Origin of the sequence: Devosia equisanguinis (assembly GCF_900631955.1) — a bacterium.
In the GTDB taxonomy this organism is placed as follows: Bacteria; Pseudomonadota; Alphaproteobacteria; order Rhizobiales; family Devosiaceae; genus Devosia; species Devosia equisanguinis.
Genome location: NZ_UZWD01000028.1, coordinates 114024 through 160203, shown reverse-complemented (window position 1 = coordinate 160203; position 46180 = coordinate 114024). Strand labels below are relative to the sequence as shown.

At 63.5% G+C, this 46180-nt stretch carries 34 protein-coding genes (1 of these 34 running past the window's edge); 25 read left to right on the top strand and 9 right to left on the bottom strand.

Annotation, left to right across the window (positions count from 1 at the left end):
• The 11 genes from DEVEQU_RS11870 to DEVEQU_RS11820 form a co-directional block, all read left to right on the top strand.
• Positions 1 to 566, top strand: a 566-nt coding sequence (locus tag DEVEQU_RS11870; RefSeq protein ID WP_126150795.1) for a DUF2460 domain-containing protein, incomplete at its 5' end; no start/stop codon positions are given.
• Positions 563 to 1453, top strand: a complete 891-nt coding sequence (locus DEVEQU_RS11865; RefSeq protein ID WP_126150794.1) for a DUF2163 domain-containing protein — start codon at positions 563 to 565, stop codon at positions 1451 to 1453. The genes DEVEQU_RS11870 and DEVEQU_RS11865, both read left to right, overlap by 4 nt.
• Positions 1450 to 1866, top strand: a complete 417-nt coding sequence (locus DEVEQU_RS11860; RefSeq protein ID WP_126150793.1) for an NlpC/P60 family protein — start codon at positions 1450 to 1452, stop codon at positions 1864 to 1866. The genes DEVEQU_RS11865 and DEVEQU_RS11860 overlap by 4 nt, the downstream gene beginning before the upstream one ends.
• Positions 1867 to 2095: 229 nt before the next feature.
• Positions 2096 to 5842 carry a baseplate multidomain protein megatron gene (locus DEVEQU_RS11855; protein WP_126150792.1) on the top strand — a complete coding sequence of 1249 codons (3747 nt, stop codon included), beginning with the start codon at positions 2096 to 2098 and terminating at the stop codon, positions 5840 to 5842.
• Complete coding sequence (locus DEVEQU_RS11850) at positions 5826 to 6566, top strand: glycoside hydrolase family 108 protein (RefSeq protein WP_126150791.1); 741 nt, start codon at positions 5826 to 5828, stop codon at positions 6564 to 6566. Before DEVEQU_RS11855 ends, DEVEQU_RS11850 begins: the two co-directional genes overlap by 17 nt.
• A 54-nt stretch (positions 6567 to 6620) precedes the next feature.
• Positions 6621 to 6869 (top strand): DUF1902 domain-containing protein, encoded by a 249-nt coding sequence (locus tag DEVEQU_RS11845; RefSeq protein WP_164550369.1) that lies wholly within the window; start codon positions 6621 to 6623, stop codon positions 6867 to 6869.
• Positions 6870 to 7104: 235 nt separating this feature from the next.
• Entirely contained in the window at positions 7105 to 7413 is a 309-nt protein-coding gene (locus tag DEVEQU_RS11840; protein ID WP_126150789.1) for a hypothetical protein, read from the top strand.
• A 23-nt stretch (positions 7414 to 7436) separates the two neighbouring features.
• Positions 7437 to 8096 carry a response regulator transcription factor gene (locus DEVEQU_RS11835; protein ID WP_126150788.1) on the top strand — a complete coding sequence of 220 codons (660 nt, stop codon included), beginning with the start codon at positions 7437 to 7439 and terminating at the stop codon, positions 8094 to 8096.
• A gap of 44 nt (positions 8097 to 8140) precedes the next feature.
• On the top strand, positions 8141 to 9523 hold the full coding sequence (locus DEVEQU_RS11830; RefSeq protein WP_126150787.1) for an ATP-binding protein: 1383 nt from the start codon (positions 8141 to 8143) through the stop codon (positions 9521 to 9523).
• Positions 9524 to 9581: 58 nt separating this feature from the next.
• On the top strand, positions 9582 to 10058 hold the full coding sequence (locus DEVEQU_RS11825) for an RT0821/Lpp0805 family surface protein (protein WP_126150786.1): 477 nt from the start codon (positions 9582 to 9584) through the stop codon (positions 10056 to 10058).
• A gap of 88 nt (positions 10059 to 10146) precedes the next feature.
• On the top strand, positions 10147 to 11364 hold the full coding sequence (locus DEVEQU_RS11820) for a hypothetical protein (protein ID WP_126150785.1): 1218 nt from the start codon (positions 10147 to 10149) through the stop codon (positions 11362 to 11364).
• On the opposite strand, the gene DEVEQU_RS11815 is transcribed toward DEVEQU_RS11820, so the two are convergent.
• A complete protein-coding gene (locus DEVEQU_RS11815) occupies positions 11361 to 13352 on the bottom strand; it encodes an FAD-dependent oxidoreductase (RefSeq protein ID WP_126150784.1) in 1992 nt (663 codons plus the stop codon). The two genes, DEVEQU_RS11820 and DEVEQU_RS11815, sit on opposite strands and share 4 nt — an antisense overlap.
• Positions 13349 to 14425, bottom strand: coding sequence for an FAD-binding oxidoreductase/lyase (locus DEVEQU_RS19910; protein ID WP_164550368.1), 1077 nt, complete (start codon positions 14423 to 14425; stop codon positions 13349 to 13351). Before DEVEQU_RS19910 ends, DEVEQU_RS11815 begins: the two co-directional genes overlap by 4 nt.
• 138 nt (positions 14426 to 14563) lie before the next feature.
• On the opposite strand from DEVEQU_RS19910, the gene ccmI reads away from it, so the two are divergent.
• The 8 genes from ccmI (at position 14564) to DEVEQU_RS11770 (ending at position 25464) form a co-directional block, all read left to right on the top strand.
• A complete protein-coding gene (gene ccmI, locus DEVEQU_RS19905) occupies positions 14564 to 15646 on the top strand; it encodes a c-type cytochrome biogenesis protein CcmI (RefSeq protein WP_164550367.1) in 1083 nt (360 codons plus the stop codon).
• Positions 15647 to 15675: 29 nt separating this feature from the next.
• Entirely contained in the window at positions 15676 to 16119 is a 444-nt protein-coding gene (gene ccmE, locus DEVEQU_RS11800; RefSeq protein WP_126150803.1) for a cytochrome c maturation protein CcmE, read from the top strand.
• A complete protein-coding gene (locus tag DEVEQU_RS11795; RefSeq protein ID WP_126150781.1) occupies positions 16116 to 18089 on the top strand; it encodes a heme lyase CcmF/NrfE family subunit in 1974 nt (657 codons plus the stop codon). Before ccmE ends, DEVEQU_RS11795 begins: the two co-directional genes overlap by 4 nt.
• Positions 18086 to 18547: a cytochrome c-type biogenesis protein gene (locus DEVEQU_RS11790; protein ID WP_126150780.1), complete on the top strand. Its 462-nt coding sequence runs from the start codon at positions 18086 to 18088 to the stop codon at positions 18545 to 18547. The genes DEVEQU_RS11795 and DEVEQU_RS11790 overlap by 4 nt, the downstream gene beginning before the upstream one ends.
• Before the next feature lie 295 nt (positions 18548 to 18842).
• Positions 18843 to 20378, top strand: a complete 1536-nt coding sequence (locus tag DEVEQU_RS11785; protein WP_126150779.1) for a Do family serine endopeptidase — start codon at positions 18843 to 18845, stop codon at positions 20376 to 20378.
• A gap of 54 nt (positions 20379 to 20432) precedes the next feature.
• Positions 20433 to 21104 carry a response regulator transcription factor gene (locus DEVEQU_RS11780; RefSeq protein WP_126150778.1) on the top strand — a complete coding sequence of 224 codons (672 nt, stop codon included), beginning with the start codon at positions 20433 to 20435 and terminating at the stop codon, positions 21102 to 21104.
• A gap of 3 nt (positions 21105 to 21107) precedes the next feature.
• Positions 21108 to 22529, top strand: a complete 1422-nt coding sequence (locus DEVEQU_RS11775) for a sensor histidine kinase (RefSeq protein WP_126150777.1) — start codon at positions 21108 to 21110, stop codon at positions 22527 to 22529.
• A gap of 55 nt (positions 22530 to 22584) precedes the next feature.
• Positions 22585 to 25464, top strand: coding sequence for a bifunctional [glutamine synthetase] adenylyltransferase/[glutamine synthetase]-adenylyl-L-tyrosine phosphorylase (locus tag DEVEQU_RS11770; RefSeq protein ID WP_164550366.1), 2880 nt, complete (start codon positions 22585 to 22587; stop codon positions 25462 to 25464).
• Between the two features lie 25 nt (positions 25465 to 25489).
• On the opposite strand, the gene DEVEQU_RS19900 is transcribed toward DEVEQU_RS11770, so the two are convergent.
• From DEVEQU_RS19900 to pepN, 3 genes are all read right to left on the bottom strand, one after another.
• Positions 25490 to 25660: a hypothetical protein gene (locus tag DEVEQU_RS19900; protein WP_164550365.1), complete on the bottom strand. Its 171-nt coding sequence runs from the start codon at positions 25658 to 25660 to the stop codon at positions 25490 to 25492.
• Positions 25661 to 25664: 4 nt separating this feature from the next.
• The gene (locus DEVEQU_RS11765; protein ID WP_164550364.1) at positions 25665 to 27320 is read right to left on the bottom strand and encodes a sensor histidine kinase; all 1656 of its coding nucleotides are present in this window, start codon (positions 27318 to 27320) and stop codon (positions 25665 to 25667) included.
• 279 nt (positions 27321 to 27599) lie between these two features.
• Positions 27600 to 30233, bottom strand: a complete 2634-nt coding sequence (gene pepN / locus DEVEQU_RS11760; RefSeq protein ID WP_126150774.1) for an aminopeptidase N — start codon at positions 30231 to 30233, stop codon at positions 27600 to 27602.
• 443 nt (positions 30234 to 30676) lie between these two features.
• Between pepN and DEVEQU_RS11755 the strand changes: the two genes are divergently transcribed.
• Both DEVEQU_RS11755 and DEVEQU_RS11750 read left to right on the top strand, forming a co-directional pair.
• Positions 30677 to 32527 carry an ABC transporter ATP-binding protein gene (locus tag DEVEQU_RS11755; protein WP_126150773.1) on the top strand — a complete coding sequence of 617 codons (1851 nt, stop codon included), beginning with the start codon at positions 30677 to 30679 and terminating at the stop codon, positions 32525 to 32527.
• Positions 32528 to 32887: 360 nt separating this feature from the next.
• The gene (locus DEVEQU_RS11750) at positions 32888 to 34741 is read left to right on the top strand and encodes an ABC transporter ATP-binding protein (protein WP_126150772.1); all 1854 of its coding nucleotides are present in this window, start codon (positions 32888 to 32890) and stop codon (positions 34739 to 34741) included.
• 355 nt (positions 34742 to 35096) lie between these two features.
• Here DEVEQU_RS11750 and DEVEQU_RS11745 read toward each other — a convergent pair whose 3' ends face one another.
• Positions 35097 to 37076, bottom strand: coding sequence for a putative bifunctional diguanylate cyclase/phosphodiesterase (locus tag DEVEQU_RS11745; RefSeq protein WP_164550363.1), 1980 nt, complete (start codon positions 37074 to 37076; stop codon positions 35097 to 35099).
• Positions 37077 to 37305: 229 nt separating this feature from the next.
• Between DEVEQU_RS11745 and DEVEQU_RS11740 the strand changes: the two genes are divergently transcribed.
• Together DEVEQU_RS11740 and DEVEQU_RS11735 are read left to right on the top strand one after the other, a co-directional pair.
• On the top strand, positions 37306 to 39825 hold the full coding sequence (locus DEVEQU_RS11740) for a beta-mannosidase (RefSeq protein ID WP_164550362.1): 2520 nt from the start codon (positions 37306 to 37308) through the stop codon (positions 39823 to 39825).
• A 147-nt stretch (positions 39826 to 39972) separates the two neighbouring features.
• On the top strand, positions 39973 to 40887 hold the full coding sequence (locus tag DEVEQU_RS11735; protein ID WP_126150769.1) for a DMT family transporter: 915 nt from the start codon (positions 39973 to 39975) through the stop codon (positions 40885 to 40887).
• A 17-nt stretch (positions 40888 to 40904) separates the two neighbouring features.
• Here the strand turns inward: DEVEQU_RS11735 and DEVEQU_RS11730 are convergent, their stop codons facing one another.
• From DEVEQU_RS11730 to DEVEQU_RS11720, 3 genes are all read right to left on the bottom strand, one after another.
• A complete protein-coding gene (locus DEVEQU_RS11730) occupies positions 40905 to 42200 on the bottom strand; it encodes an NAD(P)/FAD-dependent oxidoreductase (protein WP_126150768.1) in 1296 nt (431 codons plus the stop codon).
• Between the two features lie 58 nt (positions 42201 to 42258).
• Entirely contained in the window at positions 42259 to 43632 is a 1374-nt protein-coding gene (locus DEVEQU_RS11725; RefSeq protein ID WP_126150767.1) for an FGGY-family carbohydrate kinase, read from the bottom strand.
• 94 nt (positions 43633 to 43726) lie between these two features.
• The gene (locus DEVEQU_RS11720; RefSeq protein ID WP_126150766.1) at positions 43727 to 44176 is read right to left on the bottom strand and encodes a universal stress protein; all 450 of its coding nucleotides are present in this window, start codon (positions 44174 to 44176) and stop codon (positions 43727 to 43729) included.
• Positions 44177 to 44344: 168 nt separating this feature from the next.
• On the opposite strand from DEVEQU_RS11720, the gene dusA reads away from it, so the two are divergent.
• Both dusA and DEVEQU_RS11710 read left to right on the top strand, forming a co-directional pair.
• A complete protein-coding gene (gene dusA, locus DEVEQU_RS11715; RefSeq protein WP_126150765.1) occupies positions 44345 to 45337 on the top strand; it encodes a tRNA dihydrouridine(20/20a) synthase DusA in 993 nt (330 codons plus the stop codon).
• 211 nt (positions 45338 to 45548) lie between these two features.
• A protein-coding gene (locus DEVEQU_RS11710; protein ID WP_126150764.1) for an alpha/beta hydrolase family protein crosses the window boundary here: on the top strand, positions 45549 to 46180 show its 5' portion. Its footprint extends 1072 nt past the window's final position; only the first 632 of its 1704 coding nucleotides appear in the window; it begins with the start codon at positions 45549 to 45551; the stop codon falls past the right edge of the window.

Sequence of the window (46180 nt, the reverse complement as noted above, 5' to 3'; positions counted from 1 at the left end):
GGCCGGAGCGGCGGACCGAGGTGGTGACGCTGGCGGGCGGGGGCGAGCAGCGCAATGGGCGCTGGCAGCATTCGCGGCGGCGCTACAATGCCGGTTATGGCGTCAAGTCGCGGGCCGACATGGCGGCGGTGCTGGCGTTTTTCGAGGAAAGGCGCGGGCGGCTGCATGGCTTTTTGTGGCGCGATGGGCTCGATCACTCCTCGGGCGGCGCCATGCCCCAAGCCACCGACCAGGTGCTCGATACGGGCGATGGAGAGCGGACGCAGTTTCAGCTCACCAAGCGCTATGGCGCGGATTTCGATCCCTATCTGAGGCCGATCAGCAAGCCGGTTTCCGGCTCGGTGAAGGTGGCGCTGGATGGGGTGGAGCAGGCGAGCGGCTGGACGGTGGATGCGACCACAGGTTTGGTCAGCTTTGCCGTGGCGCCGGGGGCGGGCGTGGTGGTGACGGCGGGATTCCTGTTCGACGTGCCGGTGCGCTTCGACACCGATCGGCTCGATATCGAGACGCATAGTTTTGATGGCGCCGAGGCGCCCAACATTCCGCTGGTGGAGATTTTGCCATGAGAGCGATCGATCCCGACCTGGCTGTGCATTTGGCGCAGAGCGAGACGACGCTGGCCAAATGCTGGCGGGTGATCCGCAGCGATGGCGTGGTGCTGGGCTTTACCGACCACGACCGGGGTCTGGTGGTGGAGGGGACCGCTTGCTCTCCCATGCATGGGCTGGATGGCAGCGAAATGCCGGCGCGGCTGGGGGCGCAGGTGGACACGGGCGAAGTGCTGGGCGTACTCGACAGCGCCGCCATTGCCGAGGACGACATTCTGCTCGGCCGCTATGACGGCGCCAAGGTGGAAAGCTGGGTGGTGAACTGGAGCGCGCCCGAGCAACGGCTTTTGTTGCGGGTGGACACGATCGGCGAGATCGTGCGCGAGGATGGGGTTTTCCGGGCGGAACTGCGTTCGCCGCAACAAGGGCTGAACCTGACGCGCGGACGGATCTATCAGGCACTGTGTGATGCAGTTGTGGGAGATGGACGCTGTGGCGTCGATCTCGAAAATCCGGCCTTTCGCGGCAGTGCGACCGTGGTGCGGGTGGATGATCCCTTCCGTATCGTGGTCAGTGGGCTAGAGGGGTCTGCCAAGGGCTGGTTCGGTTTTGGCGTGGGGCTGTGGGACGATGGTAGGCGGGTGGGGCTCGCCGATGCGGTGCTGACCCAGCAGAAAACGCCTGAGGGCGATGTGCTGGGTTTTGCGGCCAAGGTGGGCGAGTGGGTGGCCGTGGGCGACCGGCTGACGCTGACGGCCGGCTGCGACCGGCGCTTTGCCACCTGCGGGAGCAAATTTGCCAATAGCGCCAATTTCCGCGGCTTTCCGCATATTCCGGGCAATGACTATGTGCTGCGCCATCCGCGCGCTGGCGATGCGCTGGACGGACGGGCGGTGGTGCGGTGAACGGCGACAGCGTGGTCGCGGCGGCGCGGCTGTGGCTGGGAACGCCCTATAGGCATCGGGCGTCGACGCTCGGGGCCGGCTGCGATTGCCTGGGGCTGCTACGCGGCGTGTGGCGGAGCCTTTATGGCGAGGAGCCGATGGCTGTGCCGCCCTATCGCGCCGATATGCGCGACCCCGCCCATGCCGGCGCGTTGCGGGCGGCTGCGAAACGCTTTCTGCGGCCGGCCGAAGGGCCGTTGGCGGCGGGGCAGGTGGTGCTGTTCACCCTCGGTGGCATGGCCCACGCCAAGCATTGCGGGATCCTGGTGGCGGCCGACCGGTTCATCCATGCGCAGGAAAAGCTGGGCGTGGTGGAAGCGAATTTGACCGACGCCTGGGCGCGGCGGGTGAGCGGACGGTTCGGGTTTCCGTGAGTTTCGCGGTGGCGTTTGGTGATCCACTGAAGGACCCCCTCCCTCATTCCCAGGCCATTCGAGCGTAGCTCAAATGGCCTTCTCACCTAAAATCGCTCCACTGGAGCGATTTTGCCTCCGGCACGGTTCGAAGCACCTCATCCGTCTCTCGCTGGGCGCGATCCGGCTTCTCCCGCGCGACGAGAAGGGCAGCCGGTATGTACCCCGATAATCTGCAAGGAACAAAAACATGGCGACTTTGGCGTTGTCGGTGGCGGGGCAGTTTGCCGGGGCGCTGGTGGGCGGGCCGTTCGGAGCGACCATCGGGCGGGCGCTGGGAGCGCTGGCGGGGAGTGTCGTCGATAGCTGGCTGTTCGGCGAGAAGGCCGAGGCGCCGGTCTTCGATGTGCGCCTGGGCGCCTCGGCCGAGGGCGGGGCCATCCCGAGGCTCTATGGCTGGGGACGGCTGGGCGGCAATATTATATGGGCGCGTGAACTGGAACGGCTGGGCGGCGAGCAGGCCGGCGCCAAGGGGCTGATGCCGGAGGCGGACGACGAGGAAATCGGCGCCAGCTTCGCCATCGGTTTCTGCGAAGGCCCGGTGGCGCGACTGGGACGCATATGGGCCGATGGGCAATTGCTGGATACGCGCGGGCTGACGCTGCGCTTTTATCACGGCGACGCGGCGCAGCTGCCCGATGGGTTGATCGAGGCGACGCAGGGCGTGGGTCAGGCGCCGGCCTATCGCGGGCTCTGTTATCTGGTGGTCGAGAACCTGCCGCTGTCGCGGTTCGGCAATCGCATCCCGCAGATTTCGGCGGAGCTGTGCCGGGTGGTGGGCGAGCTGGAGCCGGCGATATCAGCGGTGACGGTCATCCCGGGGGCGACGGAGTTCGGCTATGACCCGGTGCCGCGCGTCCGCATGGTCGGGCGAGGCGCCGGAGTGAGCGAGAACGCGCATCTCCTCGCCGGCGTCAGCAATTGGAGCTGGTCGATCGACGAGCTGCAGGCGCTTTGCCCCAATCTCGAACATGTGGCGCTGGTGGTGACCTGGTTCGGCGACGACCTGCGCTGCGGTGAATGCAAGGTGACGCCGCGCGTCGAAGCTGCCGGGCGCAGTATCGAGGGGACGGAGTGGAGCGTTGCCGGGCTGGGGCGCAGCGATGTGCCGGTGGTCTCGCAGCACAATGGCGGGCCGGCCTATGGCGGCACGCCGTCGGATGACAGCGTATTGGCGGCAATATCAGACCTCAAGGCGCGGGGGCTCAAGGTCACCCTCTATCCGCTGATGATGATGGACGTGCCGGCCGGCAATGGGCTGCCCGATCCCTATGGCGGGGGCGAGCAGGCCAACTATCCCTGGCGTGGTCGCATGACCTGTTTTCCGGCCGCTGGCATCGAGGGCTCGCCCGATGGGACGGGTATGGCCGCGGCGCAGGTGGCCGCCTTCGTGCCCGGATATCGCGACATGGTGCTGCATTATGCCGGCCTCGCAAGCGCGGCCGGTGGTGTCGAAGCGCTGCTGATCGGCTCGGAAATGCGCGGCCTGACCACGGTGCGCGGCGCCGGCAACAGCTTTCCGTTTGTCGAGGCGCTGGTAACGCTGGCGGCCGATGTCAGGGCGATTGTGGGACCAGGAGTGAAGCTCAGCTATGCGGCGGACTGGAGCGAATATTCCGGGCATCAGCCGGATGGGCAGAAGTTCTTTCATCTCGATCCGCTGTGGGCTTCGCAGGACATCGATGCGGTGGGGATCGATTGCTACATGCCGCTGAGCGACTGGCGCGATGGGGAGAGCCATCGCGACCGCGCAATCTCAGCCAATGGCTATGAACTCGATTATCTCGGCGGCAATATTGCGGGGGGCGAGGGGTTCGACTGGTATTATGCCAGCGACGCGGACCGACTGGCGCAGCGGCGAACGCCGATCACAGATGGGCTCCATGGCGAAGACTGGGTCTGGCGCTACAAGGATATCGCCGCCTTTTGGGGCAATGCGCATTACAACCGCCCCGGCGGGGTGCGCGACAGCGTGCCGACCGCATGGGTGCCGGGCTCCAAGCCGATCTGGCTGACCGAACTGGGCTGCGGAGCGGTCGACAAGGGTGCGAACCAGCCCAATATTTTCGGCGACGACAAGAGCGCCGAGGGCGGTCGGCCGTATTTTTCGAGCGGCCAGTCGGACGCCTTGATCCAACGACAATTCCTGCGGGCGCACTTCCGGCACTGGGCCGATGCGACGAAAAATCCGCCTGGAATGGTGGATGCGGGGCGGATTTTTGCCTGGACCTGGGACGCGCGGCCCTATCCGGCCTTTCCTGCGCAGGACGATGTGTGGGCCGATGGACCCAACCATCGCACCGGCCATTGGCTGACCGGACGGCTTGGGGCGCTGGCCTCGGACGAACTGGTCGGGGCTGTGGCCAGTGAACATGGCTGCACGCTCGAAGCGGTGCCGGCGGCGCCGCTGGTGACGGGGCTATTGCTGGAAGGGCCGAGCACAGCGCGCGAAGCCGTCGAGCCAGTGCTGGAGATCGCCGGATTGCGGCTCAAGGCCGAAGGCGCGGCGCTGGTAGCTCAGGCACAAGGAGGCACTGGCGCTGCATTGGACCGGGACGAACTGGCGGAGATCGATGCGCCGGTGGTGTCGCGCCGGCGTGGTGCGGCAACCGAGCGGGCGAGCCGGCTGGGATTGGGTTTCCTCGACCGCAGCCGCGACTATCTCGCTGCCAGTGCCACGGCCATTCGCCCGGGAACGGGGCCGCTCGAAACGCGGCGCCTGCCCATGGTGCTGGATGATGGCGCAGCGCGGCAGGCGGCCGAACGGCTTCTCGATGCCAAGGCGGGTGAGGATGACCGTCTGGAACTGGCACTGCCGCCCAACCGGCTGGATCTGGAGGTCGGGGATCGGATTGGTGTGGTTGGACTGGCCGAGGGGCCGTTCGAAATCGTCGAAATCCGCGACGGTTTGGCGCGACGACTAACGGCGCGGGCCGTTTCGGCCGCCGACGCCAAGGCCGCGGGTGGGGGACGCGCCATGACGGCACCGGCGCTGCCGCCGGCTGCGGTGTCGCCGCATGTGGTCTTGGCGCATCTGCCGCTGCCGGCGGGGGAGGGCGCAGGGAGCCGGATGGTGATCGGCGCCTATGCTGATCCCTGGCCAGGCATGGTGCGGATCGAAGATGCCGCGAGTGGCGGTCGCGTGTTGGCACTGGCCCAGCCGGCGGCGCTTGGCGAAGTCATGTCGCCCTTGGCGCCGGGACCGGTGCACGTGTGGGACCGAGGCAATGCGCTCGAGATCGAGCTTTATCGTGGGCACCTCGCCGATGTGGACGAGCAGGCACTGTTTTCCGGGGCCAATCGCCTTGCGGTGGAGACCGATAGCGGGGACTGGGAAGTTATCGGCTTTGCCGAGGCGACGCTGGTGGCACCGGGGCGCTATCGGCTGACCGGCCTGCTGCGGGGACTGGATGGGACGGAAGCCGCGATGGCGCCGGCGTCTGCTGGTCGCTCGGTGGTGGTGCTGGATGGACGCGTCGGGACAATGGCGGTCGATCCGCAATGGATCGGCGATGGCCGGGCGCTGCGCTGCTTTGCCGGCGGTACCGACTTGGTCGGACAGGAACTCGCTGTGGCCTTCGGCACCACAGCGGTTTTGCCGCCGTCGCCAGTGCATCTGCGTGTCCGGAGGTCCGAGAGCGGGGCCATCACCATCGGCTGGATCAGGCGCAGCCGCGCTGATACCGGCAATTGGGGGCTGGCGGAGCCGCCCCTCGACACAGGCACCGAGGCCTATCGGGTGAGCATTCGCTCCGGCGGCAGCATCGTTCGGACGATGACGACGCTCGTGGCGGAGGCCGTTTATGAGCTGGCCGCGCAAGTCACGGATTTCGGTGGGGCGGCCACTGATTTTGGGATCGAGGTGGCGCAGGTGAGCCCGGCTTTCGGTCCGGGGCCGGCACTAACGGGAGGGTTTGCGGATGAGTGGACGGTTTGAGGCCTGCCTGGCTGAGGTGCTGCGGCATGAGGGTGGCTATGTCGATCACCCTTCCGACCCCGGCGGGGCTACCAATATGGGAATTACCCGCAAGACGCTGGCGCGCTGGCGACATGTGTCGCCGTGGTGGACCTTACCCAAAACTGCGGTGCAGGGGCTGAGCCGAGAGGAAGCGGCGCGCATCTATCGGGCGCGTTACTGGAATGCCTGCAAGGCCGGTGAGATGCCCGGCGGCATCGACCTGGCGCTGTTTGACTACGCGGTCAATTCCGGCCCGGACCGGGCTATCCGCACGCTGCAGGCCATTCTCAATGTTGCCGCTGACGGGCAGGTGGGGCCGCTGACCATTACTGCCGCCAGCAAGGCCAATGCGCGAACAGTCGTCCACGCCCTCTGCGACCGACGTCTGGGCTTTCTACGCGGGCTGTCGAATTTCTCCGTCTTCGGCACCGGCTGGACGCGCCGTGTGGCTGCGATCCGCAAGGCGGCGCTGGCCATGGCGCCGATAAATCCTATCGTTCAAACAGGGAAACACACCATGGATATCCTGTCAGGATACAAGACCTATATTGTGGCTGCCTTCATGTTGCTGGCGGGGCTGGCGCAACTGCTGGGCATCGACCTGCCAGCGCTGGACGGCGGTGGGGCGGGCAATCTGATGCTCGAAGCGCTGGCGATCATCTTCCTCCGCCGCGGCCTCAAGGGCGATATCGGTAAAGCCTGAGCCTTGCGGTGGGGCAGGGCGTGTATGATATTGGTGCCTGGAAGGGGTGCCAGCATGACGCAAAGGGTATTCTCTGTTTCAGCCGAGTGGGATGAAAAGGCGAAAGTCTACTACTCGTTAAGCGATATTGTCGGTCTCCATATCGAGGCCGCGACGCTTGACGAGTTTGAAGACCTATTGATGGACGTGGCGCCAGGCCTGATCGTGACGAACCACATGTCTGCCGCAGCGCTGGCCTCGGGAAAGCCGGAAGATTACATCCCGGCCATTGTCTGGCGGCGTCCTCAGCACCGTGCGGCCTAGATGGTCGATGGCTATTACACCATCGTGATCAGGGAAATTCGATCTTTGGGCTTCCGCTATCTTTCCAACGCCAAGGGATCGCATGAAAAGTGGGGCAATGACGCGGGGCGGTGTTGGTCGTCCCTCGCAACATGTTCAGCCGCCACACTGCAAATGCCATTCTTAAGGATGCCAAGAGTGTGCTGAAGCTGTGAGTCTGCCTCATTCATGTCCCATTCAGCAAGGGGACGATAGTTTGTCCATCATGACACAGAACGCCCCCAAACCCACCGCCATCGTCACTATCGCTCTGGCGCTCGCGCTTGCTTTCGCGGGTACCACTGGCGCTTCCGCGCAGGCCTGTCTCGACCGCTACCAGATCCAGGAAGCGGTCGCCTCGGGCCAGATCCAGTCACTCGATGCCGTGCTGGCATCGAACGGGGTCGACGGCCGGGCCGAAATCCTCAACGTCCAGGTCTGCGACCAGGGCGGCAGGCTCGTCTATATTATCGGCGTATTGAATCCGGATGGGACTGCACAGAATCTGACTTTGGGTGCACAATAAGGCATAAGTGGTGGGGGTATCACATGCGCGTTCTGGTTGTTGAAGACGATACGAACCTTAATCGTCAGCTCAAGGATGCCTTGACCGAGGCGGGTTATGCCGTCGACGTGGCGTTCGATGGCGAAGAAGGACATTTTCTCGGCGATACCGAGCCATATGACGCGGTCATCCTCGATATCGGCCTGCCTCGGATGGACGGTCTGTCGGTTCTCGAAGAATGGCGCCGGGCTGGCAAGACGACGCCGGTGCTGCTGCTGACGGCCCGCGATCGCTGGAGCGACAAGGTGCAAGGCATCGATTCCGGCGCCGACGACTATGTCGCCAAGCCCTTCCATATGGAGGAAGTGCTGGCCCGTGTCCGCGCACTGGTGCGCCGCGCTGCCGGTCACGCCAGCAACGAGATCGTTGCCGGCTCGGTGCGGCTCGATGCGCGCTCCGGCAAGGTGACTGTGGATGGCCTGTCCGTGAAGCTGACCAGCCACGAATTGCGCCTGTTGAGCTATCTCATGCACCACAAGGGCAAGGTGATTTCGCGCACTGAATTGACCGAACATCTTTACGATCAGGATTTCGACCGCGACAGCAACACCATCGAAGTGTTTGTCGGCCGGCTGCGCAAGAAGTTGCCGGAAGACTGCATCCAGACGGTACGTGGCCTCGGTTATCAGATCGTCGGGGATTAAAGCTTTGACAGTGGCCCGCCTGCGGTACGGCCCAAGAATCCATTATGCTGCGTAAGGGCTCCATCGCCGCTTCGTTGTTCTGGCTTTCGGCCGGATGGCTGGTGCTTGGGTTGGTCGCGACCGGCTTCCTCCTGACCGACCTCTATTCGCGCGCGCTCGATACCTCGCTGACCCAGACACTGGATTTTCATGTCGAAAGCCTGGCCGGCGAATTGCTGGAGGCAGGCGATCCGCGCGACGAGTCCATCGTGCTGGCAGATCCGCGCTTCGAGCGTCCGCGTTCGGGGTGGTATTGGGTAATCCGGGACGGCAATGGCGCGGTGGTCAATCTCTCCGCGTCCATGGTCGGCATCGACTTGCCGCAAATCCCGGTGGCAGATCGCGATGCTTCTGGGCGCGCCACGGCCATGCTGCAGGATGCATTCGGCACGCAGATGCGCGTGGTCGAACGCACCGTGACGCTCGCCCCGAACAGCTACACCATTTCCGTTTCCGGCAATTTCACCGAAATCCTGGAACTCGTCGACGATTTCCGCGGCCAGGCCTTCATCGTTCTGGGCGCCGTCGGTATCATGCTGGCCGGCATGAGCGCGATCGTTGCCCGCTTCGCCATGCGGCCGATTTCGCGGCTCAGCAGGGCCATCGAGGCGGTGCGAGAGGGTGACAGCGCCGAAGTGTCGGGGAGCTATCCCACCGAAATCGCGCCCTTGGCCGAAGAGGTCAACGAACTCCTGCGCTCCAATCAGCAGATCATCGAGCGGGCGCGCAGCCAGGTGGGCAATCTGGCCCATGGCCTCAAGACGCCGATCGCCGTGCTGCGCAATGAGGCCTTCGCCCGCAAGGGCGCATTGGCCGACATCGTGCAGACCGAGATCGAAAAGATGAGCAACATGGTCTCGACCTATCTCGAGCGGGCGCGTCTGGCCGCGCGTACCTCGGTGGTGGGCAAAAAGGCCGATGCCACCATGATCATGCTGCGCCTGACGCGGGTGATGCGCAAAATCCATCCCAATGTCACCATTGCCTTCCAGCGCCCTGATGCGTCGCTGCCCTGGTTCCGGGGCGACGAAGCCGACCTGGAAGAGATGGCCGGTAATCTGCTCGACAATGCCTGCAAGTGGTCCAAAGGCCAGGTTGGCGTGCGTCTCAGTAGCGAACGCGGCGACAAGGGCACGTTTCTTTTGATTCGGATTGACGACAATGGACCGGGCCTCAGCGAGGAAGATGCGGTCAAAGTGTTGCGCCGCGGCGTCAGGCTGGACGAGAAAACACCCGGAACCGGGCTAGGGCTGGATATCGTCAAGGAACTGGTCGATGTCTATGGCGGCAGTCTCGACTTCAAGCGCTCGGCGCTGGGCGGGCTGCTGGTGGAGCTTCGCCTGCCGACCGCGCGACTGGGCGGCCTGGTCCGCCAGCCTCAGGGCTGACGCACTTTTGCCGTATTGCGCCAACAAGAACCGAATGACCGTGTAGAAGGCCATATTGATGAATCGCTTCGTTACTGTTGCTATCCCCGCCCTTGCTTTGTTGCTCGCCGGTTGCGCCAGCTCCGGCCCGACGCGCGTGGCGCAGGCCCCGGTGGTCAGCCAGCCGGCCGTCGTGGCCCAGCCGCTGGTCCCCACCACGGCCCAGACCGTGCAGCAGGCGCGCCTCACCACCAGCATCGCCAACGGTTTCGTCGATCCCGCCGCGCTCAATCTGATGACGGCTAAGGATTCCAGCGAAGCCAACAGCGCCCAGTTCTACGCGCTGCAGTTCGGTCGTCCCGGCGCCCCGCGCCAATGGGCCGGCGACAAGGGCACGACCGGCTCGGTGGCTGTTGGCCCCTATGTCCGCGTCAACAATCTTGACTGCCGCGATTTCACGCACTCCGTGAAGATCAGCGGCGCCGACTATGTGCGCAAGGGAACCGCCTGCCGCGAGCAGAACGGCAACTGGAACGTGGTGCAGGGCGCGGCCTGATCCGCGCCGCTCTGCATCGATCGCGAATAAACATTGTTTACCTGCACACGTTAGGGTCGATGGGTAATCACCCTTTCGTTGTGCGTAGATGAGCCAGCCAGCCCCTATATCTTCTGTCGCTGCACCGGCTTCCGCCCGGACCGCGAGCCGTAATGCCGGTGCCGCGATCCGGCCTTTTGCCGGCCTTATAGATCCCATCCTGGTGGACGAGCCGGTCTTGTTCACCTTTCCCGGTTCGCTGGGGCGGGACGCAGCCATGGCTGCCTGGACCTGGGCGGTGCGCGACACCAGCGGCGACCTGGTCTCGCTGGACGGCGTGTTCAATGGCGCACTTACCGGCGCCGATTTCGAGCCCGTAGCCACCGAGGTTGCCCTGCGCATGCGCGCGGGGCTGGAACAGGCTGGCAAGGACCCCGATGCCGCCCGCCGCCTCAAGGCGCAGATGGCACGCGACGACCATCGCGAACTCCTGGTCACGGCCATTTCGGCGTTGCGGCACCGCAGCCTGCTCGCCAAGGCGCAGGCCTTCGGCAAGGCCACCAATGCTATTACCGACGATGCCGCGCTGCAGACGGCTTTGCAGTCCATGCCGCTCAAGGACCCGCAACTGGCTGCCTTGCTGTTCCAGGCGGCAGTCGGCAAGGTTGCCAATCCCGCCCGTCTCATCACGGCTGTGATCAAGCTCGCCGGCGGCGCGACCGATGCGGCCATCGGCCGGGCTGGTTTCTCCCCAATGATCGACGCCTATCTGGCGCATGCGCAAAACCAGCTGCACAATCTGCAGCTGCTGGGGCCCTTTGCTGATTTCGACCTGGTATGCCGCAGCCTCGATCGCTTCCATCGTCTGGTCCGGGCGCTGACCGGCTATATCGAATTCAGCCGTGGCAGCCGGGCTACCCAGGTGTTGTCGGCGTTGACAAAGCATGTGTCGGATCGTGTCGAGCCGCGCCTCAAGGAAGTCGCGGTCGATGTGAACCAGGCATTGCGGCGGCCACGCGAAGGCGCCGACCGGCTGGACGATGACCGGCTGCTGGCCGCGGTCAATGGCGTCTATCTTCTGTCCGCCGTGCGCGACTCTCGCGATTCCCTTGCCCTCAATGCCGTGTTCGACCAGGCCTGGAGCCAGACCGGTCAGGCGCTGGAAATGCATGCCCAGCGCATTATCGAGCATTTGCGCCAGGCGCCGGGCGATGCGCTCGGTGGCGCGCGCATGGATGCGACCATCAAGATGGCCGAAATCCGCTTCAATGCCGACTATGCCGAAACGCTGCGCCGGGCGCGCCTTGCCGCCGAGCGCCGGAGCTAGGCGGGCAGCGTCTCGGTCAATGGCACCACTCGCGCTGTCACGGCCCGCCCCTGATCGCGCAGAGTGAGCAGGCCGCCGGACTGCGAGGCTGCTGCCGAAACCAGCGCCAATGGTCCGCCGGGGCCGGTGCGCAGGACGGTTCCGATAGCCTCGAGTGGGCTCTTCGCGTCAGAACTGCGATAGAGCAGGGCGCCGATTGCGACCGCCCGGCTCTCTTCCAGCGCCAGTCGCACCACAATCCCATCCCCGCCAAATCGCCCGACGAGATAGTCGGGCACGCCCATCGCCTGCACGGGCGCTGCGCTATCCATGTCCTCGTTGGCAGCGGCCGACGTCAACGGCACCAGCGCAACACGCTCCTGCGCCACGATTCCTGCTGAAGCGGGCGGAACCAGGCCAAGCGATACGCCGGCCGAAACCTCGGCGATGGTCAGCGGTTGCGATGCCTCTGACAGGGCCGGCAGGCTCGGTGTCTTCGCCCGACGGAACAGATGCCACCACGCCTTGGGCTCGACGCCAGGCCGCTGCAACAGTCCGGTATGGTCGAGATAGGCTATTTGCTCTGTTTCGGTGGGTAAGGCGAAGGGCAGATCGTCATCCGGTGTCTCGTGCAGCGCGTCGATCACCGGATCATCGATCACCTGGCGCTTTCGACCAAGCAGCAGGTCCACCGCGTCCGCGCCGCTCTGGATGCAGCCGCGACGGGTCAGGAAGCCAGCGGCGCTGCCGGCAAGTGCGATCCCATCAAGCGGGCCGACCGGTTCGAGCCGGTGGTGCGCGCCGTTCCACTGGCTGGTCCCGCCGGCCACGTGCCAAAGCGTCAGGTCGGGTTGCCAGCCGCCATTGACGATCAGCCGTTCGGTGATGGCGGTCTGTTCTGGCTCGACGCCGAAGCGCACGTCTACGGCGCCGCCGTCACCAGACACGACGACTTGCTGCGGTCGTGTGCCGGGAAACTGGCGAATGCCATAGGCCTTGGTGAAGGCGATGAAGCGAGAATTGGGCTGGCTGCGGCTGTCGAAGATGCGATCGACCGAGATGCCCGCATCGCTGGCCAGCTTCGCCAGCCAATAGGCGGCGTTGCCGGCAGTGGCTATGATGGCCGACCCTCCGGGCCAGACGCCGTAGCGGGCAGCCAGTTCATAGGCGTCGAGGGCGCCGATCACCCCCGGCAGACGATTGCCGGCAAAGATCGGGAGGCGCTCCAGCGATCCCGTCGCGACAATGATGTGCCTCGTGTCGATATCGGTGACACGGCCCTGAGCGGTCCCGCCATCCACCACTACCTGATGCAGTCGGGCCTTGCCGGGGCGCAGAGCAAAAACCTGGCTGCACGTCAAGACCGATATCGCGGGCTGGGCGGCGATGTCGGCGGCGAGTCGGCTCATGCTGGCATCGGGGCTATCCTCGCCCTCCTGCGTACCGAAAATGCCCGAATGCCCTCCCAGAACCGGACTGGCTTCGACCAGCGTCACGGACAATCCCGCACGGGCGCCGGCCAGCGCCGCAGCCATCCCGGCGACGCCGCCGCCGATGACCAGGAGGTCCGTTGCTGCGGCGGGCACACCGCTGACATCGCGCCATGGCTGGTCGAGGGCGTGCGGGTCCTCAAGCCCGAGGCCAAGCGTTCGTCCGGGTTGGAACAGTCGTGCCAGCAGGCCCGCCCGGCGTGCTCCGCCGACCGTGACCAGGTCGGCGCCAGTAAGCGCCGGCGTGCGGTCCATGGGTAGTGCACGCTGGCCGTCTCGCGCCAGCGCAGCATAGGCAATGGGCGGATGGCAATGCGGGCCCAGGCCCAACAATTGCTCGTGATGACTGCCCAGCGTGTCTATGCCGGCGGCGAGAACCGCGCTGAGCACAGTGTCGCCGACAAAACCGCTGATCTGGCGACCATCGAGCTGAAAGGTCAGGGGACGACTTCTGTCGATGGCGCGGCCGGCAAGCAATTTTGCGCTGTCCGGCGACAGGCGCGCGCTTTGGTGCCTCATGGCCTGGCCTCGCTGAGAGGCGGCGCGAATTCGGCGACACGCCGATCGTTGGCGTCGCGATTGACGAGACGCGCACCGAACCACGCGGCCTCCGCTGGACTGGCAGCGCCTGCGAGCCAACGCGCCAGCGCCGGAGCAAGGAAAGCTCCGGCCATGCCCAGCCCCGCCACGATATCGGCGCCTTGCCCTGCGGCGCGACCGACAAGGGGGCCTCCATCGATGGAGACCAGCCGCTGATAGCCGGTCTGACCGGCCTGCTCCACCTGCCGATCGCGCCCAAGCAGCGCCTGAAGGCGTCCCGAAAACACTGCCAGATCTTCGGAACCCAAGGCGGCAATGCCCCCCTCTGCCTGTTGCTTCAACACAGTGCCGGAGCCGATCTGCACCATGGCCGGCGCGGCCAGAGGCTTGGTGGGCGTGGTGAGGATGGTCGCCCCGGCCTGTCGTCGCAACAGCATTGGCCAGTGCTGCAACGGGAGCCAGGCGATGATAGCCGTATCATCGGCCAGCACGGCCTGATGTGCCACCAATTCCCCCGCCGATGTCGCCACCACCGCGCTGCCGTCGAGCCCGATTCTGAGGCCCGAAATTTCGGGTCGCTCGACGCCGATTTCGGCAAGCCACGTATCGAGCGCCGGTTCGAGAACCGGGCGGTTGAGGCGAATGGCGTCGCGGAACAGCAGCCCCTCGCGTCCCTGCCCGAGCAGCGATGGGGCGACCTTCTCCACCGCCACACCAAACCCGGCAGCCATCTGCCCGCAATGGGCCAGAGCCTCGCGGTCGGCCGCGTTATCGGCAAAAAAGATCGGATCGATATGGCGCAGCGCCCCGCGCCCCGCGATGCGGGTGATCAGCCTGGCGGTCTCGTCGCTGCTCGGACGCAGCAGAGCCCAGCTTTCAGGGCGTGTCAGCGGCGCCACAGACAGATCGAGGCTGCGCGGCAGGCGGTAGGTGGCCTGGCTCTCGCCTACGAAGATGACGCGCCGGCCATGCAACTGCGCCAGAAGTCCCGCCACGAGGCGCGCCAGCGGCGTCGATCCGGCCACGAGGAAGTCGGCTGGTGCGTCGCTCATGTGGCAAAAATGTCTGCGACGATGCGACCCTGTGGCAATGCGTCCATGACCCCCAACGCGGTTTTGATGGCTTTTCGCCGCATTCCCACTATAGAAAACACAACGTTGAGACGCGAACCAAACAAGCGTTTGGGGCCCATGATTTTCTGGTCGATTGCCATTGCAGTAACCGCCATTGCCTGCGCTGTCATGTTCTATGCGGCTGCGGGGCGAACGGTCAACGCAGCCGGTCCGGAATTGACCGATGCCAATGCTCACTTTCGTCAATTGCTGGCCGGCATCGATGCCGACCTTGCCGCAGGCAAGCTCGGCGAAGCCGAGGCGATTGCTGCCAAGGGCGAGTTGGCGCGCGAATTGCTGCGGGTCAAGGCCGATGGCGGCATCAATCAACCCAAGGGTGAAGTCGGCCGCGGGGTGATCGGCATCGGCGTGGCGCTGGTGGCGGTGATCGCGCTCGGACTCTATAGCGTGCTCGGCCATCCTGACCTGCCGACCCAGCCCCTGGCGGGGCGACCGGAGGCGGTGGCGCAGAACATCGACCTCGAGACGGCCGTGTCGCAGATCGAAGCCGCGCTGGCGCGCAATCCCGAGGATTTACGCGGCTGGACGGTGATCGCCCCCGCTTATGTCGAGATCGGCCGTTTCGCCGACGCGGTCAATGCCTATCGCCGCATTCTGGCGCTGTCGCCACCCAATGCCGAGGTGCAGACCAACCTCGCCGAGGCCTTGCTGCTCGAAGCAGGCGGCGATGGTTCCAACGAAGCCATGGACCTGCTGCGCGCCGCGGCGGCCAGCGATCCCAATCACATCCGCTCGCGCCTTTATGTCGCCGCCGAGCTCATGCGCACCGGCGACTACGCGCAGGCGGCGCAATGGTGGCAACAGGCCCTGGCGCTGTCCAAGGGCGACGAACCCTGGTTGGCAGCGGCGCAGCGGGGCCTGTCCGTCGCGGAAAATAACGGCGTCGATGTCGCTGCCCAGCAGCAGTCGGAAATGATCCAGCAGATGGTTTCGGGCCTGTCGCAGCGGCTGATGAGCGAGGGCGGCACCGTCGCGGAATGGACGCAGCTGCTCCGCTCCTATCTCGTGCTCGGCGATCAGCAGCAGGCGCAGGCGGCCTATGACGCCGCCGTGAAGGCCTATCCGGCTGCCTTTGATCGTGGTGAATTGGACACTCTGGCGCTCAGCGCCGGCCTCACACTGAACGGAGACGCGCAATGACCATGCCCGCTGCTGCCCGTCGCAAGGGCATGACCCGCAAGCAGAAGCGTTTGGCCGTTATTGCCGGCCTTGCCGTGGTGATCGCCATTGCCGCGGCGCTGGTGCTAACCGCCCTGCGCGACCAGATCGTCTTCTTCTATTCGCCCAGCGACGTCATCACCCGCGGCGTCGAGCCCGGCCATCCCATTCGCCTCGGCGGACTGGTGAAGGATGGCAGCTGGGTCCGCAACGGGCAGGACAATGTCTTTGTCGTCACCGATGGCGGCGCCGAAATCGAGGCCAGCTATACCGGTATCCTGCCCGACCTGTTCCGCGAAGGGCAGGGCGTGGTGGCCGAAGGCAGCATGGGCGATGACGGCAAGTTCGTCGCCACCAATGTGCTGGCCAAGCACGATGAGAACTATATTCCCAAGGAAGTCGTCGATGCGCTCAAGGCGCAGGGCGAGTGGCGTCCGGAGGGCGGCGCGCAGTGAGTATCGAGCTCGGCCATTTCGCCTTTGTGCTGGCATTCGCCATCTCCGTGGTCTCCGCGCTGGCGGGACTGACGCTGTGGCGGCGGGGCGACCGGTTGGCAATGGCGCTGAGCCAGGCCTCGGTCCTGCAGTTCATCCTCATTGCCGCGGCCTTCGCGGCGCTGGTGCAGGCCTTCGTTGTCTCCGATTTCTCGGTGGCACTGGTCGTCAACAACTCTCATTCGCTCAAGCCGCTGATCTTCAAGATCTCCGGCGTTTGGGGCAATCACGAGGGCTCCATGCTCTTGTGGATCCTCATCCTTGTGCTGTTCGGCGCGTTGGTGGCCGTTTTCGCGCGGCGCCTGCCGTCCGATCTCACCAGCCTCGTCCTCGGCACGCAGAGCCTCCTGGTCGCGGCCTTTTCCGGCTTTACCCTCTTCACATCCAATCCCTTCGCCCGCATCGCCGTGCCGCCGCTGGAAGGCAATGATCTCAATCCGATCCTTCAGGATATCGGTCTCGCCATCCATCCGCCGCTGCTCTATGCGGGCTATGTCGGGTTCTCCATCTGCTTTTCCTTCGCTATCGCGGCGCTGATCTCGGGCCGCATCGACCAGGCCTGGGCGCGCTGGGTGCGGCCCTGGACCATGCTGAGCTGGATCTTCCTGACCCTAGGCATCGCCATGGGCTCCTACTGGGCCTATTACGAACTCGGCTGGGGCGGCTGGTGGTTCTGGGACCCGGTGGAGAATGCCAGCTTCATGCCCTGGCTGGCCGGCACTGCGCTGCTGCATTCGGCTTTGGTGATGGAAAAGCGCAATGCGCTCAAGGTCTGGACGGTGTTCCTCTCCATCATCACCTTCTCGCTGTCGCTGCTCGGTACATTCCTCGTCCGCTCGGGCATCCTCACATCGGTGCATACCTTTGCCAGTGACCCGACGCGCGGGCTGGTGATCCTCTCCATCCTGGCGGTTCTGATCGGCAGCGCCTTCCTGCTCTTTGCCATCCGCTCGCCGGCTTTGCGGCAGGGGGGGCTCTTTGCCCCGATCAGCCGCGAAGGCGCGTTGATCCTCAACAATCTCTTCCTCGCCACGGCCGTCGGCGCAGTGCTGGTCGGCACGCTCTATCCGCTGGTGCTCGATGCCCTGACCGGCACTTCGATTTCGGTCGGCGCGCCCTTCTTCGATTTCACCTTCGGGGCGCTGATGGCGCCGCTCCTGCTGGTGTTGCCATTCGGGCCGCTGCTGCCCTGGAAGCGCGGCGACATGGTCGCGGCCGGACAGCGCCTGGTGGGGGTTGCCGCACTGGCTATTTTCCTCACCATTCTCATTTCAGCGCTAGGCGGGGTGTCGATCTCGCTGGTGCCGCTAGGGCTGCTTCTGGGCTTCTGGGTCAGCTTCGGCTCCATCGCCGAAGTGCTGGAACGCGGCCGCGTCGGGCGCATTCCGGTCAGCGAGAGCGTGCGGCGCCTCGTGGGACTGCCGCGCTCGATCTGGTCGACAGCCATAGGCCATCTTGGGCTGGGGCTGACCGTGCTCGGTGTGGTCTCGGTGACGGCCTGGGAGACGGAACTGGTGACCACGCTCAATCCCGGCGAGACTGCCGAGCTCAGCGGCTACACCATCCACTTCGACAGCTTCGAGCAAGTGCCGGGCCCGAACTACATGGCCGATACCGGCATTTTCACCGTCACCGATGCCGGCGGCGGAACAGCCCGGCTCGAAGCGGAACGGCGCATCTACGCCGCCAGCGGCATGCCCACTACCGAAGCGGCCATTCAGACCTACGGTCTCTCCCAGCTTTACCTGCAACTGGGTGAGCCATTGGCCGACACCCATGTGATCCGCGTCTGGCACAAGCCCTATATCCTGCTCATCTGGCTCGGGGCGTTGGTCATGGCGGGTGCGGGTGTGCTTTCGCTCACTGACCGCCGCCTGCGCATCGGTGCGCCTAACAAGGCCGCCAGGCCCAGCCTCAAGGCTGCCGAATGATCTGGCGCGCGCTTGTTCTCTGCCTGATGCTGGCGCTGCCTAGCGCTGCCCTCGCCGTCAGCCCGGACGAGGTCTTGGCCGATCCCGTCCTCGAGTCCAGGGCCCGCGACATATCCTCCGGGCTGCGATGCCTCGTCTGCCAGAACCAGTCCATCGACGACAGCGATGCCGACCTGGCGCGTGACCTGCGTCTGCTTGTGCGCGAGCGCCTTGTGGCCGGCGACAGCAATGATGAAGTCGAGCAATATCTCGTCGATCGCTATGGCGAATTCGTGCTGCTCAATCCGCGCGTCAATTCCCATACATTGCTGCTTTGGATCGCCACGCCCGGACTGCTATTGGCCGGGTTGATCGCCATTTTCGTCGCCTCCCGACGCCGGAAGACTTCCGATCCCGCACCCGCCCTCACGCCGCAGGAACAGGCCGCCCTCGACGCGCTCAATCGCGACGAGGATTAACTGTCTTGTCGTTCACACTGTCGTCATGGGACCGGTGGGCAATGGCGATTGTGATGGAATGCCGAGCCGACCTTGTTGCGCGCAAAGAAAGCATTTGCGTCAGGTATTGGGGCGTCCCGCTGGCATTGCCACGAAATGTCCAGAGCTATTTTGCGGCGTCGATCGCGCGCGAATTGCCGCAATCCTGCCCGCTAGATTGCCAAAGCTTAATGTTGGCGCAACTTCACAGAAAGGCGGGACGTTCCATATCTAGGTCCATAAGCTGTTGAGAGCTTAACGAAGGAGATTCGTTACCATGCGTTCGACTATTCTCTCGCGCACCCGTCGTTGGCTGGGGGCTTCTGCCCTGGCCCTGCTGGTCGGCGTCGGTGGCGTTTCCACCGCATTCGTCCTCAACGGACAGGTCGCCAATGCGCAGGTGCAGAATGCCGCGCAGATCGTCGTGCCGCAGACGTCCGTGCAGCAGGGCTTTGCCGATCTGGTCGATGCGGTGAAGCCGGCTGTTGTGTCCATCCTGGTTGAGGCCGAGGCGCCCGGTCGCGCGGTTCAGCGCGGTGGCCCGAACTTCAACTTTGATTTCAATTTCCCTGATCTGCCCAAGGATCACCCCTTCCGTGACTTCTTCGACCAGTTCGGTGGTCCCGGCGGCCCTGGCGGACCTGGTGGTCCCGGCGGCGAACCCGCGCCGCGCCGTTTCATGGCAGCAGGCTCCGGCTTCATCATTTCCGCCGATGGCTATGTCGTGACCAACAATCACGTTGTGCAGGACGCAACCAAGGTAACGGTAGTGTTCGAGGACGGCAGCGAGCAGGTGGCCGAGATTGTCGGTACCGACCAGCGCACCGACCTTGCCGTGCTCAAGATCAAGGGCGAAGACCTGCCCTTCGTGACCTTCGAGCAGAAGGCCAGCCGCGTGGGTGACTGGGTCGTGGCAGTCGGTAATCCCTTTGGCCTCGGCGGCACCGTGACAGTGGGCGTCATCTCCGGTTCGGGCCGCAATATCGGCGGTTCCAGCTATGGCGACTTCCTGCAGATCGATGCGGCCGTCAACACCGGCAATTCGGGTGGTCCGGCCTTCAACACCAATGGTGAAGTGGTCGGCGTCAACACCGCCATCTATTCGCCCAATGGCGGCAATGTCGGTATCGCTTTCGCTATCCCCGCCCATACCGTTCAGCAGATCGTCGATCAACTGATCCAGGATGGCTCGGTGACTCGCGGCTATCTCGGCGTGTCCATCCAGGACGTGACCAAAGACATTGCCGACAGCGTCGGCTTGCCCAATGCCCGCGGCGCCATCGTGCGTGAGCCCACCGCTGACGGCCCGGCAGGTACCGCCGGCGTCAAGTCTGGCGATATCATCACCAAGGTCGATGGCGACCAGATCGATGATGCGCTCGACCTGAGCCGCACCATTGCCGGCAAGGCCCCGGACTCCACCGTCGAGCTGACCATCTGGCGCGACGGGGCCGAGACCACGGTTTCGGTGAAGCTGACCCAGCTCAAGGAAGCCGCTCCGGAAGAGCCGCAGGCCCCGACCCCTCCTGAAGCAATCCCTGAAGCCACCACCAGCCTGGGCATCACCGTGGTTCCCAATGGTGACGGCACGGGCGGCCTGCTGATCCAGGATGTCGAGGCCAACAGTGCGGCGAGCGATCGCGGTCTGAGCGTCGGCGATGTGATCCTGGAAGTCGACAACGCCGCCGTGCAGTCGTCGGCCGACTTCACCAAGGCCATCGATGCGGTCAAGGCCAAGGGCCTCAACACCGCACTGCTGAAGGTTGCGCGTAACGGCGAAGCCCGGTTCATCGGCCTGCCGATCACCGAGTAACCTATTGGGCCTCGGGGCATTGCCCCGGGGTCCTTCTCTGCGCTGGGGGCCGAATTGAAAATTCTCTTGATCGAAGACGACCGGGAAGCCGCCAGCTATCTGATCCAGGCGCTGGACGAAGCCGGTCACGTCACACACCATGCTGCCGACGGCGAGACTGGCTATGCCATGGCCTCGGGCATGGATTACGACGTGCTGATCGTCGATCGCATGCTGCCCCGTCGTGACGGTCTCTCCATCGTCGAATCGTTGCGCGCCGAAGGCGATGCAACCCCGGTGCTCATCCTGTCTGCGCTGGGCGAGGTCGATGATCGCGTAACCGGCCTCAGGGCAGGGGGCGACGACTATCTCACCAAACCCTATGCCTTTACTGAACTCTTGGCGCGCGTCGAGGTGCTGGCGCGCCGCTCCAGTCCGGCCGAAGGCGCCACCAGCTATTCTGTGGGCGATCTCAGCCTCGATCGCTTGAGCCGCAAGGTCGAGCGTGCCGGTGAGGCCATCCTGTTGCAGCCGCGCGAATTTCGCCTGCTCGAATATCTGATGAAGCATGCCGGCAAGGTGGTGACCCGCACCATGCTGCTCGAAAATGTCTGGGACTATCACTTCGATCCGCAGACCAATGTCATCGACGTGCACATGTCGCGCCTGCGCTCCAAGATCGACAAGGGCCATGCCAGCCCGCTGCTGCATACCGTGCGCGGTGCCGGCTATATGATCCGGGACTAGGCCGTGAGTCGCTTTGCGCAGGTCTGGCGCACCTCCACCGTCAGGCTGACTGCCACCTTCATTGCCATCTTCGTGCTCTTCGCCATCCTGCTGATGGGCTTTATCGGCTGGCAGTCGAGCGTGCAGATCCAGCGCCAGCAGGCCGACGATATCGACCGCGAAGTGCGCCTGTTCCAGCGCATCGAAGCCAATCAGGGCATTCGCGCCTTGGCGCTGGCGGTCAATCGCGTGTCGAGCCAGCCGGGGCCAGGCGTCTATTTCCTTGGCGACGCCTCGGGGCAATATCTGCTTGGCAATATGGTGGCCGTACCAGCTGAAGTGCTGATCGAACCGGGCGTCTATAGTTTTGACTATGAGCGGCCTGATCCGCTCAATGCCGAGGCCACGCTGCCGCCGGGGCCCGAGGGTGGACCGCGCCGGGCCGGTGTGGCCGTGGTGCGTTCGGTAGAGCTGGGCAATGGCATGCGCCTCGTCGTGGGGCGCGATGTTGTGGAGCGTCGTGGCTATTCGGCCATCATTTTGCAGAGCTTCCTCGTGGGCGTGGTTGGGATCATCGTCTTTTCGATCATTGCCGGCGGGGTAACGGCGCGACGGGTGCTTCGCCGCATCGACGCCATTCGCGACACGTCCACCAAGATCATGTCCGGTAATCTCTCCGAGCGCATTCCCCTGACCAAGCGCAATGACGAATTCGATGGCCTGGCCACCAACCTCAACGCCATGCTCGACCGCATCGAGAAGCTGTTGCAGGGTCTCAAGGAGGTTACCGACAATGTCGCGCATGATCTCAAGACCCCACTGACGCGGCTGCGCAACCAGGCCGAGGCGGCTTTGCGCGACACGGCCAGCGAGGATGTGCGCGAGCGGGCGCTGGAAACGGTGATCGCGGAAAGCGACAGGCTGATCCAGACCTTCAATGCGCTGTTGATGATCGCCCGCGCCGAGGCAGGCGCGCCCTCCGGCGCCTTGGTCGATATCGATGTCAGTGCCATCGTCTCCGACATGGCAGAGCTTTATGCACCGGTGGCTGAGGATGAGGGCATCGCTATCACCACCTCAATCGAGCCTGAGGTGATGCTTAAGGCCAATCGCGAGCTTATCGGCCAGGCCATGGTCAACCTGCTCGAAAACGCCATGAAATATGCCAAGCCCGAAGCAGGGGGACAGGGGCGCGTCGACGTTTCGCTCAGCCGCGACGCCAATCAGGTGCGCATCGCCGTGGCCGACAACGGGCCTGGTATTCCGGCAGCAGACCGTCAGCGAGTGCTCGAGCGTTTTGTGCGGCTGGAAAAGAGCCGCTCCGAACCGGGCTCGGGCCTCGGCCTGTCGCTGGTCAATGCCGTGGCGCGCCTTCATGGCGGGCGGTTCGTTATCGAGGACAACGCGCCCGGTGTCCGCGCCGTGCTGGAATTGCCGCTGGTCTGACTCTAGCTCTCCGCACTGCCTTGCCGGGCTTTCGGCGCCGGGCTATGCCTCGCTCATGAGCACACATCTCTCCCCGCTGCCCGCCATTGACCATCCGCATTTCGAAGCGCTCATGCTGGAGCTGAAGCCAGAGATAGGGGCCTATCTTGTCGCCCAGGGCGGCCTGCTCGGGCCACTGCTCGATGCGGCTCCATATCTGCTTGAGCTGACCCGAACCCACGCCGCCTGGCTGGCCGATGCGCTGGACGGCGATATCGAGACCGCCTTTGCTGCGCTGCTTGAGGAGGTGGGCGAGATGGGCCGCACGGCCGACGAGGCCAGTGTTGGGCAGATGCTGCGCATGGCCAAGGGGCGCACGGCTCTGCTCGCCGCCGTGGCCGAAACCGGTGGCGCCTGGACAACTGCGCGGGCAACCGAGGCGCTCTCCGATCTAGCTGACGCCGCCCTGGAAGCCGCGCTCGACCTGCTGATGCGCCAGGCCTTCGACAAGGGCCAGCTGGTGCTTTCCGCCGACCAGGCCCGCGCTGCCAATTCCGGTCTTGCCATCTTTGCCCTGGGCAAGCATGGCGGGCGCGAGCTCAACTATTCCTCCGATATCGACATCGTCGCCTTCTTCGATCCGCAAAAGAGCGTGCTGGTCGAACCGGGCGAGGCAACGAAAATCTATTCGCGCATGGTGCAGAAGCTGGTCGGGCTGATGGAGGACCGGCAGGCCTATGGCTATGTCTTCCGCACGGACCTGCGCCTGCGCCCCGATCCGGGGTCGACGCCGGTGGCCATCTCGGTCGATGCGGCGCTCGCCTATTACGAGGTGCGCGGGCAGAATTGGGAACGCGCCGCCTGGATCAAGGCGCGGCCCTGCGCCGGCGACAAGGCGGTGGGCGAGCTCTTCCTCAAGGAGCTGGCCCCCTATGTCTGGCGCAAGCACCTCGACTTCGCCACCATTGCCGACATCCAGGCCATGAAGCGGCAGATCAACGTCGCCAAGAATGTCGGCGACATTCGTGTCGAGGGTCACAACGTCAAGCTGGGCCGTGGCGGCATCCGCGAGATCGAGTTCTTCGCCCAGACCCAGCAGCTCATCGCCGGCGGTCGCGACAAGGCGCTGCGCGTCCGTCCCACCGCCAAGGCGCTCGCCGCGCTGGCTGCCGCCAACTGGATCAGCCCGACTACTGCAGAGGAACTAACCGAGACCTATTGGTATCTGCGCGCCGTGGAAAACCGCCTGCAGATGCTGCGCGACGAGCAGACCCATATCATGCCCGCCACCGCCGAAGACGTGGCCGTGATTGGCCGGCTGCTGGGTGAGCCGGATCTCGCGCAATTCGAGGCAGATTATCGCGCCGCGCTCGAACGCGTCACCCGCTATTATGCCGAGCTCTTCACCCAAGGCGAAAGCCTTGGCTCGGGTGAGGGCAATCTGGTGTTCACCGGCAGCGACGATGATCCGGGAACCCTGGAAACTCTGACCGGCATGGGCTTTGCCGACGCGCACAAGGCCATCGAAACCGTGCGCAAATGGCACTATGGCGGCTATGGCGCCACCCGCGCCTCGGCGGCGCGCGCCCATCTCACTGAATTGCTGCCGGCGCTGCTGGCGACGCTCGGCCGTGCCGGTAATGCCGACGAGGCCTTGGCGCGTTTCGACAATTTCCTCTCGCGCCTGCCGTCTGGCGTGCAGCTCTTCGCGCTGCTGCGCAACCATGAGCAACTGCGCACGCTTCTGGTGCAATTCATGGCCTCGGCGCCACGTATGGCCGAGGCCGTCATTCATCGCGCCCATGTCATGGACGGTCTCATCGATCCGGCCTTTGCCAGCGACGTCACCCGCCGTGACGTGCTGGTGGCCAAGGTGGATTCGTTCCTTGCCGAAGCGCGGTCCTATGAAGAAGTCATCGACCGCGCCCGCATCATCGGCCAGGAGCAGAAATTCCTGGTCGCGGCGGGGCTGCTCTCCGGCACGGTCAGCGCAGCTGGGGCAGGGGACCAGTTCACCGCGCTGGCGGAAACCCTCTTGAACCGGCTTTTCATCAGCGTGCAGGCCGAGTTTGCCAAGCGCCACGGCAACATCCCCGGCGCCTCGGTGGCGCTGCTCGCCTTCGGCAAGATGGCCAGCCGCGAGATGACCTTCACGTCCGACCTCGACTTCATCATGCTCTATGATGGGCCGGACACGGAATCCGACAGCGAGCGGCCGCTGGCCACGCCGCACTATTTTGCCCGCCTCACCCAGCGCCTCGTTGCAGCGGTGTCAGCGCCGACCGCCGAGGGCGTGCTCTACGAGGCCGATATGCGCCTGCGCCCCTCCGGCAATGCCGGACCTCTGGCCACCAGCCTGTCTGGTTTCCGCGCCTATCACCGCGACAATGCCTGGACCTGGGAACATCTGGCGCTGAGCCGGGCCCGCGTCGTTGCCTCGACCGATGGCCTCGGCGCCGCCGTGGATGACGCCATTGCCGAGGTGATGAACCGGCCGCGCGATCACGCCAAGACTATCGAGGATGTGGTGTCGATGCGGGCACTCATGGCCAAGGAGCGCAAGCCGCGCCACCTGTTCGACCTCAAGCTGGCCACCGGCGGTCTGGTCGATCTCGAGTTCATCGCCCAGTCGGCGCAATTGGTGGCGGGGCAGCAGGTTCACCTGCCGCAGGCCCAGACCGCCCGCGTCCTCGCGCGCCTTGGTGAAACCGGCCTCGTGCCGCAGGGGCAACGCCTGGCCGAAATCCACACGCTCTATTCGACCATCCTGCAGGTGATGAGCTCGGCCCTGGTGAGCCCCTTCAAGGACGAAGCATGGACGCCGGCCTTCAAGGATCTCTTGGCGCAGCTCGCGCACTATCCCGATTTCGGTCGGCTCGAACTGGATATCAGGGAAATGCAGGCCGAAGTCGCAGAGGCGGCCAGCGCGTGGTATGGGCGCGCCGCGGCGATGTAGATCTCAGTCGTCTTAGGGTGGCTGTCTAATGCCGCCGCTCGGGCAGGGGGAGGTTGCGGGCCGCCAATTCACGCTTGATGCTTTCGGGCATGTCGCGGCATCCGCACGCGGTGGCGTGTTCGACATGCCAGGCAATGCGCTGGTCTAGATTTGCCTTGGGATCAAGGCGGTGTCCGTCGTGCCATTCCTTGTTCATCTGATCACGCTGCCATTTCGCTCATTGCGGTTTCTATCGGCAGTGATATCGCCACAGTGGTGCCCAGGGAAGGGGCGGAGTCGATGACCATGTGGCCGCCGCTCTGCTCGGCAATGGCGCGCGCGATGGAAATGCCCAGGCCAGGCCCTACGCCTTCACGCGTAAAGGTGGCGTCGCCGAGCGCGAAGGGCTGGCTGAGGCTGGCCAGGCGCTCCTCGCTCATGCCGATGCCGGTATCGCTGATTTCGATGACCACGCCATCGTCGGCGGCAAAGGCGGCGAGGCGGACATGGCCGCCGCGTTCGGTAAAGCGGATGGAATTTTCCACGATATTGCCGAGCATGCGTACCATGCCGAGGCGGTCGCCGCGCAGCACCGCACCACAGCTCTTGCCGATGATCAGCCTGATGCCCGCCCGGTGCATCTGTCCCTTGAAGCGTTTGGCGACGGAATCGATCACTTCGTCCACCGGCACCGCATCCTGGCGCAGCGCCTTCTGACCGCTGTCGAGTTCGGCCAGATCGAGAATGGTGCCGAACGAAGCCAGCAGGTGCTCGCCGGAGGCCTTGATCGACTGCACATAATCGCGATAGCGCGCATCGCCCAGCGGACCATAGGTCTCGTGCTTCATCAGCTCGGCAAATCCGATGATGTGGTTGAGCGGCGTGCGAATGTCGTGGCTGAGATGGGCGAGGAAATTGGTCTTGGCGCGGCTGGCCGCCTCGGCCTTGAGCTTTTCCTCGTGATAGCGGCGAGCGAGTTGGCGCTGTTCGACGCGGATGCTGTCGAGCATGGCGCTGGTGCGTTTGTGCTCGGTCACGTCGGAGACCAGCGTCATGAAACAGCCATCACCCAGTGGTCGTTCGTCGATCATCAGGCAGGAGCCGTCCTGCCGGTGCAGCTCGAGAATGCGGTTGCTGTCGTCCTCACGCACCAGCTTCATATAGCCGCCTGCGGCGAGCCGGCTCACCGCCTGGTGATAGCTGGTGCCGTCCTCGTCCAGTTCCAGCCGGTTGCGATAGCTGTCATTGCAGACGATCAATCGGCCTTCGCGCGTCCAGCAGGCCAGGCCCATAGGAATGGCGGCAGCCAGCTGGCTGTAGTTGAAGCGCTGCATGGTGTTGGGCATGTCGTCGCCCGGGCGGCGTCGCGCCGCGACTAGGGTGAACAGTCCGGCCAGCCCGAAAGCGGCAGCGCCGCGACCGAAAAGGCCGGACAGGACGTCGCCGGCCGGTGTCGCTTCGACATGGGTGGTCTGCTTCTGAACCGGAAGGCTGTCTGCTACCGGCGCCATGGCAAAGCTGGCTTGGGTAAGCAGGGTTTTCGGCTCTGGTTGCGTGGCGTCGAGCGGCAGGAAAGACTGCGCGACCAGTGACCGCGCCATCTGCGTAGTAGGTCGCTGACTTATGGCAGCAGCGGCCATCATTGTGGCTACAGGGGCAGCCTGGCGGCGAGCGACGTCGAGGGTGTGGTAGATGTCATAGGCGACAAACAGGCCGGCCGAGAGGAAGGCGGTGGCGGCCACCGCCAGTGTGACTGGGGACAGCACCTGGCGCCAGGCGGGCAGAACAGAAACGGACGAGGAAACGCGCTTGGTTCTCGTGGAATCTTTGGCGCAGAATCCAGATGCGCCGGCGCCGGACATCTCCGTCGACCGCATGAAATTCTCCATCCTTGAAAGGAACTTAGACGCTAACTAAAATCGCTCTTAACAAGATATGAATCAGCGGCCCCCCGCTTGTCCAGAGTCCGAAACTGCCCCTGTGGGCCCTATTCGAAAAAGCGGAGTCGGCTGAATCACTTAGCGGTGAAGAAAAATCCTTCTAAGAAACTTGTCCTGTGGAAAGCTGTGCAGTTTTCCATGGCTGACTTGGGGTGGATGCAAAAGGCCCGCCGTCCGGGTGGGGCGGCGGGCCTATTTTCTGTGCTGCAGGGTGTCTTAGCCGGCCAGGATACGGTCGAGAATTTCACCCACATTGCGGCTCAGCGTGTGCTGGCTCTTAAGGGTTTCGAGCGCCACGCGGCCTGCCTCGCGGCGGCGGGGCTCCAGCATGGGCAGGATGCGCATGCCGGTCAGAATGCGCGATGCCACTTGCGGATTGACCTTGTCGATTTCGGCCACCGCCTCGGTTACGAAGCGGAAGCCGGCGCCATCGAGGCGGGTGAACTGGGTCGAGCCGCTCATCACGAAGCTCCCCAGCAGCGACCGCAGCCGATTGGGGTTGGTCTTGGGAAAGTCCGGTGCCGCCAGAATGGCGCGCATGCGCTCGATCACGCCATCATCCGGCGCCTGGGCTGATGCGGTGAGCCACTTGTCGAATACCAGCGGATCGCCGGCAAAGCGGGTGCGGAAGTCCCCCAGCAGCGCCGGCGCTTCATCGGTCCATGACTGGGCGGCGATGGCCATGGCCGCATAGCGGTCGGTCATATTGCCTGCTGTCTCGTATTGCTTCTGGGCCAGATCGCCGCGACCAGCGCCGGAGACGAGCAGTTGCAACAGTCCGTTGCGCAGCGCCCGCTCGCCGGCCTGAGCAGCGTCGGGGCTATAGGGCGCGTCGCTTACCAGCGCAGCGTAGCGCTCGGCCAGTTGGTCGGCGATCGGTCCCACCAGCGTCGTGACGAGATCCTTGCGTGCCGCCGAGACGGCATCGGGATCGACGTCCTTGCCGATATGGCGGCTGACCATGCCGGTGCCGGGAATGGCGATGGCCTGTGCCTTGAAGGCCGCGTCGAGGTCCGGATTGGCCAACGTGTCCACCAATGCCTGCCGCAAGGCATGGGCATCGTCATCGGACCAGCGGCGGCCGCGGGCTGCTTCGGCGATCAGCTGCGTGGAGACGGTCTGCAACGCGTCCCAGCGGTTGAACGGATCGCTGTCATGCCGCGCGAGGAACAGCAGGTCGGCCTGGTCCAGGTTGGACGACACCTTCACCGGCGCTGAGAAGGCGCGGAACAGGGACGGCACTGGTTTGTTGGCGACGCCTGAGAAAGTCAGCGTCACGCTTGGCTTGTCGAGCAGAATCAGGTCGCCCTCCACCGTGCCGCCCGAGACACCGTTCCAGCTCATCGGGCTGCCATTGGGGCCAATCAGGCCGAAGCGCACCGGGATCAGCAGCGGCTTCTTGTCCGGCTCGCCCGGTGTCGGTTCGACCGTCTGCGTCAGCGTCAGCGTATAGGTCTGGCTGGCGCCGTCATAGCTGTCTGATACCGTGACCTGCGGTGTGCCGGCCTGCAGATACCAGGTGATGAACTGGCTGAGATCGCGACCGCTGGCATCTTCGAAGACCTTGATAAAGGCCTCGATGGTTGTAGCCTCGCCATCATGGCGCTCGAAATAGAGGTCCATGCCCTTGCGGAAGCCGGCTTCGCCCAGGAGCGTCGCCAGCATGCGCACCACTTCGGCGCCCTTCTCGTAGACCGTGGTCGTATAGAAGTTGTTGATCTCGCGATAATGGTCCGGCCGCGGCGGGTGAGCCAAGGGGCCGCCGTCTTCAGGGAACTGGCTGGTGCGCAGGTTCTGCACGTCGTGAATGCGCTGCACCGGGCGGCTGTGCTCGTCTGACGAGAACTCCTGGTCGCGATAGACCGTCAGGCCTTCCTTGAGGCAGAGCTGGAACCAGTCGCGGCAGGTGATGCGATTGCCGGTCCAGTTGTGGAAATATTCATGGGCGATTACCCGCTCGATCGAATGATAGTTTGCGTCGGTGGCCGTCTCGGGCTGAGCGAAGACCAGCTTGTCGTTGAAGATGTTGAGGCCCTTGTTTTCCATTGCCCCGAAATTGAAGTCGGAAACGGCAACGACGTTAAAGACATCGAGATCATATTCACGACCGAAGCGGCGCTCATCCCAGGCCATGGAGCGCTTGAGGCTGTCCATGGCGTGATGGCACTCGGCCTCCTTGCCGTGAGTGCAATAGATGGCGAGGTCGACATTGCGGCCGCTCACGGTGGTGAAACTGTCGGTGATCGAGCCGAGATCGCCCGCCACCAGTGCGAAGAGATACGCGGGCTTCGGGAAAGGGTCCTGCCACACCGCATAATGCATGCCATCGCCGGCATCGCCGCGGTCGATCGGATTGCCGTTGGACAGCAGTACGGGCGCAAGTGCCTGCGGCGCTGTCATGCGCACCGTGAACGGAGCGAGCACGTCGGGGCGGTCGAGATAATAGGTGATGCGGCGGAAGCCTTCCGGCTCGCACTGGGTGCACCAGGTGCCGCTGGATCGATAAAGCCCCATCAGCTTGGTATTGCTCTCCGGCTTGAGGAAAACCTCGGTCTCCAGCACGAAGCGGCGGAAGGGCGGTTCGACAATGGTCAGGCCATTGTCGTCCGCGGCGTAGGACGCCAGGGCCAGCGGCGCACCGTCGATGGCAATCGAGCTCAGGCTGAGGCCGTCGCCGTCCAGCACCAGCGATGTGCCCGGCGCGGTGGTGTCGCGCGGCTCGATGGCCAACTGGGCGCGCACCCTGGTGTTCTCTTCCAGAATGCGGAAGTCGAGCTCTACTGACACGATGCGGTAGGGCGTCGGCGCATAGTCCTTGAGGTAGATGGTCTGTTCGGTTTCCGTGCGCATGAAGGCGGTCCAGTTGTTCTTGTTGTCGCGTTGCTCAGTGGTGCCATTTAAGGCCCACCCTGTCAGTTCGGCGAATGCACAAGCCCCTGAAATTGTGCTTCGCTCCGGCTTTCGGCGGCGGAGAAGTCGTCCGCCCTGAAGAAATCCGGCTCGCCTGTGTCTGTCCGGTTACAGGCGACTCGTCTTTATGGTGTATCCTTTGCAGTTCATGGCTGCATAGCAAACTCTTCGCCGTCAATTGAGACGGTATTGGGGAGGGGGAGGTTATGCCGCTGTCTTCATGCCGTTCCTCTGTGTCGAGTGGGTCGCACGAACGGTGGTTCCGAAATTTCCGCACGGATATCTGCCGTCGGCCATCAACAACTTTCGCCTCGACCGTGTTCGAGGGCGTCTGTCTTTCCGGTCGTCGCGTCTCCGCTGCCTTGCTAGTGATGGTTTGACACATGTTGCGTTGGTTTGAATCTCGGCTGAACCCTTATCCCAAGGAAGATCCCGTCGAGCCGCCCAAGAGCTTGCTGGCCTTTTGTCTGCACTACAGCAAGGGCGCCAAGCGCTGGCTGGCCCTGATGGCCGTTGCTGCCGCTGCGGTTGCCATCGGTGAAATCATCATCTTCGGCTTTATCGGCGATGTGGTGAACTGGCTCGCGGGGGCAAACCCGGAAACCTTCCTGCAAACCGATGGCTGGAAGCTGGCGCTGATGGGCGCGATGATCGTCTTCATCCTGCCCGCCATCGCGTTGGTCTCTACTTTGACCATGCACCAGACCTTGCTGGGCAATTTCCCGCAGCGCATCCGCTGGATGAGCCATCGCTATCTGATCCGTCAGTCGATGAGCTTCTTCCAGGACGAGTTTGCCGGCCGTATCGGCGCCAAGCTGATGCAGACATCGCTCGCCGTGCGCGAAGTGGTGATGAAGCTGCTCGACATGCTGGTCTATGTGGTCGTCTATTTCACCGGTGCGGTGATCCTGGCCGCATCGGCAGATTGGCGCCTCGCCATTCCGTTCCTGCTCTGGCTCGTCGCCTATGTGGCGATGATGTTCTATTTCATCCCGCGCATGGGCAAAATTTCCCAGGAACAGGCCGATGCGCGCTCGATGATGACGGGCCGCATTGTCGACAGCTACACCAATATCGCCACGGTCAAGCTCTTCAGCCATTCCAATCGCGAAGAGACTTACGCCAAGGAGGCGATGGACGAGTTTCTCGATACCGCCTATCGGCAGATGCGCCTGTTCACGGTGCTCAACACATTGGTGTTGTGGTCCAATTCTCTGCTGCTGGCCGCCGTGGGCGGCACCGGCATCTGGCTCTGGATGCAGGGGCTGATGACGCCCGGCTCGCTCGCCGTGTCGCTGGGTCTGGTCATGCGCTTCCAGGGCATGAGTCAGTGGGTGATGTGGGAAATGTCCTCGCTGTTCGAGAATATCGGCACCGTGCGGGACGGCATCTCCTCGCTGTCGGTGTCGCGCGTCGTCTCCGACGCCCCGGACGCCAAGCCACTGCCCGAGGTCAAGGGTGACATCAAGTTCGAGAATGTCTCGTTCCACTATGGCAAGAAAGGTGGGGTGATCGACAACCTCAACCTGCATATCCAGCCGGGTGAGAAGATCGGTCTTGTGGGGCGGTCCGGTGCGGGCAAGTCGACTTTGGTCAACCTGCTGCTGCGCTTCTACGACCGTGCCGACGGCCGCATCCTGATCGACGGGCACGACATCGCGAAGGTGACGCAGGACAGTCTGCGCGCCAATATCGGCGTGGTGACGCAGGATACCTCGCTCTTGCACCGTTCGGTGCGCGACAACATCATCTATGGCCGCCCCGATGCGACCGAGGAAATGATGCTGGCTGCTGCCGACAAAGCCGAGGCGTCCGACTTCATCAAGACACTGTCCGATCTGCAGGGGCGCAAGGGCTTTGATGCTCATGTTGGCGAGCGGGGGGTGAAGCTTTCCGGTGGGCAACGACAGCGTATCGCCATTGCCCGTGTGCTGCTGAAAAATGCACCGATCCTTGTGCTCGACGAAGCCACTTCGGCGCTCGATTCCGAAGTCGAGGCCGCGATCCAGAGCCAGTTGCAGATGCTGATGGACGGCAAGACCGTGATCGCCATCGCCCATCGGCTATCAACCATCGCCATGATGGATCGGCTGGTGGTACTGGATAAGGGCCGCGTGGTGGAGCAGGGTAGCCATGCCCAACTCCTGGAAACGGGCGGGATTTACAGCCAGCTCTGGCAGCGCCAGAGTGGTGGATTTATCGACGCCGACCAGGGTGAAGAGGCGGCAGAGTAGGCTGGCCGGAGTTGCCCCTCTACCCATGCCCCCAAAAAGGGCAGGTGGACAGAATGCGAAACATCTCTCCCTCATGGGAAAGGTAAAGTGGCAGCGTCACCGTCATTGCCCGGCTTGACCGGGCAAGCCAAACGGTGTCACCGCAAAGTGGTGGACCACCCGGTCAAGCCGGGTGGTGACGATCAAAAGGACATCGTGTCCAACCAAACCAAAGGAGAACCCAGATGGGTGACATCATCACGATCCGAAATCTTAGCCATCACCGCGCTGCCTTTGCGGCCACATGCACCAAATCGGACCGATACCGAACCTGACCGCCGAAAATATGCGTCAGGCGCGGCTCACTATAAGAGCACCAAAATGTTCAACCGCGTCGTCAACTTCTTTGACAATCTCTATTCGCCTATCGCCCTGGCCAAGAACCGCCAGCCGCCCATGGGCCTCAAGGCCTTCGTCGGCTATTTCGTCGGCCAGTTCAGAGGCGCCTTTCTCCTCCGCATTATCCTGGTCGCCATCGGCTCCGTCGCCGATGCGCTGATGCCTGTCTTCGTCGGCCTCGTGGTCGGCATGCTGGCCACCACCAATCCCGGTGAGATCTTTGACCAGCACAGCGCCACGCTTCTGTGGATGGTGTTCGTCGTCGTGCTGGTGCGCCCCACGGCCTTCCTGCTCGATACGCTGATCCGCAACCACGGCATCGTCCCAAATCTGGTGGACCTGATCCGGTGGCAGAGCCACTGGCATGTCATTCGGCAGAGCTGGACCTTCTTCCAGAACGACTTTGCCGGGCGCATCGCCAACAAGATCATCCAGGCCGGTGAAGCCATCGAAATCGGGGTGAACCTCACTATCGATGCGGCCTGGTATGCGCTGGTCTTCGTCATCGTCGCGGTGGTGGTGCTGGCCCAGCTCGATCCGTTGCTGCTGGTGCCGATCGGGGTGTGGCTGCTGCTCTATGCCGTGCTTTTCACCATCACCATGCCGCTCATCGCCCGCTATTCCGAAACGCTTTCGGAAGCCAAGTCGGTGATGACCGGCCGCATCGTGGACAGCTACACCAATATCCAGACGCTGAAGACCTTCGCCTCCGGCGAGCACGAGGACAAATATGTCTCCGACAGCGTCATGGATCATGCGGTGGAGTTCCGCAAACTCATGCGGATCTTCACCTATATGTGGTCGATCCTGTTCCTGCTGAATGCCGGGCTGGTGGTCTCTGTCACCTGGCTGGCCCTGACCGGCTGGAACAATGGCGTGCTCAGCGCCGCAGCGGTGGCCACAGCCATCCCCTTTGCACTGCAGATCATGAACATGAGCGGCTGGATTCTGGAAATCGGGTCCAACATCTTCCGCCAGGTCGGCACCACCAAAGACTCGATGGACACCATCGCCCAGCCTCTGACCATGCTGGACGCACCGGGTGCGAAGCCGCTTGATGTAAAGGCCGGTGAGCTGGCCTATGACACTGTCAGCTTCAACTACTGGCGCGGCAAGTCCGGTTCGGTCATCGACGATTTCAGCCTCACCATAAGGGCGGGCGAGAAGATCGGCCTCGTGGGGCGCTCCGGATCGGGCAAGTCGACGCTGGTCAACCTGGCCTTGCGCATGTTCGACGTGCAGGAAGGGGCGATCCGCATCGACGGCCAGGACGTTCGCGAGGTCACCCAAGAGAGCCTGCGTGCTGCCATCGGTCTCGTCAGCCAGGATACCTCGCTTCTGCACCGTTCGGTGCGGGAGAACCTAAAATATGGTCGGCACGACGCCAGCGACGCGGAGATGATCCGCGCCGCCGAACAGGCCAATGTGCATGAGGTGATCATGGGCCTGTCCGACCCGCAGGGCCGCAAGGGCTACGACGCCCATGTCGGCGAGCGGGGCGTCAAACTGTCGGGCGGGCAACGCCAGCGTGTCGCCATTGCGCGGGTGCTGCTCAAGAATGCCCCGATCCTGGTGCTCGATGAAGCCACATCGGCGCTGGACAGCGAGGTCGAGGCAGCGATCCAGGAGCAGCTCACGCAGCTCATGCAGGGCAAGACCGTAGTGGCCATAGCCCATCGCCTCTCCACCATAGCGGCCATGGATCGGCTGGTGGTGCTGGAAAAAGGCCGGATCGTCGAAGAGGGCACCCATGCCCAGCTTCTGGCCTCCGGCGGCCACTATGCCATGCTCTGGCAACGCCAATCCGGCGGTTTCCTTGACTTGGAGGCGTCCTGAAAGGCCAGGCGCGCCAGTGGCGCGACTGGAGCCGACAAGGCCACGAGAGCTATGCTCGAGTGGCGGGGCGTCCTGAAAGGCCAGGCGCGCCAGTGGCGCGACTGGAGCCGACAAGGCCACGAGAGCTATGCTCGAGTGGCGGGGCGTCCTGAAGGGCCAGGCGCGCCACTCAGGCCCAGCCTTCGTGGCCTTCTCGACGTCAAAGGCTCCACTGGAGCCTTTGATCTGCTGCGCAGACCGCCGTCGAAGTGGCGCGACTGGAGCCGACAAGGCCACGAGAGCTATGCTCGAGTGGCGGGGCGTCCTGAAAGGCGGGCAAACACGAGCGGGCGGAATTTCGGTTCCGCCCGTTTGGTCAGCCGGCGCGTTCGACCGGCTGGGGCACCACGCCGACTCGCCGCCGTTCGCTGTCGAGATAAGTCTCGATTTGATCGCAGGCCATAGGACGACCAAAGAGATAGCCCTGCATCACCGTGCCGCCGAGGCCCAGCAGGGCTTCCAGCTGCTCTTCTGTCTCGATGCCCTCGAAAACACAGGAAATCCCAAGGTTGCGGCAGAGGTCGATCATGGTCTTGACGATGGCCCGGCTGGCGGGGTCACAGGTGACCTCGGCCACAAAGCTGCGATCGATCTTGATCCGGTGCAGCGGTAGCTTCTGCACATGAGTGAGGCTCGAATGCCCGGTGCCGAAATCGTCGAGCGCTATGCGCGCGCCCAACCCCAGCAGGGTCAGCAGCGATTGATTGGCCTGCTTGAGGTCGCGCAACACCGCGGTTTCGGTGATTTCGAAGTCGATACGGCAGGGCGAGGCGGCAGCCCCGACAAGCGCCGCGATCTGCTCGATGGCGGCGGAAGAACCGATATCGTTGGCTGAGAGATTGACCGAGAGGCGCAGGGGGCGCGGCAGCTGTTCGGCGACGATGAGTGCCTTTTGCAGCACCACTTGGGTGATGCGGCTGATCTGGCCGGTACGTTCGGCCATGGGAATGAAATCTGCCGGCGAAACCTCGCCCAGAAGCGGATTGCGCCAGCGCGCCAGCACCTCGAAGCCGGTGGTGCGGCCCAGAGCCACGTCGAACTGCGGCTGCAGCAGAATGTAGATTTCGCGCTCGAGATCGGCGGTGTGCAACAGGTTTTCCATGAGCCGCACCTGCTGCAATTCGCGCTGATGCACCCCCGAGAACACCACGCTGCGCGCACGTCCGTCGCGCTTGGCCACCCAGGTTGCGTAGTCGGCGCGGTCAAACAGGGTGTCGGCGGTGTCGCCCTTGCGCGCGGCAGCAAAGCCGCATGAGGCGGAAAGGCGCACAGTACCGAGCGGCATGTCAAACGAGGGGCGCAGGGCGTGGGCGATCATCTCACCGCACCGGACAAGCGAGGCCTCGTCGGTTGGCTCCTGCAGGATCAGAACGAAATTGTCGCCATCGAGACGCGCCAGGATGCTGCTGTCCCGCTTGATGGATTCGATGCGGCGCGCGATCTCCACCAAGATCCGGTCGCCGGTGATCTTGCCGAAGATTTCGTTGACAGATTTGAACCGGTCTAGGTCGATGCGGGCAACGGCGATGGATCGACCATTTTGCTCGGCCGCCCCCAACGCCTCGTGCAACTGCCGGGTAAACGATCGCCGGTTGGGAATGCCCGTCAGCGTATCGACATTGGCCAGGCGATGGTTCTCGTCCAGCAGTCGCTGGGTCTCGGCCTGCCGGTTCGCCATTTCGTTGCGCGAGGCCACCAGCGCGGCAAAATCCTTGTTATTGCCAAGCAGAATGATCAGCAGGACCGCGATCACCATCACCATGTTGATGGAAATGGCAATGAATGTCGGCTGCCCGGTGGCCGCGAAGAAGATGGTGAAGGGAACCACGACACAGACGCCCACCGCCAGCGCGCCGGCCCGGACATGCATCAGGCAGAACATGCAGCCAATGGTGGTGATGCCCATATAGAAGGCCACCTGCGATTGCAGATAGGCGTCGCCGTAGGGAAAGAGGCTGAAGCTCCAGGCGGTGAACCCGAGCGCCAACGCGGCGCCGAGCACGACCATCTTGGCCAGCGTGCGCCGCGCCTCTTCTGTGGTCACGTCTCGATTGCGCTTCAACCACCACTGGATGGTGCGAACCACGCATAGCACCGTCAGGATGCCGGGCACCAGAATGGTCAATTCGAACGGGGCGACCGGCAGATACATGCCGGCGACGATCAGCGTGTTGGACAGCAGCAGAAAGTAGAGCAGGGGGATCTGGCGGCTGAGTGCGCGCCACTGTGCCAGAGCGAGCGCAGGGGAGTCGTCCCCCCCCACAAACTTGCTCACAATGCCCCGGACCAGCGCCATTATTTTGCGTCTCCTAGCCCTGACCCTAAGCTGGCAAGTCCTAATAGAAAGGAAAACCAGTTCTGGGGTCTGCCAAGAAAATGTCGCAATCGCGCCGATCGAGAATTGTTCGAAACCGCTGCAGCCCCCATTGGAACGCTTGCTCAAAATCGCTAAAAGCGTGTTTCGAAATCGATTTCGATGTCGGAGCTGTCGACAGCCCGGTCGAGCCAGCGCAAAAGGACCTTCCATGGCCATCGCCGCCAACAATACGTGCCTGGACCTGCATGGCCAGTACACACTGACTGCGCCTGCCCGCGGCATCACCACCGCGATCCAGCTGCCCGGCGACGTCCACCACGCGCTGCTCGCGGCTGACCTCATCCCGGACCCCTATTACGGGGAAAACGAAAAGCAGGTGCTATGGGTCAATGAGACGGCCTGGGAAGTCGAGCGCCGCTTCACGGCCACTGCGGCCGATATTGATGGCTATCTGACGCTGACGCTGGCCGAAGTTGACTGCATTGCCACCATTTTCCTGAACGGCGCCGAGATCGCCCGCACCGATAACAGTTTCCTCCGCCACGACATCGACGTGACCGGCCGCGTGCATGAGGGCGAGAACACGTTGCGCATCGCCTTCGACATCGCTCCCGACATAGCCAAGGCCCGCGCCAAGGCCCATCCCTTTCCGATCCCGTTCACCAAGAACTACCAGACCAACGGTCTCAAGGGCATCCACATGAACTTCATCCGCAAGGCAGCCTGCCATGCGGGTTGGGACTGGGGCATTTGCCTGATGCCGGTCGGCGTCTATGGCCGGATGAGCCTGCGCAAATCGCGCCTCGCCCGCCAGGAGAGCGTGCAGGTCGAGCAAGCCCACGGCGACAATAGCGTTGAGCTTGCCATCAAGACCCGTCTCTTCGCCTTTGCCCATGGCGAGGTGGAGGTCGAGCACAGCATCGATGGCCAGGTCATCACCCACAAGGTGGCAGTGCAGCCGGGCGAAAACGTCTTCACCCATACGCTCACCATTGCAAACCCGAAACTTTGGTGGCCGGCCGGGCAGGGCGAGCAGCCGCTCTATGCGCTTGTCACTAATGTGGAAGGCGAAATCACCACTCGCAAGATCGGGCTGCGCAAACTGGAATGGGTGGTCGAACCCGACGCGATCGACCATACCTTCAAATGCCGCATCAACGGTCGCGATATCACCATGATGGGCGCGAACTGGATTCCTGCCGACGCCATTCCCAGCCGCGTTACGCCGGCGGTCATTCGCGACCTCCTCGACAGCGCCAAAGCCGCCAATATGAACATGCTGCGCATCTGGGGCGGCGGCCAGTATGAGCCGGATTATTTCTACGATCTCTGCGACGAGCTTGGCCTGCTGATCTGGCACGATTTCATGTTCGCCTGCATGAGCTATCCCTCGGACCGCCCCTTCCTCGCCAGCGTCCGCGCCGAAATCACCCAGCAGGTGCGCCGGCTCAGCCATCACGCCTCGATCGCTCTTTGGTGCGGTGACAACGAAGTCATCGGCTCGCTGCACTGGTATCCCGAGACCAAAGCCGCGCCCGAGCGCTATGTAGCCAATTATGATCGCCTCAACTCCATGCTCGGCAATATCGTCGAGGACGAAGATCCGGATCGTCGGTTCTGGCCCTCCTCGCCCTCCATGGGCTATCTGGACTTTTCCGATGGCTGGCATGCCGATACGCGCGGCGACACGCATTATTGGGATGTATGGCACTCGGCCAAGAGCTTTGAGGCCTACCGCTCCGTCAATCCGCGCTTCGCCTCGGAATTCGGCTTTCAGTCCTTCACCTCGATGAATGTCATCGAGACCTTTTCCGAGCCCAAGGACCGCAATCCGTCCTCGCCGGTGATGGAAAATCACCAGCGCAATGACGGCGGCAATGCCCGCATCCTCGAAACCATGACGCGCTATTTCCGCTTCCCGCGCGATTTCGACCAGATGGTCTTCCTCTCCCAGGTCCAGCAGGGCCTCGCCATCAAGACCGCCATCGAATATTGGCGCTCCACCAAGCCGCGTTGCATGGGCACGCTCTACTGGCAGATCAACGACATCTGGCCCGTGGCGTCCTGGTCGAGCCTCGACTATGGCGGGCAGTGGAAGCTGATGCATTACATGGCACGCCGCTTCTATAATCTCGTCAATGTCGTCGCTGTGCCGCAGACGCGTGATGTGCGTACCAATTCGCGCGGCATCCCGGTCGCCGGCCAGCTTCCGGACGAATTGCTGCTCAAGGCCATCAACGACACCGGATACGACGCGGCAATCACGCTCGAGGTCAAGGCGATCAAGGTGTCCGGTGGCGAGCGCAGCTTGTTCTCCGGCCAGACCAATGTCGGCCCCGACGCCGCACTGGATGTCACATCCATCGACATGGCAGACCTCGCCTCTGACGAATTCCTGTTCTTCGTCTGGAAGGACGACGCGGGCAGGGTATTGGGCGAAAACGACTACTTCCCCAAGGCTTACAAGGCCTATGAGCTGGTCCCCGCCAGCATCGCGGCCACCTGGTTCGACCGGGACGGGAAGCCGGTCCTGATCCTTGAGACCGATAAGCCTGCGCTGTTTGCAACCGCCAGCGTAGATGCGCCCGGCCACTTCTCGGACAATGCCATCACCCTGTTGCCGGGGCGAAAGGCGGAATTGGTGTTCCATCCGCGCCATGGAGCAAGAGTGACCTCTGCCGATTTGCAGAAGTCGCTGAAGATCCGGCATCTGGCAGAGACATTCTAGGCGCGGCTATCTAGGCCGCGCCGAAGACCACGAAGGGCAGCGCGTCTTAGAAACTTCCATACAAGTTTGCGGCGTTGCGCATTGACTTCGCCGACGCTTTCTTCGACGCTCTGACGGCGCCGCATTTGTCTGGCGTCCGGATCAGCAATGTCGACCAATTTTACTCCGCCCACCGAACGCCGCTTGTTTGGCATCGGTTTGGCGCTTCTGGCCTATTTCATGTTCACCGGCATCGATTCCTCGGCCAAATGGCTGGGCATGGTGGGTGTGTCATTCATCCAGATCGTATTCCTGCGCTACTTCATCCATCTGCTGATGGTGGCCGCCATTCACCTGCCGCGCCACGGCACCGCATTGGTCCGTACCGGAAGCATCAGGCTGCAGGGCCTGCGTGCGCTGGCACTTCTTGGCTCCACCGCCTGCAATTTCCTCGCTGTGCAGTATCTGCCGCTTACCGTCACCGGCTCCATCGCCTTCACCGTGCCGCTGCTGATCTGCGCGCTTTCGGTCCCAATGCTGGGCGAGAAGGTCGGCTGGCGCCGCTGGACCGCTATTGGCGTTGGTTTCCTCGGTGTGCTGGTCATCGTCCGCCCGGGCACTGACGCCTTCCACCCCGCCGCCTTGCTCAGCCTGCTCGGTGCGCTCAGCACCGCCTTCTACATGCTGTTTACCCGGCGGGTCTCGGGCTTCGACAGCGCGGCGACCAGCCAGTTTTATGTCGGCATTTTCGCGACCATCTGCCTGTTGCCGATCGTGCCATTCTTCTGGTCCTGGCCCAGTACGGCCGATGGCTGGTTCGCCTTCTTCGCGGTGGGCGTTTTTGGATTTGTCGGACACCAGTTGATCACCATGGCCTCGGGCCTTGCTCCCGCCACTGTGCTGGCCCCCTTCGCTTATTTCCAGATCTTCTTCATGGCGGCGGCCAGCTGGTTCATCTTCCACCAGCCGCCCGATGTCTGGCTCTATGTCGGCGCACCCATCGTTATCGCCAGCGGCCTCTATATCTGGCTGCGCGAGCGCAAGCTGGCCAAGCCGGTGGTGAGCATTGCCAACGAGGCTTGACCTACCGAAGCGGCGCGCTAACCGGCCTCGTCGACCTCTTCGAGTGGCGCCTTTTCCGTCGCCATGCCGTGGGTGATCAGTCGCGAACTGCGCTGGCCGGTGAGATAGATCCATAGCCAGCTCATCGCCACGAAGATGCGGTTCTTGAAATCCACCAGGAAATAGATGTGGGCAATGCCCCATACCCACCAGGCGATCCAACCCTTGAGCTTGGTTGTCCCGAAGTCGATCACCGCCGATCGCTTGCCAATGGTGGCGAGGTCCCCGGCATGGGCATAGCGAAAGGGCAGGGGGCTGGCATCGCCGCGCAGTCGCGCCAGGATCAGCTGCGCCGCATGTGCCCCCGCCTGTTTGGCAGCCGGAGCCACGCCCGGAACCGGCTTGCCCTCTGGTGTCGAAATGCTGGCAGTATCGCCCACCACGATGATCTCTGGGTGGCCGGGTAGGGTGAGGTCGGCATTGACCTTGACCCGGCCGGCCTTGTCGGCCTCGGCGTCAAGCCATTTTGCCGCCGGCGAGGCCGCAACGCCGGCGGCCCAGATGATGGTCTTGGTGAGAAGGCGTTTGTCCCCGAAGCTGACACCGTCGGCGTCGATGGCCTTCACCATCTGCCCGAGCTCTACCTCCACCCCCAGATCGCGCAAGGATTTCAGCGTATAGGCCGAGAGGTCGGGGCTGAAATTGAGCAGCACGCGATCGGCGCCCTCGATCAGCACGACGCGCAAATCCGCTGGGGTAATGTTGCGAAACTGATCCTTGAGGCTCGCGCGTCCCAGTTCGACCACTGCGCCTGCCATTTCCACGCCCGTCGGCCCAGCGCCGATAATGGCAAAAGTCAAAAGCGCCCGCCGCGCTTCCGCATTGGTCTCGCGCTCTGCTGCCTCGAAGGCAAGTAACAGACGGCGCCTTATCGAAGTGGCGTCTTCGAGCGTTTTGAGTCCGGGCGCGAACTGCTCCCACTCGTCCTTGTCGAAATAGGCGTGCTGCGCGCCCGTCGCCACCACCAGTGTATCGTAGGGCACATGGCTGCCATCCTCGAGGATAACAGCGCGCTGGTTGATATCCACGCCGACAACTGTGGCCATCAGCACCTGCACATTGTCCTGCTTGCGCAGAATGTGCCGTATGGGCCAGGCCACCTCGGAGGGGCTGAGTGCCGCCGTGGCCACCTGGTAGAGCAGCGGCTGGAACAGATGGTGGTTGCGTCGGTCGATCAGTGTTACCGCGACATTGGCGCCCGCAAGTTTCTGCGCCGCGGCCAGTCCGCCAAAGCCACCCCCGATAATGACGATTCGGGGTTTGGGACTGGTCATTGCGGCCTCCTCTGTCGTTGGCGATGTCAACGCGATCCGAGGCCGACGTCAACCAGGGCTAGCCGCCGACGCGCTCGGTCCATCGGGACACATAGGCATCGAAGCCTTCGACCGCCAGCGGCGGAACCGGCTCCCGCAAGGCGCTGTGTGCGGCTTGTCCACCGAACAACAGGCTAGCCCCCAGGCTGGTTCCGGTACTGTCGCCCGAAGCCCTGACCGGCACACCGGTCAGCTGTGACAGGGCAGAGGAAAACAGCGTGTTGCGAGCCAGCGGTCCCTCGAGGGTAATGCTGCGTCCAAGGCCACAAAGCGCCATCGCCGCGCGCGCCAAAAGCGCAAGATAGAGCGAAACCGCTGCGGTGCGCTCGCCGGCGCTGAGCGTCTCCGGCGCCACCGTCCAGCGTCCCTGCTGGTCGCTAAAGGGCCCGACCCCTGGTACAAAACTGGGCAGCACCTGGATATCGTCTGCGATCACCCGCGCCACCTCGGCCACACTCGGTGTGGCGATCTCCGGCACGAGCAGATCAAATTCGCGCCCGCCCATGAACCGGGCCGTCGGCACCGGCCGCCCGAAGGCGTCGACATTGGCGAGGCTGTCCCGTCCGGCGTCAAGGCCAGACGTGTCGCCCCCAACCGTCATCACGATGGTCCAGGTGCCGCTCGAGACGATGGTGAAAGGTGGCTCCTGCGCCCCCAGATGTGGCAGCAGAGACGCATTTGAATCGTGGATGCCGACGGTGACAGGTGTCGCCGTGGCAAGACCGGTGATTTCGGCCAGGTCGGGCAGTAATGCGCCGAGCACAGATGCCGCCGGCCGCACTGGCGGAAACAGGTGCCGCCAGCCCATGGCATCGACCAGGCTGGAAAAATCTGCCTTGTCCGGCGACCAGAGGTCCGTATGACAGCCGAGCGACGTGACTTCGCTCGCCAACACCCCGGTCAAACGCCAGGCCCAATATTGCGCATAGGGCACGATCGCCGAGACCTCGGCAAATTGCTCCGGGAAGCTGCGCGCCTGCCAGAACAACTGCGCCCCCCAATTGAGCCCATTGGGCAGAGCGGGCGAAAAGCTTCCGCTGAAATCGGGCCGCACACCAGCATATTCGCTAGCCAACTCATCTGGCCCGCCAAATTCATAGTCCAGCACTGGCAGCGCCAGCCGGTCGCCGGCCAGCAATGCGCCTGTGGCGCCATGGGTTGTGATGGAAATACCATCGATGCCGAATTCAGCACCGATCTCGGTCAGGCTCGACAGGATGAAGGCCCAAAGCCTTTCGGTGTCGGCATGCGGATATGGGCCATCGCTGCGCACATGATTAGGTGTGGAGCGCGCCGCCAGTTGTGCGCGATCGGTGGCATCGATCAACACCACCTTGGCATTGGTTTTGCCGATATCGATAACGGCAATGCGACGAGGCGTAACTTGGCTCATGGCGCGACAATCCCGGGGCGTTCAAACGCCCATAGCGGAAATTGCCGCGCCATGCCAGCGCTAACATGTTAGTGGCAATTGCGTCCCGCCGCCGCTATTTGATGATCAGCACCGGGACGTCCGAGTGGGCGAGCACTTCTGCGGCTTGGCTGCCCAGCAGCAGTCGCCCCAGTCCACGCCGGCCATGCGATCCCATCACGATCAAATCGGCCGTATTCTCCTTGGCCGCATGCAAAATGCCCTCGGCTGCCGGACTGTTGGCGACATGCACCGTGGTGATCGCCTGGCCATCGCCTTTGGCGACCACTTCGGCATCCGCCAAAGTCGCTTTGGCAGAAGAGGCCTTGGCCTCGTCGAGGTCGGAAATGATGCTGCTGGTATCGACCATCATGATCTCTGCACCCGGCGCTACGATCACCGAAGGTTCGGTGACGGTCACAGCCGTTACCTTCGCGCCGAGCTTGGCCGCCAGCGCCAAAGCATGCCGCAGGGCCTTGGTGCTCAACTCCGATCCGTCTATGGCGCAAACGATGCGAGAATACATGATGGGCTCCTCTGGCCTGATATGAACTTACCCTACATCAACACACGTCCCGCCGCTTTGATCCAGATCAGTTGGCGGGCGTTGTGCGCGTCAGCTTTGCGCGCTTGTGAAGCCTTGCCGGTCGGCAGGGGCTGGACAAGGACGTCAGAATGAAAGATTGCCTTGCCTATGATGAGCTCTGCCCGCCGCTTTTCCGTTGCGCCGATGATGGACTGGACTGATCGTCAGTGCCGGTACCTGCATCGGCTGCTGACGCGTCATAGTCTGCTGTTCACCGAAATGGTCAATAGCGGGGCGGTTGTGCATGGGGATGCCGAGCGGCATTTGCGCTATCATGAGGTCGAGCACCCACTGGCATTGCAGCTGGGCGGGTCCGATCCGGCAGAACTGGCCAAGGCTACCGGGGTCGCAACCGCATTCGGTTATGACGAAATCAATCTCAATGTCGGCTGCCCCTCGGATCGGGTGCAGTCTGGGCGCTTCGGTGCCTGCCTGATGGCGGAGCCGGCGCTGGTCGCGGACTGCGTGCGCGCCATGCGTGATACCACCGATCGGCCGGTGACCGTCAAGTGCCGCATCGGCATCGACGACCAGGATGTCGAGGAAAGCCTCGATCGGTTCGCCGATGCCATGGTGGAAGCCGGTGTGGCCGCGCTCTATGTGCATGCGCGCAAGGCCTGGCTGCAGGGCCTCAGCCCCAAGGAAAACCGCACCATTCCGCCGCTCAATTACGAGCGCGTGCATCGCCTGCGCGCTCGCCTGTCGCCGCTGCCGGTGATGATCAATGGCGGCATCGAGACACTGGAACAGGTGGACGAGCAGCTTGCCTATACCGACGGCGTTATGCTCGGCCGCGCTGCTTATCATAACCCCATGCTGCTGGCCGATGTCGATCGCCGCATTTTCGGCGATGACCGCGACGTGCCCGAGCTTGCGGCCATTATGGCGGCCATGGCCGAGTACGCCGAAGGTGAACTGGCACAGGGCGTCCGGCTCAATGCCATTGCCCGTCACATGCTCGGCCTTGCCAATGGCCGCCCGGGCGCGCGTCAGTTCCGCCAGATCCTCAGCGTTGACGCTTGCAAACGGGGAGCGGGCCCCGAGGTTTTCGAGCGCGCTCTGGCAGTGGTCGAAATGCGAGATTTCGCCGCTTCTGCCTGATCCTGTCGCTAAGCCTTTCGTCTAGTCGGACGGCACCCTAGGTGCCGCTCGATACCCATGTCCTTGTGCGGAATGACGAATTTCCCTTGCGGTCGAATTTTCGTTTCTGTTTAAAGTCGTTTCGTTTGCGTTCGCTTTTCTTTCGCGTTGACGCTAAATTGCGCCTGTCGCTGTGCCATAGGCATAAGCAACATGTGGGGAGCTCCTTTCAATGACAATAAAAAATCGCCTGTTCCACGCGGGGTGGATCATCATTCTTATCGGTGCGCTTCTGGCGCACTTCATCCAGACTTCGGGTGGCATTTCCATCCGCGATCTGCGCTTCAATGGCCAGAGCGGCCAGGTGCTGAGCGGTCTGCTCTATGTGCCGCCCGGCGTCTCCGCCGAGAACAAGGCGCCTGCAATTCTGGCCGTGCACGGCTATTTCAACAGCCGCGAAACCCAGGACGGTTTCGCCATTGAATTTGCCCGCCGCGGCTATGTAGTGCTGGCACTTGACCAAGGCGGCCATGGCTATTCCGACCCACCGGCCTTTGCCAATGGCTTTGGTGGACCGGGCGGCCTGGCTTATCTGCGCTCGCTTGATTTCGTGGATACCGACAATATTGGTCTCGAAGGCCACTCCATGGGTGGCTGGACGGTTCTGGCCGCCGCTGCCGCCATGCCCGACGCCTATAAGGCCGTCGTACTGCAGGGATCGAGCACCGGTGCACCCTTCGCCAAGGAAGCCGATACCAGCTGGCCGCGTAACCTCGCCGTCGTCTTCTCAAAATTCGACGAATTTTCCGGCACCATGTGGGGCGTCCCCACCGCGCAGGAGGTGCCCACCAGCACCAAGCTTCA

Bases quoted from the DNA above. Each gene is read 5' to 3' on its own strand.
- DEVEQU_RS19910 (WP_164550368.1), bottom strand. From the start codon at position 14,425: ATGAGCGACGCACCAGCCGACTTCCTCGTGGCCGGATCGACGCCGCTG.
- ccmI (WP_164550367.1), top strand. From the start codon at position 14,564: ATGATTTTCTGGTCGATTGCCATTGCAGTAACCGCCATTGCCTGCGCT.
- DEVEQU_RS11735 (WP_126150769.1), top strand. From the start codon at position 39,973: ATGTCGACCAATTTTACTCCGCCCACCGAACGCCGCTTGTTTGGCATC.
- DEVEQU_RS11830 (WP_126150787.1), top strand. From the start codon at position 8,141: ATGCTGCGTAAGGGCTCCATCGCCGCTTCGTTGTTCTGGCTTTCGGCC.
- DEVEQU_RS11850 (WP_126150791.1), top strand. From the start codon at position 5,826: ATGAGTGGACGGTTTGAGGCCTGCCTGGCTGAGGTGCTGCGGCATGAG.
- DEVEQU_RS11755 (WP_126150773.1), top strand. From the start codon at position 30,677: ATGTTGCGTTGGTTTGAATCTCGGCTGAACCCTTATCCCAAGGAAGAT.
- pepN (WP_126150774.1), bottom strand. From the start codon at position 30,233: ATGCGCACGGAAACCGAACAGACCATCTACCTCAAGGACTATGCGCCG.
- ccmE (WP_126150803.1), top strand. From the start codon at position 15,676: ATGACCCGCAAGCAGAAGCGTTTGGCCGTTATTGCCGGCCTTGCCGTG.
- DEVEQU_RS11740 (WP_164550362.1), top strand. From the start codon at position 37,306: ATGGCCATCGCCGCCAACAATACGTGCCTGGACCTGCATGGCCAGTAC.
- DEVEQU_RS11820 (WP_126150785.1), top strand. From the start codon at position 10,147: ATGAGCCAGCCAGCCCCTATATCTTCTGTCGCTGCACCGGCTTCCGCC.
- DEVEQU_RS11845 (WP_164550369.1), top strand. From the start codon at position 6,621: ATGACGCAAAGGGTATTCTCTGTTTCAGCCGAGTGGGATGAAAAGGCG.
- DEVEQU_RS11835 (WP_126150788.1), top strand. From the start codon at position 7,437: ATGCGCGTTCTGGTTGTTGAAGACGATACGAACCTTAATCGTCAGCTC.
- DEVEQU_RS11765 (WP_164550364.1), bottom strand. From the start codon at position 27,320: ATGCGGTCGACGGAGATGTCCGGCGCCGGCGCATCTGGATTCTGCGCC.
- DEVEQU_RS11730 (WP_126150768.1), bottom strand. From the start codon at position 42,200: ATGACCAGTCCCAAACCCCGAATCGTCATTATCGGGGGTGGCTTTGGC.
- DEVEQU_RS11865 (WP_126150794.1), top strand. From the start codon at position 563: ATGAGAGCGATCGATCCCGACCTGGCTGTGCATTTGGCGCAGAGCGAG.
- DEVEQU_RS11785 (WP_126150779.1), top strand. From the start codon at position 18,843: ATGCGTTCGACTATTCTCTCGCGCACCCGTCGTTGGCTGGGGGCTTCT.
- DEVEQU_RS11750 (WP_126150772.1), top strand. From the start codon at position 32,888: ATGTTCAACCGCGTCGTCAACTTCTTTGACAATCTCTATTCGCCTATC.
- dusA (WP_126150765.1), top strand. From the start codon at position 44,345: ATGATGAGCTCTGCCCGCCGCTTTTCCGTTGCGCCGATGATGGACTGG.
- DEVEQU_RS11745 (WP_164550363.1), bottom strand. From the start codon at position 37,076: ATGGCGCTGGTCCGGGGCATTGTGAGCAAGTTTGTGGGGGGGGACGAC.
- DEVEQU_RS11825 (WP_126150786.1), top strand. From the start codon at position 9,582: ATGAATCGCTTCGTTACTGTTGCTATCCCCGCCCTTGCTTTGTTGCTC.
- DEVEQU_RS11855 (WP_126150792.1), top strand. From the start codon at position 2,096: ATGGCGACTTTGGCGTTGTCGGTGGCGGGGCAGTTTGCCGGGGCGCTG.
- DEVEQU_RS11770 (WP_164550366.1), top strand. From the start codon at position 22,585: ATGAGCACACATCTCTCCCCGCTGCCCGCCATTGACCATCCGCATTTC.
- DEVEQU_RS11720 (WP_126150766.1), bottom strand. From the start codon at position 44,176: ATGTATTCTCGCATCGTTTGCGCCATAGACGGATCGGAGTTGAGCACC.
- DEVEQU_RS11725 (WP_126150767.1), bottom strand. From the start codon at position 43,632: ATGAGCCAAGTTACGCCTCGTCGCATTGCCGTTATCGATATCGGCAAA.
- DEVEQU_RS11790 (WP_126150780.1), top strand. From the start codon at position 18,086: ATGATCTGGCGCGCGCTTGTTCTCTGCCTGATGCTGGCGCTGCCTAGC.
- DEVEQU_RS19900 (WP_164550365.1), bottom strand. From the start codon at position 25,660: ATGAACAAGGAATGGCACGACGGACACCGCCTTGATCCCAAGGCAAAT.
- DEVEQU_RS11815 (WP_126150784.1), bottom strand. From the start codon at position 13,352: ATGAGGCACCAAAGCGCGCGCCTGTCGCCGGACAGCGCAAAATTGCTT.